Annotated in this window: 35 protein-coding genes (1 of these 35 only partly in view); 22 read left to right on the top strand and 13 right to left on the bottom strand. The window is 72.9% G+C overall.

Going from position 1 to position 42589, the window contains the following annotated elements:
• Positions 1-246 precede the first annotated feature (246 nt).
• From G3576_RS17395 to G3576_RS17380, 4 genes are all read left to right on the top strand, one after another.
• Positions 247-1227 (top strand): CobW family GTP-binding protein, encoded by a 981-nt coding sequence (locus G3576_RS17395; RefSeq protein WP_164695690.1) that lies wholly within the window; start codon positions 247-249, stop codon positions 1225-1227.
• Positions 1228-1285: 58 nt separating this feature from the next.
• Positions 1286-2320 carry a WD40 repeat domain-containing protein gene (locus G3576_RS17390; RefSeq protein ID WP_164695689.1) on the top strand — a complete coding sequence of 345 codons (1035 nt, stop codon included), beginning with the start codon at positions 1286-1288 and terminating at the stop codon, positions 2318-2320.
• Between the two features lie 11 nt (positions 2321-2331).
• Entirely contained in the window at positions 2332-3153 is an 822-nt protein-coding gene (locus tag G3576_RS17385; protein ID WP_164695688.1) for an aldo/keto reductase, read from the top strand.
• Positions 3154-3368: 215 nt separating this feature from the next.
• Positions 3369-3671, top strand: coding sequence for a hypothetical protein (locus tag G3576_RS17380; RefSeq protein ID WP_164695687.1), 303 nt, complete (start codon positions 3369-3371; stop codon positions 3669-3671).
• An 80-nt stretch (positions 3672-3751) separates the two neighbouring features.
• On the opposite strand, the gene G3576_RS17375 is transcribed toward G3576_RS17380, so the two are convergent.
• A complete protein-coding gene (locus G3576_RS17375; protein WP_164695686.1) occupies positions 3752-4006 on the bottom strand; it encodes a hypothetical protein in 255 nt (84 codons plus the stop codon).
• 134 nt (positions 4007-4140) lie between these two features.
• Here G3576_RS17375 and G3576_RS17370 point away from each other — a divergent pair, with 134 nt between their 5' ends.
• Positions 4141-4554 (top strand): DUF3775 domain-containing protein, encoded by a 414-nt coding sequence (locus G3576_RS17370; protein ID WP_164695685.1) that lies wholly within the window; start codon positions 4141-4143, stop codon positions 4552-4554.
• 70 nt (positions 4555-4624) lie between these two features.
• Here G3576_RS17370 and G3576_RS17365 read toward each other — a convergent pair whose 3' ends face one another.
• Both G3576_RS17365 and G3576_RS17360 read right to left on the bottom strand, forming a co-directional pair.
• Positions 4625-5350 carry a DUF1194 domain-containing protein gene (locus tag G3576_RS17365; protein ID WP_164695684.1) on the bottom strand — a complete coding sequence of 242 codons (726 nt, stop codon included), beginning with the start codon at positions 5348-5350 and terminating at the stop codon, positions 4625-4627.
• 297 nt (positions 5351-5647) lie between these two features.
• Entirely contained in the window at positions 5648-6799 is a 1152-nt protein-coding gene (locus G3576_RS17360; protein WP_164695683.1) for a DegT/DnrJ/EryC1/StrS family aminotransferase, read from the bottom strand.
• Between the two features lie 171 nt (positions 6800-6970).
• Between G3576_RS17360 and G3576_RS17355 the strand changes: the two genes are divergently transcribed.
• From G3576_RS17355 to G3576_RS17340, 4 genes are all read left to right on the top strand, one after another.
• Positions 6971-9034, top strand: a complete 2064-nt coding sequence (locus tag G3576_RS17355) for a methyl-accepting chemotaxis protein (protein WP_164695682.1) — start codon at positions 6971-6973, stop codon at positions 9032-9034.
• Positions 9035-9104: 70 nt separating this feature from the next.
• Positions 9105-11174, top strand: a complete 2070-nt coding sequence (locus G3576_RS32610; RefSeq protein WP_164695681.1) for a methyl-accepting chemotaxis protein — start codon at positions 9105-9107, stop codon at positions 11172-11174.
• A 28-nt stretch (positions 11175-11202) separates the two neighbouring features.
• Positions 11203-13269 (top strand): methyl-accepting chemotaxis protein, encoded by a 2067-nt coding sequence (locus tag G3576_RS17345; RefSeq protein WP_164695680.1) that lies wholly within the window; start codon positions 11203-11205, stop codon positions 13267-13269.
• Positions 13270-13411: 142 nt separating this feature from the next.
• On the top strand, positions 13412-14353 hold the full coding sequence (locus G3576_RS17340; protein WP_164695679.1) for an AEC family transporter: 942 nt from the start codon (positions 13412-13414) through the stop codon (positions 14351-14353).
• A 9-nt stretch (positions 14354-14362) separates the two neighbouring features.
• Here G3576_RS17340 and G3576_RS17335 read toward each other — a convergent pair whose 3' ends face one another.
• Positions 14363-16327: a polysaccharide biosynthesis protein gene (locus G3576_RS17335; RefSeq protein WP_164695678.1), complete on the bottom strand. Its 1965-nt coding sequence runs from the start codon at positions 16325-16327 to the stop codon at positions 14363-14365.
• Positions 16328-17083: 756 nt separating this feature from the next.
• Between G3576_RS17335 and G3576_RS17330 the strand changes: the two genes are divergently transcribed.
• The 4 genes from G3576_RS17330 to G3576_RS17315 all read left to right on the top strand — a co-directional run bounded on the left by G3576_RS17330 (position 17084) and on the right by G3576_RS17315 (position 20217).
• Positions 17084-17746: a transglycosylase SLT domain-containing protein gene (locus G3576_RS17330; RefSeq protein ID WP_164695677.1), complete on the top strand. Its 663-nt coding sequence runs from the start codon at positions 17084-17086 to the stop codon at positions 17744-17746.
• Positions 17747-17844: 98 nt separating this feature from the next.
• Entirely contained in the window at positions 17845-18504 is a 660-nt protein-coding gene (locus G3576_RS17325; RefSeq protein WP_164695676.1) for a glutathione S-transferase, read from the top strand.
• An 82-nt stretch (positions 18505-18586) separates the two neighbouring features.
• Positions 18587-19471 carry a VOC family protein gene (locus tag G3576_RS17320; protein WP_164695675.1) on the top strand — a complete coding sequence of 295 codons (885 nt, stop codon included), beginning with the start codon at positions 18587-18589 and terminating at the stop codon, positions 19469-19471.
• The gene (locus G3576_RS17315; RefSeq protein WP_164695674.1) at positions 19468-20217 is read left to right on the top strand and encodes an FkbM family methyltransferase; all 750 of its coding nucleotides are present in this window, start codon (positions 19468-19470) and stop codon (positions 20215-20217) included. The genes G3576_RS17320 and G3576_RS17315 overlap by 4 nt, the downstream gene beginning before the upstream one ends.
• Before the next feature lie 16 nt (positions 20218-20233).
• On the opposite strand, the gene G3576_RS17310 is transcribed toward G3576_RS17315, so the two are convergent.
• Complete coding sequence (locus tag G3576_RS17310) at positions 20234-21088, bottom strand: metal-dependent hydrolase (RefSeq protein WP_164695673.1); 855 nt, start codon at positions 21086-21088, stop codon at positions 20234-20236.
• 207 nt (positions 21089-21295) lie between these two features.
• Here G3576_RS17310 and G3576_RS17305 point away from each other — a divergent pair, with 207 nt between their 5' ends.
• The gene (locus G3576_RS17305) at positions 21296-22348 is read left to right on the top strand and encodes a glycosyltransferase family 4 protein (protein WP_164695672.1); all 1053 of its coding nucleotides are present in this window, start codon (positions 21296-21298) and stop codon (positions 22346-22348) included.
• Between the two features lie 3 nt (positions 22349-22351).
• Here G3576_RS17305 and G3576_RS17300 read toward each other — a convergent pair whose 3' ends face one another.
• The 3 genes from G3576_RS17300 to G3576_RS17290 all read right to left on the bottom strand — a co-directional run bounded on the left by G3576_RS17300 (position 22352) and on the right by G3576_RS17290 (position 26225).
• Positions 22352-22951: a YjbF family lipoprotein gene (locus tag G3576_RS17300; RefSeq protein WP_164695671.1), complete on the bottom strand. Its 600-nt coding sequence runs from the start codon at positions 22949-22951 to the stop codon at positions 22352-22354.
• A 13-nt stretch (positions 22952-22964) separates the two neighbouring features.
• Positions 22965-24989: a TRAP transporter permease gene (locus G3576_RS17295; RefSeq protein WP_164695670.1), complete on the bottom strand. Its 2025-nt coding sequence runs from the start codon at positions 24987-24989 to the stop codon at positions 22965-22967.
• Positions 24990-25238: 249 nt separating this feature from the next.
• Positions 25239-26225 carry a TAXI family TRAP transporter solute-binding subunit gene (locus tag G3576_RS17290; RefSeq protein WP_164695669.1) on the bottom strand — a complete coding sequence of 329 codons (987 nt, stop codon included), beginning with the start codon at positions 26223-26225 and terminating at the stop codon, positions 25239-25241.
• A 156-nt stretch (positions 26226-26381) separates the two neighbouring features.
• On the opposite strand from G3576_RS17290, the gene G3576_RS17285 reads away from it, so the two are divergent.
• Positions 26382-27080 (top strand): CBS domain-containing protein, encoded by a 699-nt coding sequence (locus G3576_RS17285; RefSeq protein ID WP_235952099.1) that lies wholly within the window; start codon positions 26382-26384, stop codon positions 27078-27080.
• A gap of 448 nt (positions 27081-27528) precedes the next feature.
• On the opposite strand, the gene G3576_RS17280 is transcribed toward G3576_RS17285, so the two are convergent.
• The 3 genes from G3576_RS17280 to G3576_RS17270 all read right to left on the bottom strand — a co-directional run bounded on the left by G3576_RS17280 (position 27529) and on the right by G3576_RS17270 (position 29972).
• Positions 27529-28110, bottom strand: a complete 582-nt coding sequence (locus G3576_RS17280) for a hypothetical protein (protein WP_164695668.1) — start codon at positions 28108-28110, stop codon at positions 27529-27531.
• A gap of 222 nt (positions 28111-28332) precedes the next feature.
• On the bottom strand, positions 28333-28752 hold the full coding sequence (locus G3576_RS17275) for an OmpA family protein (RefSeq protein ID WP_164695667.1): 420 nt from the start codon (positions 28750-28752) through the stop codon (positions 28333-28335).
• Positions 28752-29972 carry a cupin domain-containing protein gene (locus tag G3576_RS17270; protein ID WP_164695666.1) on the bottom strand — a complete coding sequence of 407 codons (1221 nt, stop codon included), beginning with the start codon at positions 29970-29972 and terminating at the stop codon, positions 28752-28754. The genes G3576_RS17275 and G3576_RS17270 overlap by 1 nt, the downstream gene beginning before the upstream one ends.
• 134 nt (positions 29973-30106) lie before the next feature.
• Here G3576_RS17270 and G3576_RS17265 point away from each other — a divergent pair, with 134 nt between their 5' ends.
• From G3576_RS17265 to G3576_RS17255, 3 genes are all read left to right on the top strand, one after another.
• Positions 30107-34768 carry an NAD-glutamate dehydrogenase gene (locus G3576_RS17265; RefSeq protein WP_164695665.1) on the top strand — a complete coding sequence of 1554 codons (4662 nt, stop codon included), beginning with the start codon at positions 30107-30109 and terminating at the stop codon, positions 34766-34768.
• Between the two features lie 74 nt (positions 34769-34842).
• A complete protein-coding gene (locus G3576_RS17260; RefSeq protein ID WP_164695664.1) occupies positions 34843-35340 on the top strand; it encodes a mismatch-specific DNA-glycosylase in 498 nt (165 codons plus the stop codon).
• A gap of 10 nt (positions 35341-35350) precedes the next feature.
• Complete coding sequence (locus tag G3576_RS17255) at positions 35351-36619, top strand: MFS transporter (RefSeq protein ID WP_328729273.1); 1269 nt, start codon at positions 35351-35353, stop codon at positions 36617-36619.
• A gap of 68 nt (positions 36620-36687) precedes the next feature.
• Here G3576_RS17255 and G3576_RS17250 read toward each other — a convergent pair whose 3' ends face one another.
• Positions 36688-37602, bottom strand: coding sequence for a LysR family transcriptional regulator (locus tag G3576_RS17250; protein WP_164695662.1), 915 nt, complete (start codon positions 37600-37602; stop codon positions 36688-36690).
• Positions 37603-37706: 104 nt separating this feature from the next.
• Here G3576_RS17250 and G3576_RS17245 point away from each other — a divergent pair, with 104 nt between their 5' ends.
• Entirely contained in the window at positions 37707-38339 is a 633-nt protein-coding gene (locus tag G3576_RS17245) for a pyridoxamine 5'-phosphate oxidase family protein (RefSeq protein WP_164695661.1), read from the top strand.
• Between the two features lie 38 nt (positions 38340-38377).
• Entirely contained in the window at positions 38378-39340 is a 963-nt protein-coding gene (locus G3576_RS17240; protein ID WP_164695660.1) for a Bug family tripartite tricarboxylate transporter substrate binding protein, read from the top strand.
• A 275-nt stretch (positions 39341-39615) separates the two neighbouring features.
• On the opposite strand, the gene flgE is transcribed toward G3576_RS17240, so the two are convergent.
• Positions 39616-40923, bottom strand: coding sequence for a flagellar hook protein FlgE (gene flgE, locus G3576_RS17235; protein WP_164695659.1), 1308 nt, complete (start codon positions 40921-40923; stop codon positions 39616-39618).
• A gap of 298 nt (positions 40924-41221) precedes the next feature.
• Here flgE and G3576_RS17230 point away from each other — a divergent pair, with 298 nt between their 5' ends.
• Positions 41222-42487 carry a flagellar hook-length control protein FliK gene (locus G3576_RS17230; protein ID WP_164695658.1) on the top strand — a complete coding sequence of 422 codons (1266 nt, stop codon included), beginning with the start codon at positions 41222-41224 and terminating at the stop codon, positions 42485-42487.
• Positions 42488-42499: 12 nt separating this feature from the next.
• Positions 42500-42589 carry the start of a flagellar hook assembly protein FlgD gene (locus tag G3576_RS17225; protein ID WP_164695657.1) on the top strand. Its footprint extends 624 nt past the window's final position, so 90 of the gene's 714 nt are visible here — the first part of the coding sequence; the start codon lies at positions 42500-42502; the stop codon falls past the right edge of the window.

Below are 42589 nucleotides of genomic sequence, written 5' to 3'. Positions count from 1 at the left end.
ACCATCCTCAACGCCATCATCCGAACCGGAAAGCCATGGGACGCAAAACCCGCTTGACGACCAACACAGTCGCTCAGACGCCGGCGCGGCCATCCGGCCGCTTGGCTTCGCCGCGTTCGCGGCCTCGGCCGACGGTGTCGGCCGCATGTCACGACAGGGACTCAGCGGTGTCAGACCTGGAATCGTCCCCGCATCCCCATATAACCGCCCGAACGCCGCCAGACCGCCCCGAGAGGCCCCTATCCCATGAGCACCACCACCACCGCCCCCGTCCCCGTCACCGTGCTGACCGGCTACCTCGGCGCCGGCAAGACCACGCTGCTGAACCGCATCCTGAGCGAGAACCACGGCAAGAAGTATGCGGTGGTGATCAACGAGTTCGGGGAGCTCGGCGTGGACAACGACCTCGTCGTCGATGCGGACGAGGAAGTGTTCGAGATGAACAATGGCTGCATCTGCTGCACGGTGCGCGGCGACCTGATCCGCATCATCGGCGGCCTGATGAAGCGCCGTGGCAAGTTCGACGGCATCATCGTGGAGACGACGGGCCTGGCCGACCCCGCCCCCGTGGCGCAGACCTTCTTCGCGGATGAGGATGTGAAGCGGGCCACCAAGCTCGACGCCATCGTCACCGTGGTGGATGCCAAGCACCTGCCCGCGCGGCTGGCCGACAGCGCCGAGGCGCAGGAACAGATCGCCTTCGCCGACATCATCGTCCTGAACAAGATGGACCTGGTGGACGAGGCCGAGGCGGCGGCGGTGGAGAAGCTGATCCGCGGCATCAACCCCTATGCCGAGATCCGCCGCAGCACCAAGTCCGACGTGCCGATCGAGAGCGTGGTGGGGCGGGACGCCTTCAACCTGGCGCGGATCCTGGAGCGGGAGCCGGAGTTCCTCTCGGGTGAGGACCATCACGAGCATGACAGCGAGGTGAACTCGATGTCCTTCCAGGTGTCCCGCCCGATCGATGCGGAGAAGTTCAACGTCTGGATCGGGGAGCTGCTGCAGTCCAAGGGGCAGGACCTGCTGCGGACCAAGGGCATCCTCTACTACGCCAATGACGACCGCCGCTTCGCCTTCCAGGCCGTGCACATGATCGCCGATGGCGACTACATCGGCCCGGTGAAGGATGGCGACGAGCGCAAGTCCAAGATCGTCTTCATCGGCCGCAACCTGAACCGGCCGCAGCTGCGGCGCGGGTTCGAGGCGTGCCAGGTGCCGGCCTGAGGTTGACAGGCGCCGCCCGCCCGACGAAGGCGGGCGGCAGCATGATCGGGACTGAGCGATGGCCGAAGTGACGGAAGCCGATTTCCTGCTGGCGAGCCGGGGCGTGGCGCGGGAGCTTGGCGCCTGGGCGGTGGCGGCGGTGTTCGGGCGGGAAGGGCGGAGCCTGTCCTTCGCGCTGGCGGATGGGACCGTGCATGTGATGGGCGTGGCCGCGCCCGCCGGCGACTGGCAGCGGGTGGAGGCGCATGACGGCGCCGTGCTCTCGGCCGTGGCCGATTGCCGGGCCGGCGTGCTCTCCGGCGGCGATGACGGGCGGCTGGTGCAGGTGCTGCCGGATGGCACGGTGACGCAGGTCGCGTCCTACGGCTCGAAATGGGTCGACCAAGTCGCGGCGCATGAGGGCGGCGTGCGCGCGGCCTCGGTCGGCAAGGTGGTGCATGTGCTGGATGGGGCGGGGCAGGCGCTGAAGTCGCTGGCCCATCCGACGACGGTCGGCGGCATCGCGATCGACGCGAAGGGCAAGCGGATCGCGGCCAGCCATTACGGCGGGGCGTCCCTCTGGTTCGTGGGGTCCAAGGAGGACAAGCCCAAGGTCCTGGAATGGAAGGGCAGCCACCACGCCATCCTGTTCAGCCCGGATGGCACGCATGTGGTGACCGCGATGCAGGAGCCGGCGCTGCATGGCTGGCGGCTGGCGGACGGCCAGCACATGCGCATGTCCGGCTATCCCGGGAAGACGCGCAGCATCCATTTCTCCGGCCGCGGCCGCTGGCTGGCGACGAGCGGGGCGGAGAGCGTGGTGCTCTGGCCTTTCTTCGGTGGCGGGCCGATGGGCAAGGCGCCGACGGAACTCGCCGGCGGCGACGAGGTGCTGTGCAGCGCCGTCGCCTTCCATCCGCAGCACGAGGTCGTCGCGGCCGGCTTCGGGGATGGGCTGGTGCTGATGGCGGAAGTGGCCAGCGGCAAGGTGGTGCCGGTGGCGCCGCCCCAGGGCAGCGCGGTGTCGACGCTCGCCTGGAACGCGGCGGGCACGCATCTCGCCTTCGGGACGGAAGCCGGGCTCTGCGGCGTGGTCGACCTGTCCAAGCGGTAGGAGCGGAACCGATGCAAATCCTGGAGACGGCGCATCTGCGCATGCCGCGCCTCGGCCTCGGCACCTGGCCGATGAAGGGGGAGGAGTGCACGCAGGCCGTGATCTCCGCCCTCGGCATGGGCTACCGGCACATCGACACGGCCGAGATGTACGGGAACGAGGAGGCGGTCGGCGCCGGCATCGCGCGGTCCGGCGTGGCGCGGGGCGACATCTTCCTGACGACGAAGGTCTGGAACGACAAGCCGAAGGGCGACGCGATCCGGCGGGCCTTCGATGCCAGCCTGAAGCGCCTGGCGACGCCTTATGTCGATCTCTTCCTGATCCATTGGCCGTCGCCGGAGCTCGATCTGCCCGACGCGCTGAAGACGCTGGCGGCGCTGCGCGCCGAGGGACGCGCGAAGGCGATCGGCGTCTCGAACTTCCCGCCGAAGCTGCTGCGGCGCGCGATCGATGAGGGGGTGGGGCTCGCCTGCCTGCAGGTGGAACACCACGCGCTGCTGGACCAGTCCGTGCTGCGGCACATCTGCGCGGAGGCGGGGATGGTGCTGACCAGCTATTCGCCGCTGGGCAAGGGCAACGCGCCCTCCGACCCCGTGCTGCAGGGCATCGGGCGCAAGCATGGCGTCACGGCGGCGCAGGTGGCGCTGGCCTGGCTGATGGCGATGCCGGGCGTCTCGGCCGTGCCCAAGGCGGCGAGCAAGGCGCGCCAGGCGGAGAACCTGGCGGCGCTGGATGTCAGGCTGGATGCGGCGGACCTGGCGGCGATTGCGGCGCTGCCGAAGGACCGGCGCTATGTGAACCCCGGCATGGCGCCGGATTGGGTGAACGGGTAGCGACAAGGCCGGTCGAGCGCGACAATCGTCGATCGCCGCCGGGTGCGTCGTTGATCGTGTGCGGAATGGCAGGTCGCGCAACGCGCCCTCAGGTTTGCCCGCATAAGGCAAGGGTGCCGTAGCCGCGGTCGGCCCCCAACCTCATCGGCGCCGGAGCAGCGGCTGCTGGCTTACGCCGATTGCCTTTCCGCGCGCACGGAACGGGGAGCAGCGACATGGATGAGTTCTGCCGATTTTACGTCCATGACAGCTGGACCATGATCGCGGTGTCTTTCGCGCTGCTGTTCGCCGCGTCGATCGTGATCTGGAGGTTCGCCAAGCCGAAGATGACGCTGCCGGTCTTCCTGTATCACGTCTTCAACTACCGGGCGCGTTTCGCCACCTTCGCAAGTCCGGAGGCCCGGGCTCGCTTCAAGGAGCCGGCCGTGAGCGCTGCGGTAGGCACGGCCGTTGCGGTGGTGGTCTTCAACGTCCTCGCCCTAGCCGCCTGCCCTGGCAGCATTCTGTACGGGATGTGACGCGTGCCGGTCTCCCTCCCCGGTCGCTTGCGCCATGCCGGCCGCGGGGCGGCATGGCCCGCAGCTCGGGCGCTCACCGATCAGGTATGGTGCAGCGGACGCTTGCGCGCGCCGGGGGCCGCGAGGCAGGTGAGCATGGCGCGGCGGAGGGGCGGCGGGTCCTCGGCGAGGACGTCCCGGCGCGCGGCCTCCGAGGCATGCAGCAGGAAGGGGGCGGCGCAGCCGAAGCCGGGGCCGCGCATCTGGGCGACTTCCGGGGCGACCTCGGGCAGCGCATCGGCGCCGACGGGGCTGGCCAGCAGCAGGCAGAGGGCAGCGATGGGCCAGGCGCGCATGGTGGCGTCTCCCTTCGGCGTGCTCAACGCTGCGGAAGGTGCCGGCGTTGCCGGGCGATTTTTTCGTGCCCCGTCTGGAACTGTGACGGCCTGCTGCTTTGTAATGGGCGCGCAGGCAGAGAGGGGGGATACCCATGGCGGCAGCATCCGACGACGAGATCGACCTGGGTATCAGCCTGGAGAAGGTGGCCACGATCGTGGACCAGGCCCGGGCTGTGCAGGGCGACGAGGAGGCGGAGCTGGGCGCGGCCGCCGATGATGGCGGCGATGACACGGAGGAGGCGGGTCCCGACGATGTCACGGAGGACACGCTTCGCGCCTACATCACGGAGCTCAACGATGACGAGCAGGCGGCGCTGATCGCGCTGTGCTGGGTGGGCCGCGGCGACTACGAAGCGGGTGAGTGGGACGAGGCCGTGGGCCTGGCCGCGGAGCGGAATGACGGCCGCGATGCCGCCGATTATCTGCTCGGCATCGACAATCTCGGCGACCTGCTGAGCGAGGGCGTCGCCGCCTTCGGCCTGAGTCTCGAAGAGATCGAACGCTGATTGACGACGGTCCAGGCCCGTCTCGGGCCTGGTGGATGGGGTCCGGGGAAGGCAAGGCCTTCCCCGGGAGTCACGCGTAGGTCGTTGTCGGCCCGTTGACTCCCGCGATCTCCCGGATCAGCTTCCGTCGCACCGCGTTGCCGAAGGATTCAAAATCCTCCGCCGCGATCATGAAGGCGCCCTGGCCGCCGATGACGCTGTCCCGGTAGTAGATGTCGAGGGGCACGGGGGGCGCGCGGCCGAAGGTCGGGCGGTCGTTCAGGATGGGCAGGCCGTTGATGGTGATGCCGTCGGCCACGGCGCGGTCGCGGGCGAGTTCGGCGGGCGGGCCGCTGTTGTTCACGCCGTCGCCGGAGACGTCGATGACCTTGCGCGTCGCCTCATGCGGGCATTCGCCGAGCGCGCGGCGCGATGCCTCGATGGCGCCGGAGACGGAGGTCCAGGACAGGGAGGCGCGCGGTGCGCGTTCCAGCGTGGCGGCCCAGCCATCGGCATCGGGTTGGGCGGCGATGCGCGTCCAGGGGATGACGGTGCGCTGGTATTCGATGCCGGCCCATTCGATGTAGCAGAGGGCGATGGAGCCGAGCATGCCGCCGCGGATGGCTTCCACCACCTTCGGGTCGGAGACGGCGCTGCGGTAGCCTTCGCGTTGCAGCCGGGCTTCGTCCTCGTCGATGGAGCGGCTGACATCGACGGCGAGGACGAGGGCGACGTCCACCGGCTCATCCGCCCGGGCCGGGGTGATCCGGGCCAGGCTCGCCGCGCCGGCGGCGGCAATCAGGGACCTGCGGCGCATGCGTGGCCTCCGCGTCTGATGGTCCCGTCATGCAACAGCAACCGATGCCGCCGGTTCAAGCCTCAATAAAGATTTTGAGGCTGGGAAGGTTCAGACCAACGGCCGCTTGCAGCGACTCGTTGGTATGATCTTCCTGCCCTCAGGCGCCGGGCGCCGGCTCCGCCGGCTTGGCTTCGCCGCACAGGCGGCGGGCCGCATTCCGGGACCCCATGCACGTTGCGCAGCAACGCGCATGGGCACCCGTCGCGGCCTCGGCCGGCCTTGCCGGCCGCAAATCAACACGTTCGGGCGTTGGCGTCAGACCGCGCCGGCTACGGCCGCGACGACCCGCGCGACCTCCTCCTCGGTCAGGTAGGGGTGCATGGGGAGCGACATGATGCGGCGGCAGAGCATCTCCGCCACCGGCAGTTCGGGGGCGTTGCTGATGGCGCCGGCATGGGCGGCCGCGTAGGCGGGCTGCCGGTGCAGCGACTTCGGGTAGTAGATCGCGGTCGGCACGCCGGCGGCCTTGCAGGCGTCCTGGACGCGGGCGCGGGCGGCCTCGTCCTCCACCAGGATGGAGTAGAGGCCCCAGGCGTGGTCGGCGCCTTCCGTCGTCACGGGCGTCTGAACCTTGCCGGCCAGGCCCTGGTTGTAGGCAGCGGCGATGCGGGCGCGGGAGGCGAGCTCGGCCTCCAGCAGGCCGAGCTTCGGCAGCAGGATGGCGGCCTGCATGGTGTCGAGCCGCCCGTTCATGCCGGTGCGCTCGACCTCGTAGCGGGTCTTGCCCTCGCCATGCGTCCGCAGGCTGCGCCAGAGTTCGGCGCGGTCCGCGTCATCGGTCAGCAGCGCGCCGCCATCGCCATAGCAGCCGAGCGTCTTGGTGGGATAGAAGCTGAGCGCCGCGGCATGGCCCCAGCGGCCGAGGCGCTTGCCGTGGAGCGCGGCGCCGAAGGCCTGGGCGGCGTCGTCGAGGGCGAACATGCCCTTCTCCGCGCAGAGCGCCTCGATCGCCGGCCAGTCGGCGGGCAGGCCGAAGAGGTCCACACCCACGATGGCGGCGGGGCGCAGCCGGCCCTGGCTTTCCACCAGCGCGATGCGGCGCTTCAGGTCGTCGATGTCGATGTTGAAGGTGCCGGGGTGGACATCGACGAAGATCGGCGTGGCGCCGAGCACGAGGGGCACTTCGGCCGTCGCGGTATAGGTGAAGGCGGGCAGGAAGACGGCGTCGCCGCGGCCGATGCCGGCGCCCATCATGGCGATCTGCAGCGCATCGGTGCCGGAGGAGACGCCGACGGCATGGGCGCAGCCCGCGAAGGCCGCGAGCTTCTGTTCGAGTTCCTGCACCTCCGGCCCGTTGATGAAGCGGCCGCTGTCGAGCACGGAGGCCAGGCGGCGGTCGATCTCCGCCCGGATCAGGGCCTGCTGGGCCTTCATGTCGAACAGGGCGATGGGGGCAGGAGAGGTCATGGCAATCCGTCATCCGGTCGAGACGGGGGTCCAATAGACCCGGGGGCCGCGTCGGCCAAATCACCGGCGGTTTCGGGGCGTTGCCGGCGGGCCGATGAGGCGGTCCGTTAGCGGGCTGGTCATGTAACACGGGTAATCCTCCGCGACCTGTCACGGTCACGAGGACCCAAGATGCGCATCCGCCACGCCTTCCTGCTCGGCTTCGGCCTGGTGGCACTACCGGGGTTGCTGCTGGCGCTGTGGTTCGCGGTCCAGGGGTGGCGGGAGGTCTCGGTGGCGGAGCGCGGGCTGCGCGCGACGGCCGCGATCAGCGACGTGCTGCGCGCGTCATCGGTCTACGGCACGCAGGCCGGGCGGGTCAGCGCGGTGGCGCTGGCGGCGCAGCCGGATTTCGCGGATCTCGACCGCGGGCATGCGGAGATGAGCGGGCTGCTGGACCGTGCCATCGCCAGCGTGACGGCGGCGGGCTTCGACCCCGCGGCGCTGCGGGCGACGCAGCGGCGGATGGAGGATTTCCGGCGGCGGGCGACGGAGACGGGGCGCATTCCCCTGCCGCAGCGCGACGGCGCGCTGCTGCGGGACCTGCCGGCGGCACGGGCGGAACTCGGCGCGGGGATGACGCAGCTGGCGCTGGCCATCGGGCGGGAACTCGCGATCTCCCAGCCCGCGCTGGCGATGCGGCTGGAGGTCGCGATGCATGTGGCGTCGCTGCGCGACCTGAGCGGCCAGCGATCCCTGCCGATGACGGGCTGGGTGGGCGGCCAGATGGTGCAGCCGGCGGTGCTGCGCAACGCGATGGAACTCAGCGGCGGCATCAAGGAGGCGTTCGCCAGCGCGGAACGCCTGGCGCGCGCCATCGGCACGCCGCGGCTGATGCAGGCGCTGGAGGCGCAGCGCCAGGGATTCATCAATGGGTCGGAAGTGACGTGGCGGCGGGTGCTGGAGGAGGCGGTCGGGCGCGTCGGCACGGCGGGCACGGGCTGGTCGATGGACCTGGCGCAGTACCGCGCCTTCGCGCCGGCGGCGCTGACGGCGCAGGTGGCGCTGCGCGATGCGGCGCTGGAGGAGGCGCGGGACTTCGGCGAGGGCGCGGCGGCGGAAGCGCGCCGGGACCTTGGCATCGCGCTGGTCGCGGCGGTGACGATCGCGCTGCTGCTGGGCGCGGCGCTGGTGCTGCTGCTGCGCCGCGTGGTGCTGCCGATCGGGCAGCTGACCGGCACGGTGCGACGGATCGGCGAGGGTGAGCTGACGCTGGCGGTGCCGGCGCGGGAACGGACGGACGAGCTTGGCGAGATGGCGCGGGCCGTCGATCAGCTGCGGCTGGCGTCGCTGGAGCGGGAGGCGCTGGAGGCGGCGCGGAAGCAGGAACAGGCGGCGCAGCTGGAGCGCGCGCGGCGGGTGGACGCGCTGCTGCACGATTTCGAGCAGGAGACGGCCGGCGTGCTGCGCACGGTGGCGGCGGCGGCGACGCAGCTGGACGCGACGGCGAGCAGCATGGCGGCGACGGCGGCGGATGGCACGCAGCGCGCGGGCGCGGTGGCGCGGTCCTCGGCCGAGGCGAGTTCGAGCGTGGGCAGCGTGGCCGCGGCGACGGAGGAACTCTCGGCCTCGATCGGGGAGGTGCTGCGCCAGGTGGAGGCGAGCACGCGGACCGCGCAGCAGGCGACGGAGGCGGCGGAGCGGACCGATGTGACGGTGCGCGGGCTGTCGGAAGCCGCGTCGCGCATCGGCGACGTGGTGCGGCTGATCGGCGACATCGCGGGGCAGACGAATCTGCTGGCGCTGAATGCGACGATCGAGGCGGCGCGGGCTGGCGAGGCGGGCAAGGGCTTCGCGGTCGTCGCGTCGGAAGTGAAGGCGCTGGCGGCGCAGACGGCGAAGGCGACGGAGGAGATCGGCGCGCAGATCGCGGCGATGCAGGCGGAGACCGGGCGGACGGTCGAGGTGGTGCGGGCCATCGCGGGGACGATCGAGGCGCTGAACCGGAACACGGCGCAGGTGGCGGAGGCGGCGTCGCAGCAGGCGGAGGCGACGCAGGAGATCGGGCGCGCCGCGGCGGCGGCGGCGCAGGGCACGCAGGAAGCGTCCCGCCACGCCGAGGGCGTGAGCGAGGGCGCGGAGCAGACCGGCCAGTCGGCGGCGGAGGTGCGCGGCGCCTCGGCGGAGCTGGCGCGGCAGGCGGAAGGGCTGCGCGGGCGGGTGGACCATTTCCTCGGCGCCATCCGCGCGGCGTGAGCCGCCGGATTAAGCCGCGGGCAAGGGTGGCGGGGCTATCCTGCCGCGGTCGATCGATGTGGGATTCCTGATGCGTATCCAGTCACGTTTCCTCCTCGGCTTTATCGCCATCGCGGCGCCGGGGCTGGCGCTCTCTGCCTGGTTCGCCAGCGATGCCTGGCGGGATTCCGCGCGGGCGGAACGCGCGACCCGGGCGACGCAGGTGTTCAGCGACATCGGCCGGGCGCAATCCGCCTTCGCGGTGCAGACCGGCAACCTGACCGTGGCGCTGCGCGCGCCCACCCCGGACCTGGCGGGGATGCGGCAGACGCATGAGGCGGCGATGGAGCGCCTGGCGGCGGCGACGCGCAGCATGGCGGCGGCCGGCACCGACGCGACAGTGGTGCGGGAGGCGACGACGGCGCTGGAGGAGCTGATGCGCCGGGTGACGGCGGCATCGGCGCAGCCCGTGCCGGCGCGCGATCCCGCCTTGCTGCAGGAGGTGCTGGCGCGGCGCGCCGATCTCAGCACGCGGCTGAATGCGATCGGGGGGGAGGCGGCGCGCATCGTCACCACCACCGCCCCGGATGTCGCGCCCTTCATCGAGGTTGCGCTGCACGCGATGACGCTGCGGGAAGTGGCGGGGCGGCGCGCGCTGGGTGTCTCGCCCTGGGTCGGCGGCGCGCCGATCCAGCCGGAAGCGCTGGAAGGGCTGGTGGAGCTGAGCGGCCGCGTCGCGGAGTCGGTGGCCAATATCGAGCGGCTGGTGGAGGCCTCCGGCGCGCCGCGGCTGACCCGCGCGCTGGAGGAGCAGAAGCGGCTGCTGGGGCAGGAGGCCGATCCCTATTGGCGTAGCTTCCTGCGCGTGGCGCGCGCGCGGCTGCAGCCGGCGACGGCGAATACGCCCTGGCCGCAGGATACGGCGGCCTTCAGCGCCTATACGATCCGGACGCTGGCGCGGCTGCTCGACATGCGCGACGCGGCGCTGGACGAGGCGCTGGAGCGCGCGGCGGCGGCTGACGCCTCGGCGCGCTTCCAGCTGGGCGTCTCCGTCGCGGGGATGGTGCTGACGGCGGCGCTGATGGCGGCGGCGCTGGTGATGCTGCTGCGGGGCATGGTGGCGCCGCTCGGCCAGCTGACCGGCACGGTGCGGCGGATCGGCGAGGGTGAGCTGACGCTGGCGGTGCCGGCGCGGGAACGGCCGGACGAGCTTGGCGAGATGGCGCGGGCCGTCGATCAGCTGCGGCTGGCGTCGCTGGAGCGGGAGGCGCTGGAAGCGGCGCAGAAGCAGGAACAGGCGGCGCGGCTGGACCGCGCGCAGCGCGTCGATGCGCTGCTGCGGGAGTTCGAGGCCGAGACGGCGGATGTGCTGCGGGCGGTCGCCGCCGCGGCGACGGAGCTGGATGCGACGGCGACGAGCATGGCCTCGACCGCCGCGGATGGCACGCAGCGCGCGGGCGCGGTGGCGCGGTCCTCGGCCGAGGCGAGTGCCAGCGTGGGCAGCGTGGCCGCGGCGACGGAGGAACTCTCGGCCTCGATCGGGGAGGTGCTGCGCCAGGTGGAGGCGAGCACGCGGACCGCGCAGCAGGCGACGGAGGCGGCGGAGCGGACCGATGTGACGGTGCGCGGGCTGTCGGAAGCCGCGTCGCGCATCGGCGACGTGGTGCGGCTGATCGGCGACATCGCGGGGCAGACGAATCTGCTGGCGCTGAATGCGACGATCGAGGCGGCGCGGGCTGGCGAGGCGGGCAAGGGCTTCGCGGTCGTCGCGTCGGAAGTGAAGGCGCTGGCGGCGCAGACGGCGAAGGCGACGGAGGAGATCGGCGCGCAGATCGCGGCGATGCAGGCGGAGACCGGGCGGACGGTCGAGGTGGTGCGGGCCATCGCGGGGACGATCGAGGCGCTGAACCGGAACACGGCGCAGGTGGCGGAGGCGGCGTCGCAGCAGGCGGAGGCGACGCAGGAGATCGGGCGCGCCGCGGCGGCGGCGGCGCAGGGCACGCAGGAAGCGTCCCGCCACGCCGAGGGCGTGAGCGAGGGCGCGGAGCAGACCGGCCAGTCGGCGGCGGAGGTGCGCGGCGCCTCGGCAGAGCTGGCGCGGCAGGCGGAAGGGCTGCGCGGGCGTGTGGACCATTTCCTCGGCGCCATCCGCGCGGCGTGACGACCAGGACGGCAAGGGACAGGGTGTGATGCGCGTTCGCCAATGGCTGCTTTTGTGTTTCACCCTGGTCGCCCTGCCCGGGCTGGTCGCGCTGGCCTGGCAGGCGAAGGAAGCCTGGCGGGAGGTGCGGCAGACCGAGCGCGTCGTGAGCGCGACCCGCCTGATCGATGAGGTGCTGCGCGGGCAGACCGCCTTCGCGCTGCAATCCGCGCGCATCAGCACGGCGATGGTGGTGGCGCAGCCCGACGTCGCGGATCTCCGCGCGGGGCAGGCGGAGATGCAGCGGCTGCTCGGATCGGCGGAGGCGAATGCGCGGGCGGCGGGGCTCGATCCGGCGGCGCCGCGCGACGCGCTGCGGGCGATGACGGCGCTGACGGAACGCGCGCTGGCGGCGGCATCCCAGCCGCCGGCCGCGCGCGACAGCGCCGTGGCGCGGGAGCTGGCGCAGGTGCGCAACGACCATGGCAACCGGCTGAGCGGCATGGCGCGGGAGGCGGCGCGCGAGCTGTCGCGCCTGGCGCCGGCGCTGGCGCCGCTGCTGGAGACGGCGATGCAGGGCGGGCAGCTGCGCGACATCGCCGGCCGGCGCGGCCTGCTGCTGAATGGCTGGGTCGGCGGCGGCACCATCACGCCGGAGGCGCTGGTGACGGCGCAGCAGCTGACCGGGCGGGTCGAGGAGATCCTGGCGACGCTGGAACGGCTGGTGGAGGCGGTGGGCTCCGCGCCGCTGACGCGGGCCTATGACAGCTCCATCCGGCAGGGCTACCTGGCGAGCGGCGAGCCCGGCTTCCGCAACCTGGTGCGCATCGGCGCGCTGCGCCTGGCCGGCGGCACGGAAGCCTGGCCGAACGATCCCACGGCGCATCGCCGCTTCTCCACCGGCGCGCTGACGCAGATGGTCGGCGTGCGCGACGCGGCGCTGGAGGAGGCGATCGCCAAGGGCGAGGCGATGGTGGCGCAGGGCTGGCAGGACCTGGCGATCATCGGTGGCATGGCGCTGGCGACGCTGCTGGTGATGGGCGGCGCGCTGGTGGTGCTGATGCGGCATCTGGTCTCCCCGCTGGCTGACCTGGCGCGCGTGGTGCGGCGGATCGGCGGCGGCGAGCTGACGCTGGTGGTGCCGGGCAGCGCGCGGCGGGACGAGCTGGGGGAGGTGGCGCAGGCGGTGGACCAGCTGCGCGCGGCCTCCGCCGAGCGCAACGCGCTGGAAGCCGCGCAGGCGGCGGAGCGCGAGGCGCGGGCGGCCCGGGCGGCGCGCGTCGATGCGCTGCTGCGGCAGTTCGAGGCGGAGACGGCCGATGCGCTGAAGACCGTGGCTTCCGCCGCGACGGAGCTGGATGCGACGGCGACGGGCATGGCGACGACGGCGCGGGACGGGTCGGCGCGCGCTGCGGCCGTCGCGGACAGCACCGCCATGGCCAGCGCCAATGTCGGCAGCGTGGCGGCGGCGACGGAGGAGCTTTCGGCCTCGATCGGGGAGGTGGTGCGCCAGATCGATGCCAGCGCCGCGGCGGCGCGCCAGGCGACGGAAGCGGCGGAGCGGACGGATGCGACGGTGCGCGGCCTGTCGGACGCCGCGTCGCGCATCGGCGATGTGGTGAAGCTGATCGGCGACATCGCCGGGCAGACCAACCTGCTGGCGCTGAATGCGACGATCGAGGCGGCGCGGGCGGGCGAGGCGGGGAAGGGTTTCGCGGTGGTGGCCAGCGAGGTGAAGACGCTGGCGGCGCAGACGGCGAAGGCGACGGAGGAGATCGGCGCGCAGATCGCGGCGATGCAGGCCGAGACCGGCCGGACGGTGGAGGTGGTGCAGGCCATCGCCCGCACCATCGAGACGCTGAACACCGCGACCGCCCAGGTGGCGGAGACGGCGGCGCAGCAGGCCGCCGCGACGCAGGAGATCGGCCAGGCGGTGGCGCGGGCGGCGTCGGGGACGCGCCAGGCCTCCGAGCACGCCGCCGGCGTCAGCGCCGATGCGGAACGCACGGGCAGCGCGGCGGCGGAGGTGCGCGGCGCCTCGGCGGAGCTGGCACGGCAGGCGGAAGGGCTGCGGGGCAAGGTGGACCACTTCCTCGGGGCCATTCGCGCGGCGTGAGGCTGGGCTAGAAGGGGGGCTCCTGATGGGGAGCCCCCTGCGTGACGCCTGTGGACCACTGGATCGGCGTGCCGGGCGGGAGGCTTTTCGCCCGGGCCTGGCGACAGAAGCCTGGGTTGCTCCGAGCGCGGCCTGCCAGCCCATGTTGACCGCCTTCCTGGCGGTGGTGCCGGTCTTTGCCGTGATCGGCGCGGGCTATGCGGCGGGGCGCTTCGGCTGGATGGGGCCGACGGCGAGTGCCGAGCTGAACCGCTTCGTCATCGCGCTCGGCCTGCCGGCCATGCTGTTCCTGGTGATGGCGGAGGCGGATTGGGGCCGGCTCTGGCAGCCGGGCTTCGTCGCCGCCTTCGTGCTCGGCGCCTGCCTGATGCTGCTGGCGGTGATGGCCTGGCGGCTGCGGCGGGGGGAGGGGCTGACGGCCGCCGCCCTGCAGGGCCTGAACGCGGGCTATGCCAATGTCGGCTATATGGGGTTTTCCATCTGCGGGGCGGTGTTCGGGCCGGGCAGCGTGGCGCTGGTCTCGGTCGCGACCATCCTGACGGCCAGCGTGGTGCTGGCGGTGGCGCTGACGCTGATGGAGGCGGGGCGGCAGGCGGAGGCGCATCCGCTGCGGCTCGGCCTGCGGGTCGGGGCTTCGCTGCTGCGCAACCCGGTGGTGGCGGCGCCGCTGCTGGGCGCGGCCTGGGCGATGGCCGGGATCACCATGCCGGAGAGCCTGGCGAGCGTGGCGCGGATGCTGGGCGCGGCGGCCAGCCCCTGCGCGCTGCTGGCGATCGGCCTGTTCTTCGCGCTGCCCGCGGCGCGGATGCCGGAGGGGGGCGGCCTGCCGGTCGGCATCGCCGCGCTGAAGCTGCTCGGCCAGCCGCTGCTGGCCTGGCTGCTCGGGCGCTTCGCCTTCGGGGTGGAGGGGGAGGCGCTGGGCGTGCTGGTGCTGCTGTCGGCCCTGCCGACGGGGACGGGCGCCTTCATGCTGGCGGATCGCTACCGCACCAACCTGGCGGCGACCTCGCGGATCATCCTGCTGTCCACCGCCGCCTCGGTGCTGACGCTGACGGCGCTGATCATGGCGCTGGGGCTGATGTAGGGGCGGGCGTCAGGGCGCCTTGCCGTTGGTCTCGTGCTCGAATTCCGGGACCAGGGCGCCGAGGCGGGCCAGCGCCGCCTTGCGGTCCCCTGCGGCGGCGAGGGCGGCGACGGCGTCGATGGCGCGGCCCATCTCCGCGGCATCCGTGGTGCGGGGCGTCGCGACCAGCAGGCCCGGGAAGTTGGTGGGGCTGGGGGGTTCCTGGCCGTGGAACAGCTCCTCGAACAGCTTCTCCCCGGGGCGGAGGCCGGTGAAGCGGATCTCGACGTCGTCGTCGGGGCGCAGCCCCGCGAGGCGGATCATGCGGCGGGCGAGGTCCACGATCTTCACGGGATCGCCCATGTCGAGGACGAAGATGCCGCCTTCGCGGAGTTCAGGCGGCTGGTCCTGCCCGCCGGCGGAGCCGGCAAACCATGAAATTCCGGTGGCGCCGACGACGCTGGCCTGGAGGACGAGGCCCACGGCCTCCCGCACCGTCATGAAGTAGCGGCGCATGTCGGGATGGGTGACGGTCAGCGGGCCGCCGCGTTCCAGCTGCCGGCGGAACAGCGGCACGACGGAGCCGGTGGAGCCGAGGACGTTGCCGAAGCGGACGGTGACCAGGCGCATGCCGGTGCCGGATTGCCGCGCGCCGCGGTCGAGCGCCTGGCAGTACATCTCGGCCAGGCGCTTGGAGGCGCCCATGACGCTGGTCGGGTTCACCGCCTTGTCGGTGGAGATGAAGACCATCAGCGAACAGCCGGCCTCCCGCGCCGCATCGGCGACGATGCGGGTGCCGAGCGCATTGGTGAGAAGGCCCTCCAGCGGGTCGTTCTCCACCATGGGCACATGCTTGAGGGCGGCGGCGTGGAAGACGAGTTCCGGCCTGATCTCCGCCATGAGGCGGGCCATGCGGGCGCTGTCGCGGACATCGGCCAGGACGGCGCGGCGGGGCACGCCGGGGTGGCGTTCGCGGAGCTCCAGGTCGATCTCGTAGAGGACGTATTCGCCGTGGTCGAGCAGCGTCAGGCTGGCGGGGCCGAGGGCGGCGACCTGGCGGGCGAGCTCGCCGCCGATGGTGCCGCCGGCGCCGGTGACGAGCACGCGGCGGCCCTGCACCAGGCGGGCCATGCCCTCCCGGTCGAGCGGCACCTGCGGGCGGTCGAGCAGGTCCTCGATCTCGACGGCCCGGAGCGTGACGCGGGGCTCGGCTTCCGCGCGTTCGCCGGGGCGGCGGCTGGCGGGGCCGAGGGCGGTGGGGAGGGGCGCGCGCTTCACCGGCAGGCCGTGGCGGTCCGCGGCATCCAGCAGGCGCTGGAGTTCCAGGCCCTGGAGCTGGGGCGTCGCGAGGATGATCTGGGCGGGAAGGCGCCCTTCCTCCCTCAGCTGGTCGAGGATGGAGGCCGCATCCTCCGCCGTGCCGAGGATGGGCAGGCCGTGGATGCGGCGGCCCAATTGGCGGGAGCGGAGCGAGAGGATGCCGGTGACGCGATAGGCGGGGCTGCGTTCCTGGCCGATGGCGCGGATGAAGAGGTCCGCGCCATCGCCGGCGCCGACCAGCAGGACGGGGGCGGCGGGGGTGTCGGAGATCGGGCCGGCGCGGCCGGCATGGCGGAGGCGCGCGGCGATCCGGGGCGCGGCCAGCAGGGCGGCGAGCACGAGCGCGTGGATCGCCGGGAAGCCCGGGTTGGGCGGCGCCCAGGCGCCGGCCCAATGCAGGCCGATGGCGGTGATCAGCGCCGCGCCGGCGGCGGTGCCGATGATGGACAGGGCCTCCGGCAGGGAGGCGAAGCGCCAGTATTGCTGCGGCAGGCGCAGCGGCACGCCGACCGCCATCAGGGCCGCGATGGCGCCGGGGATGGCGCTGGCCCACCAGAGGGGGGGCGGCCAGGCGCCGGGCGCGGCCAGCCAGACCGCGGCGGGCAGCGCGAGCGCCGCCACCAGCGAATCCAGGGCGAGGTTGAGGAGGATGCGGTCCCGAGCCGAAGCAGCCATGCCCCGGTTGCTACTCCCGTGCGGGCGCGGTCGCTAGTGCCGGGCGTCATGCCGCGGGGAACGCGTCCGCTCCCTGCGCATCGGCCATCCCTGGGCATCGAGTGGCCGTGCAGGGCCGACCGGGCGGAACCGAACGCCTGACATGGCCGTTAGGACGGCCCGGCCCCATCGGCAGCGGGTCCCGCGGGCACCGCGAGGGCATCCCCCGCCGGGTCCCGGGGTGCCGGGTGCAGCGCCCGGATCGAGGTGGCGGTCCTACGGGCCCTGTCCCGCCGCCAGTCACGGAAGGGCGCCGCCAGAAGGGCCTCTTCGCTCCGCCACGCCGCGCCACACGGGAGAGAACCGGCTGTGAGATGCCTGTCGCCTGCCGAGCCCCGCACCCGCGATGGGCTGTCCGCACCATCGAGGGATCGGGCCGGGCGCTGGGCGTCCCGGCTGAAGACGGTCCTCGTCATCGGCTCCTTCCTGATCGCCGCGCCCTGCTCCGGCATGCAGGCCGAGGCAGCCGGCGCGCGCGCCTCCGCGACGTCCTCGAGCGTTCCCCATCGGGCGGCTCCGCCGGCGCGGGCGGCGAACCGCCTGGAGGCCAGGCGCCAGCAGCCCGCCGCCGGCGCCGCGCGACAGGCGCGTGGCCGCGTCGTGCCACGCCAGTCGGCTTCCCGCCCCGAGCGCGGGGGGCAGCGGGCGGCGGCCCCGCGCCGCGGCCGCGCCGGTGCCGCGCCTGCGCCCGTGGCGGCGCCGGCGACGCTGCCCTCGGTGAGCCCCGAGGTTCTCCACGCCCTGCAATCCGTGGCGGCGAGCCCGTCCGAGCGGGTCCTGCTCTTCGCCCTGGCCTCGCGGGAGAGCCGCTTCGTCGCGACGGCGCGGAACCCTGCCTCCTCGGCGCGGGGGCTGATGCAGTTCACCCGGACGACATGGCTGGAAGCGGTGCGGGACCATGGGCCGGCGCATGGGCTGGCCTTCCATGCCGACGCCCTGTCGACCGATCCAGAGACCGGCACCATCTCCGCCCGCGACAGCCGGCTGCTGGAGGAGCTGCTGGTCCTTCGCGACGATCCCAACCTGTCCGCCGCCTTCGCCATGGCCCGGCTCGGCCTGGAGAAGGAGAACCTCGCCCCGGTCCTGCGGCGGCCGGTCACGGATGCCGACCTCTATCTGGTCCACTTCCTCGGCCCGGTGGGCGCCCGCCGGTTCCTGCGGGAACTGGCCCGCGCGCCCTCGCAGCGTGCCTCGGATGTCGTTGGTCCGGATGCAGTGGCGGCGAACCGCAACGTCTTCGTCGCGCGGAATGGCCGGCATCGGTCGCTGGGCCAGGTGCATGCGGCGGTGCGGCAGGATCTGTGGCGGCAGCGCGCCGTCTATGCGGGGCTGATGGGGGGCGCCGGCCCGGGCCGGGCGGAGGTGGCGGAGGCGCGGTAGGGCGCTGCTGCCCGCGACGACGGAACCCGCCCGCCCCCCTCGGGACAGCCGGCGCCGGCCGTGCCATGAATCGCGAAACGGATCAGGGGAACGCGGCCATGGCCGAGGGCAGGCTGGTGATCGGGACGAAGCGCTACTCCTCCTGGAGCCTGCGCGGCTGGCTGATGGTGCAGCTGGCGCAGCTGGATGTGGAGGAGGTGGTGGTGCCGCTGGCGGGCGGCGGGGGCACCCAGGCGATCAAGGCGATCTCCCCCAACGGGATGGTCCCCTACCTGGAACATCGCGGGGCGCGGATGTGGGAGAGCATCGCGATCGCGGAATACTGTTCCGAGTTCAAGGCCGATCTCTGGCCGCGCAAGCGGGCGGCGCGCGCCCACGCGCGGAGCATCGCGGCCGAGATGCATGCGGGCTTCCGGGCGCTGCGCATGGCGATGCCGATGAATCTCGGCCGGGAATTCCCGGGACATGGCCGCAATCCCGAGAGCCTGGCCGATATCGCGCGCATCCAGGCGATCTGGGCGGAGGCGATCGGCGAGTATGGCGGGCCCTTCCTGACCGGCATCGACTTCACCCTGGTGGATGCGATGTATGCGCCGGTGGTGGCGCGATTCCTGACCTGGCAGCCGGAGCTGAACGCGACCTCCCGCGCCTATGTCGCCGCGGTCAGGGCGCATCCGCTGGTCGATCGCTGGTACCGGGAGGCGGCGGCGGAGCCGGCGGACTGGCTGCTCGACAAGTACGAGAACCCCGCCCTGTGATGGCGCCCCTGACGACGGTCCAGGCCCGTCTCGGGCCTGGTGGATGGGGTCCGGGGAAGGCAACGCCTTCCCCGATGCTGCCATGAGCAGCGCCACCGTCCTCGACCATCTCGGCCTTTGCGCCCGCGACCCGGCGCCGCTCTGGGCGGCGTGGGAGCGGATGGGTTTCGTGCTGTCGCCGGTCGCGCAGCAATCCGGCCGGCGGACGCCGGAGGGGCCGGTGGAGCCTTTCGGGTCGGCCAATCGCTGCGCCTTCCTGAAGCATGGCTATGTGGAGCTGCTGGGCATCCAGGACCCCGCGCTGTTCTCCAACGGCCTCGATGGCTTCCTGGCGCGCTACACCGGCGCGCATATCTGTGCCTTCGGGATGGAGGATGCGGAGGGGAACTTGGCGCGGCTGCGGGCGGGCGGGATGGCGATCCCGGGCATTGCCTGGCTGCAGCGCCCCGTCGAGGCCGGCGGGCCGATCGCCCGTTTCGCCCGGCTACCCTTCCCGGATGCGCCGGAGGGGCGGATCCAGCTGGTGCAGCACATGACGCCAGAGCTGGTCTGGGACCCACGCTGGATGGGCCACACCAACGGGGCGGAGGCGCTGGAGGTGGCGATCCTGGCGGCGGCCGATCCGGCGGAGACGACGGCGCGGCTGTCGCGCCTCACGGGCCGGCCCGCGGAGCCCGATCCGGTGGCCGGGTTCCGCATCCGGCTCGCGGGTGCGGCCGGCGCGGCGGGGCCCTTCTCCCCGGCCATGGAGACGGTGGTGCGCATCCTGCCGGCGGCGGCGCTGGGCCGCGTGCTGCCGGGGGTGGAGGCGCCCGCGCTCCCCTTCATGGCGGGGATGGTGATCCGCACGGGCGACCAGGGCCGCGCCGCGCGCGCCGTGCTGGCGGGGCTTCCGCTGCGGGACGCGCCGGATGGCGTCATGGTGCCGCCGGAGGCGGCAGGCGGGGCCGCGGTGGTGTTCCGGTGACCTCCGTCGCGGCGGTCCGCGCCTCCATCCGGACCTACCTTCGCGAACCGGGCCGGGCGGCGGCGCTGGATGGGTTCCAGGCGCGGTTCCTCGGGCCGGGGGAGCTCGGCTTCGACGTGGGTGCCCATGTGGGCGACCGGGCGGCGAGTTTCCGGCGGCTCGGCGCCCGCGCGGTGGCGGTGGAGCCGCAGCCGCTGCTGGCGCGCTTCCTGCGCCGCGCTTTCGGCCGGGATGCGGGCTTCACGCTGGTGGAATCGCTGGTGGGCGAGGCGGTGGGCGAGGCCGTGCTGCGGGTGAACTCCGCCAACCCCACCGTGGCCACGGCCAGCGCCGATTTCGTCGCCGCCGCCGATGGCGCCGCGGGGTGGGAGGGCCAGGTCTGGGACCGGGAGCTGCGACTGCCGGTGACGACGCTGGATGCGCTGGCGGCGGCGCATGGCATGCCCGACTTCGTGAAGATCGATGTCGAGGGGTATGAGGCGGTGGCGCTGGCGGGGCTGACGCGGGCGCCGCGCAGCCTCTCCTTCGAATTCACCACCATCCAGCGGGGCGTCGCGGGGCAGTGCCTGGACCGGCTGGCGGCACTGGGTTTCCGGGCGTTCAACGCCTGCCTGGGGGAAGGCATGCGCTTCGCCCATCCCGCGCCGATCGGGGCCGCGGCGATGGCTGAATGGATCGCGGCGCTGCCGCATGAGGCCAATTCGGGCGACGTCTATGCCAGCCTGGAGCCGGCACGGCTCGGGTGAAGCCGCCCTGCGCCTGTCAGGCGGTGGCGCGGTCGTCGCGCAGCAATTGGCGGCCGCGCTCCACCAGGTCCTGGTCCCGGCCGCCGCCACCGGCATAGCCGGGCTTGAGGTAGGCGAGGCACGGCACGAAGAGCATGCGCGCCAGCCAGGGCCGGCCCAGCAGCGCCCAGCCCAGCCGGAGCCGCATGCGCCAGCCGAGCCGGCCATCCGGCCCCGCCAGCAGCGTCGCGGCGTTGCCGGCCATGCCGCGCACCAGCTGGACGATGACGATGAACAGGACGCCGACGCGCAGCGCGTATTTCAGCCAGCGCGGGCCGCTCCAGGGCGCCGCGTGGAAGACGCTGAGCGCGACGGCGGAATGCTCCACCTCCTCCAGCGAATGCCATTGCCAGAGCTGGCGATAGGGCGCGGCGGCACCCTCCAGCAGGCGGCTGCCCAGCACGGCGCGGGAGAAGCTGTAGGTGATCTGCTCGATCGCGCAGGTGGCGGCCAGCCGCACGATGGGGCGCGTATGCGGGTCGAGCAGCCGGCGCGCGCGCGCCTCCATGGCGTCCACATCCGCGCCCAGGCGGCGGAGCGCGGCGTTGTAGGCCTCATGCTCCCGCGTGTGGAAGGCTTCCTGCCGGGCATAGCCCTGCACCCCCTCCCGCACCGCGGGGTCGGGCACCTTCGGGGCATAGTGCTTGAGGGCGCGGATGAAGAACCGCTCCCCTTCCGGCAGCATCACGGCGAAGCCGTCCACGATGGCGGATCGGACCGGGTCGCCATCGAGCCAGGCCGGGTTGGCGTTGCCGACGATGTCGAAATGCAGGTCGCGGGGCACGATGCCGAAGGGGGCGCGGGCGGCGTCACCATCCGGATCGTGGGGCATGGGGTCTCGCGGCATGTCAGGTCGCGGCGGCCGGGTGCATGACCACGCGGGTGGCACGCGGCGGTGCGGGAGTCCAGCGCAATCGGGCGGTGGCGCCATCATGATCGCGCGGGAGGGCCCGACGGAACACCGGAGGGACCACCGGGCGCGGCACCGGCACGGCTCCGTCTTGCCCCGGCGCGGCCCGGCGTGCTGTAGCGGCCGGGCATGACCGTCCCCGCCTTCCTGGAACACCTGGCCTTCGCGGGCGCGCTGGCGGTGCTCTCCGCCCTCGCCGTGCGGCTGATGATCGCCTTCCCGATCCTGGACCACCCGAACGCCCGCAGCGCCCATGTGCGGCCGACGCCGCGCGGCGGTGGCGTCGGCGTGCTGCTGGCCTTCATGGCGGGGATGCTGGTGCTGTACCAGGTCGCGACCTTCGCGCGGGTGGCGGACCGGCAGTTCATCGGCGTGATCCTGGCCGCCGGCGCCATCGCCGGAGTGGCGCTGGTGGATGACGTGCGGGACCTCTCGGCCCGGCTGCGGCTGGGGGCGCAATGCCTGGCGGCGCTGGTGGCGGTGGGCAGCGGGCTGGTCGTGCAGAAGCTGGCGCTGCCCTGGATCGGGGTGGTGGAGCTGGGCTGGCTCGGCGTGGCGCTGACCCTGGTCTGGATCGTGGGCTGCACCAATGCCGTGAACTTCATGGATGGGCTGGACGGGCTGGTGGGGGGCACGCTGCTGGTGGCGAGTGCCGCGCTGGCGCTGCTGGCGGCGCTGCAGGGGGGGTGGTTCGTCTATGCCGCGGCGCTGTTCCTGGCCTCCGGCTTCGCGGGCTTCCTGCCCTTCAACCTGCACCCCGCGCGGATCTTCATGGGGGATGTGGGGAGCCAGTTCGCGGGCTTCATGCTGGCGGTGCTGGCCGTCGCGGCGTCCCGCTTCGATGGGCAGCAGGTGTCCTTCCTGATCGTGCCGCTGCTGATCTTCGGCCTGCTCTTCGACTCGGGCTTCACCCTGGCCCGGCGGGCGCTGATGCGGGAGAGGCTGGCGGAGGGGCACCGGACGCATCTGTACCAGCTGGCGCAGCGATCGGGCGTGAAGGTCCGCGTGGTGGCCGGGCTGCATTGGGGCTTCGCGCTGTTCCATGCCGGGCTCGCCTTCGCCTTCCTGCAACTGCCGCCCGCGCTGAAGCCGCTGGTGGTGGTGCCGGCGGTGGCCGTGCAGCTGGCCTGGCTGGGCTTCGTGGTGGCGCGGATGCGGGCGGCGGGGATCGGCTGGCGCTGAGCCTCAGCGCATCTCCATCGTGACGGGCGGGACCTCGTTCCCCACCCATTGCTCGCTGCGCAGCACGGCACCGGTCTCGGGGTCTGCCCAGAAACGGTTGGTGAAGGCGCCGGCGGGGCTGGTGCAGGCTTCCCGCACCAGGATCCCGTCCGCCTGACGGGAGGCGGTGAGGCGGCATTCCACGACAAGGCCGAAGCGCATGGTGGCGGGTTCGCGGCTGGCGCCGGCCAGGTCCACCGTGCGGCGGGTGCTGGCGGGGTTGCCGAGCAGGGCCAGGATATCGTCGAGCGGGTCCGGCCCCTCCTGCCGCGTGGCGGTCAGCATCTGGCCGAGCCCGGCGGTGGCGACGATGCGCGGGCCCTCGGTCGCGATGGCGATGCCGCCCTCGGCGCGCCAGAGGCGGCGATTGCCGGTCTGCTGCGCCAGGGCGAAGACATGGCTCTGCCGGGTGCCGGCCAGGCGGAGCCCGCCCGCGGGGGCGGCCGGGGCCTCGGCGGTGGGGAGGACGCCGCGCAGCGCCTCCGCCACCGGTGTGTCGCCGCAGGCCGCGAGCAGCAGCGCGAGGGCGGGCGCGATGGCCCGCGCGACACGCCGCCGCGGCATCAGGCCGCCCCCATCAGGCAGGCTGGGCGCGGGGCGCGCGCCATTGCAGCAGCAGCAGCACCGCCGCGAGGCCGAGGCCGATCCAGTGCGGCACGGGCACCAGGCCCGGCGCCAGCGCATCGAGCGAGGCGGGGAAGACCATCAGCACGCCCGCCACCACCAGCGCCGCGCGTTCCCAGGCCGGCATGGCGCGGATCAGGAAGCCCTGGCAGGCTGCGGCCAGCGCGGCGAGCCCTACGGTCGCCAGCACGATCTGCCAGGCGACATCCACCCAGGTCATGGTCGCGGTGAAGCGCAGCAGCAGGCCCACCCCTTCCGGGTCGGTCACGAAGACGAAGGGAAGGACGAAGGCGGGCAGGGTGTATTTCCAGGCCTGGAGGGTGGTGCGGTAGGGGCCGGCGCCGGTGATCGCACTCGCCGCGAAGGGGCTGAGCGCGGTGGGGGGCGAGACCTCCGACAGCACGGCATAGTAGAAGACGAACATATGCGCGGCGTAGTCGGGCACGCCAAGCTTCATCAGCGCGGGCGCGGCGACGACGGCGCAGATGATGTAGCTGGCGGTGACGGGGACCGCGAGGCCGACGACCCAGACGATCAGCGCGGTGTAGATGGCGGTGATGACCAGGCTGCCGCCCGCCGCCTGGATGGCGATGTCGGAGAATTTCAGGCCGAGGCCGGTCAGCGTGATGACGCCCACGATGATGCCGGCGCAGGCGCAGGTGGCGGCGATGCCGACGGACTGGATGGCGCCATTGGCCAGCGCGTGGATCAGCTTGCGGGGGCCGATCGCCGTCTCCCGCTTGATCCAGGAGAGCACCACCGCGACGATGGTGGCGTAGAGCACGCTGAGCGTCGCGGAATAGCCGATGCCCATGAAGACGACGATCGCGATCAGCGTCGAGAAGTGGAAGCCGTATTCCCGCACCAGCTTGCCGACAGGATCGACCTTCATGGCGACGGGCGGGGCCGCGTTGGGGTCCGCGGCGCGCTGCGCCTCGATCCGCCGCTGGTCGAGCTCCACCATGAAGAGGAGGGAGGCGTAGTAGAGGCAGGTCGGCACGATCGCCATGACGATGACGTCGAGATAGCCGATCTTCAGATACTCGGAGATCAGGAAGGCGGCCGCGCCCATGACGGGCGGCGAGAGGATGGCGCCGAGACCGCCCGCCGCCAGCAGCCCGCCGGCGTCATCCGCGCGATAGCCGACCTGGCGCATCATCGGCCAGGCGACGGTGCCGAGCGTGACCGTCGTGGCGACGCCCGAGCCCGAGGGGCCGCCGAGCAGGAAGGAGGACAGCACCACGGTGCGGCCCGCGGAGGAGGGCTTGCCGCCCGTCAGGCTGAAGGAGAAATCGACGAAGAACTTTCCCGCCCCCGTCGCCTGCAACACGGCGCCATAGATGGTGAACAGCACGATCAGCGTCGCGGAGACGTCGATCGCGGTGCCGAATATGCCCTCCAGCGTGATGGTGATGTGGGGGATCAGGCGATCCATGTCGTAGCCCTGGTGGCGCCAGGGCGGGGACAGGTGATTGCCGAAGAAGGCATAGAGCAGGAAGGCGATGGCGACGGCGGGCATGATCCAGCCCGTCGAACGGCGCGTCACCTCCAGCACCAGCGCAATCAGCATCCAGCCGACGACGATGTCCATCGGCTCGGGGAAGATGTAGCGGTCCTGGAGATCGTCGCCGCCGGCGATGAGATACCAGATGCAGTAGATGCCGGCCGCGATCAGCGCCCAGTCCCAGACCATCACGCGATGCCGGAAGCGCCGATCCACCGGGAACAAGGCGAAGCCCAGCACCATGGCGAAGCCGACATGGACGTAGCGCAAGGTCGTCGTCGGCACGATGTCCCAGGCCGCCCAGAGATGGAACAGCGACATCGCCAGCGCGACACCGACGGCGGCATGACCCAACAGGCCAGGCAGGCGGTTCTGCGCGCCCTCCTCCTGCTCGATCAACGCCTCCACCCTCGCGGCGGTGGCATCATCCAACGCGCCCTTCGGCACCTCGGGCGGGAGGACACTGGCACTCATCGGCGGGACCTGCTGGGCGTGTGAGGGTGGTCATGCGAGGGGCGCTGCCCCTCGCGCTCCCCGCAAAGGGGCAGCGGCCCCTTTGAACCCATCAATTCATGGGTGGTGTGGAGGAGGGGCTCGGCGGGGCCGCGGGTGAAGCGGGCGTTCAATGCCCCTCCTCCACGCCACCCATAAACGGGTTTCCAAAGGGCCGCTGCCCTTTGGCAGGGGGTGCAGGGGGACAGGGTCCCCCTGCAAGCCGCCCCCTCACGCCAGCGTCGCGCCGGCGGAGCGCCAGAAGGCTTCGGCCGCGGGGTGCCAGGGGATGCCGGCGGCGGCGGTCTTCTGGGCATTGAGGGTGAAGTTGCGGGCTTCGGCGTGGACGCGGGCCCAGTCTTCCCGGTTTTCCCAGGTGACGCGCAGGATGTTGGTGACCATTTCGGCGCTCATGTCCTCGCGCACCGCGAGGATGTTGGCGACGGAGAGCTGCTTGTTCGCCGTGGTCTGGCCGGGGTAGGTGCCGGCCGGGATTTCCTCCGGGAAGTAGACCGGCCCGTTCTCCTGCACGATGCGGGCGTGCAGGTCGGCGTGGTCCACCAGGTGGATCTGCGTGCCGGGCGTGGCGGCGAGGTCCGTGATGGCGGAGGTCGGCACGCCGGAGACGAAGAAGTAGGCGTCGAGCTTGCCGTCGCGGATGGCGTTGGTGGATTCCGCGGGGCTCAGGCGTTCGCGGGCGCGGAAGTCCTTGTCGCGGTCGAGGCCGCCGGCGGCGATGACGCGGAAGGCGAAGAGTTCGGTGGCGGAGCCGGGGGCGCCGGTCGAGACCCGCTTGCCCTTCAGGTCCGCGATGGAGCGGATGCCGGTGGCGGCCGTCGTCACGACCTGCATGCGGTTGGTGTAGAGCACGGCGATGGCGCGGGCGGGCACGGCGCGGCCGCGGAAGGGGCCGGCGCCGCGCAGCCCGTCCACGGCGGCGTCCACCTGCCCGAACAGCATGCCGACGCGGCCGGCGCCGAGCAGCTGGAAGTTGGCGACGGAGCCGCCGGTGACCTCGACGGTGGCGGACATGCCGGGGATGCCGCGGGAGAGGTAGTTCGCGAGTGCGCCGCCGAGCGGGTAGTAGACGCCGCCGGTGGTGCCCGTCGCGATCGCCATCTGCGTGCCCTGGGCGCGGGCGATGCCGGGGGCTGCGAGCGCGGCGAGACCCCCCGCGCCGAGTCCGGCGAGGCCGCGGCGGCCGATCTTGTTGGTCATCCTCTGGACCCTCCCGTTTGATTGTCCGCCAGCAATACAGGGGTGTGGCGGATCGCGGAAGAGCGGGCCTCGGCGCTTGACCTGCGTCAAGGCGGCGCGTGGCGGGGGCGCCTAGGGTTGGCGTCGATGGGAACCAACCCTCGGAGGGATTGCGCCATGACCAGTCTTCGCGCCCGTGACCTGATGACCGCCGATGTCGTCACCGTGCCGCCCTCGACCCCCGTGATCGCGATCGCGCGGTTGCTGGCGGATCGCGGCATTTCCGCCGTGCCGGTGGTGGGCGCCGATGGAGCCGTTGCCGGCATCGTGACAGAAGCCGATCTGATCCGCCGCCTGGCGGGGGAGGATGACAGGCCTGCGGGGTGGCTGGCTTCCATGTTCGCCAATCCCGCGCGGGATGCGGAGCGCTATGCGCGCACCCATGGGATGACGGCGGCGGATGTGATGACGGAAGGCGTGGTGGCGGTGGATCCGGACACGCTGGCTTCCGTCATCGCGCACATGATGGAGGATAAGGGCATCCGCCGCGTGCTGGTGACGGAGGGCGGGCGGCTGAAGGGCCTGGTGTCCCGCGCCGACCTGTTGCGGGCGCTGGTGGCGCCGGCGCCGGAGGCGGGGGAATTGTCCGATGATCGCATCCGTCGCGCGGTGATGGCCGCGATGAAGCGGGAGCCCTGGGCGGACACCTTCTACGCGCTGGTCGATGTGAAGGACGGCGTGGTGGAGTTCCACGGCTTCAGCCGGAGCGCGGCGGTGCAGCGGGGCTTGCGCGTGCTGGCGGAGAATGTGCCGGGCGTGAAGGGCGTGGTGGACAACACCCAGCCCATGCCGACGTATTTGTTTGCCGCCGCCTGACGGCGGCCCGGTTCAGGCCGGAGAGGCATGTCACCGCTCAGACGCCGGGCGGCCCCTCCGGGGCCTTGGCTTCGCGGCATAAGCCGCGGGCGCCGTTCGGCGCCTCGGCCCGCCTGAAGAGTGGCGGGCCGCTTGCCGCCGCCTGACGGCGGCCCGGTTCAGGCCGAAGAGGCCTGAACCGGCTCAAGCGCCGGGCGCGCGCTCCGCGCGCTTGGCTTCGCGGCATAAGCCGCGGGCGCCGTTCGGCGCCTCGGCCCGCCTGAAGGGCGGCGGGCCGCTTGCCACCGCCTGAGGGCGGTTGTGTAGCGCCTTACCCCCACCCCGACCCTCCCCCGCAAGCGCGGGGGAGGGGGCTGGTTGCGTCGTTGGCACTCCCTCCCCCGCGCTTGCGGGGGCTTGCGGCGCTGCTGCGAGGCCGAAGGCTGGTCGGGGTGGGGGGTTTGGCTTCTCAGTACCCCCGCCGCCCGCGGCCGGGGCCGTCGGAGGGGTCGCTGTCGGTCAGGCCGGTGCGGTAGCCGCCGCCGCGATAGCCGCCGCGGCCATTGCCGGGGCCGTCCGACGGGTCGCTGTCGGTGATGCCGGTGCGGCGGACGGGGGCGCTGCGGTAGCCGCCGCGGCCATTGCCGGGACCGTCCGACGGGTCGCTATCCGTGATGCCGGTGCGGCGGACGGGGGCGCTGCGATAGCCGCCGCGGCCGCCGCCGGGCGGGTCGTTCGGGTCGCTGTCGCTGATCCCGGTGCGGCGCGCATAGCCGCCGCGACCAAAGCCAGGGCTGTCATTCGGATCGCTGTCGGTGACGCCGCTGCCGCGATGGCCGCCGCGCCCATTGCCCGGCGCGTCCGACGGGTCGCTGTCGCTGATCCCGGTGCCGCGGCGCACCACGGGCTGCTGGTAGACGGGCTGCTGCACATAGACGGGCTGCTGCGGCACGCAGGCCGCCAGGGCCGGGGCGGCGCCGCCAAGCGCGGCCAGGCGGAGGACGAAAAGCCGGCGGCGCAGCGGGGGCTTTTCCTCGGGTTGGTCGGTCATCCGGCGCTTTCCTCGGTCCTGGCTAGCGGGCCTTGCCCTGGCCCTTGGCTGGGTGATCCACGAAGCGCGGGATCCTGTCGCGGCGACGGAAGCGGCCCCGGATCGAGGGGGCTCCGTCACAAAACACATCCTTGCGCATATTCTGCCGATGTAACAGGGCGACGGTAACAGACCGCTTAAGGGCGATTGTTTCGCCGCGCTTCACGCGGCGCCCCGCCGGAGTCACGGCAGCGTGGGCAGCACCACGATGGTGACGGCGCGCGCCTCCGGCTCGCTCTGCCGTCCGCTGAAGGCGGCGACGCGGGCCTCGGCGCGGATGCGGTCGCGCTCGATCCCCTGCTGGGACAGGGCCTGCGCCACGGCGCGGGCGCGCTGGGCGGCGATCTGGGTGCTGGTGCCGGCGCCGGCGCTGCGGTCGGCATGGCCGAAGACGCAGATGTTGCGGTCGCGATCGCTTTCCGCCAGCTGTGCCGCGGCCGCGATGGCGCTGCGGCCGGCGTCGCGCAGCGTGGTGCTGCCGCGGGTGAAGGGCACGGCGAAGACGTCATCCTCCAGCGCCTCCGCGCCGACGCAGGAGAAGCTGCGCGGCTGGGCCGTGGCGGGACCGGCCAGGAGGAGCAGGGCGAGGGCGAGCAGGCGCATCAGGCGGACCGCGCCAGCAGGCCGGCGGCTTCCAGCCGGGCCAGCAGGCCGGGGGCATCGAGGCCGGGGGCCTTGGCGGCCAGCTCGGCTTCCGTGACCTCGGGGCGGGAGAGCAGCCAGGTGGCGGCCTCGGCCTCCGCCGGCGTGACGGTCAGGCTGCCCTGCGCGGTCTTCAGCACCCAGTCGGCGCCGCGGCGGACGGGCTTGGCGCCCGGCGCCAGCACGCGCCAGGCGGGGCCGCCATCCTCGGCGGGGCCTTCGGCGGAACCCAGGCCGCGCGCGGCGAGGATGTCGTAGCCGCCGCGGCTGAAGCGGTAATTGGCCACGAACTGGCCGAGCACCTGCAGCACCTTGGGATCCCTGCACAGTTCCTGGAGGCGCTGGCCGAGCAGCCCCGCGCGCTGCGTCAACGCGAATTGCGCCGCCGCGCTGCCATCCTGGCGGGGGAGGGGCTTCCTGAATTCCGCGTCATAGAGCACCCGCTCCGCCAGCATGTTCATCAGATCCATGCCGAGCGGCGCATGGACGCCATAGGCGACATGGACGGAGGAGGGCGCCTCCGCCAGCGCGTCGTGGTACCAGCCGCGGGGCAGATACAGCAGGTCGCCGGTCTTCATGTGGACGGTGCCGCGGAGCTTGCCGCGGGCCTGGTCGTGGTGGGATTGCGGCTGGCCCCGGAAGGCGGGGTGCGGGATGGGGTAGTCCGCGCGGCCTTCCCAGATGTTCCAGGACTTCTCGCCCTCCACCTGCACGGCCCAGACATCATGCGTGTCGTAGTGCGTGTGGAAGGCCTTGTGGCTCTGCCAGCTGATGTAGACATTGGCCTGGGCCTTGCCGAGGCCGGCACCCTCCAGCGCCGCGGAGATGCCGGCGAGGCCCGGCGTCAGGCTGTCCACGTCGTTCATCACCACGCTGGCGCCCTTGGCGATCCAGGCCTGGACCAGCTTCGCGTCGGGCTGAAGGACGGCGGCGTTGTCGCGGCTGGTGGCGCGGGTGCAGAACTGCTCGGCGGGCACCGCCTGGCTGTCCAGCACCAGCTTCAGGCTGGCGGAGGTCCAGATATGGGACATGTCCAGCAGCCGGTTGATCTGCCGCCAGGACAGCACCTGCGCGAACTTGGCCGGGGTGCCGCGGATGTGCAGCGGCGCCTTGTCGTAATGCTCCGCGAAGAACTTGTCCGGCGTGACGGGCGCGAGGAGCGCGGCGAGATCATCGATCATGGGCGCGAGCCTACCGCACATGGGCGTGATCCGTCATCCGACCTCGGGGGTTGCGGCCGGTGGTGCGGCGACGCCACCTTCCAGGGACCGCGCTGCACCCGATCCGGTGACAGGTGCGGCAGGAGGAAGGCGCGATGAACGACGCGGCGCGGGAACAGGACGGCGTGCGGCCCCTGGTGCTGGCGGAGGCGAAGGCCGCGCTGGGCCGGCTGGCGCCGGGGCTGCCGCCCATGGCGGCCGAGCTGCTGACCCGGCTGCAGGAGGCGGTGCCGACGGCGGAACTCGCCGCCACGCCGCCGGAGGCGCTGGCGGAGGCGGCGGCGAGCCTCTTCGCCTTCGCCGAGCAGCGCCGGCCGCGCCAGACCAAGGTGCGGCTGCTGCCGCCGGGGCCCGGCCGCAGCCTGGCGGTGGCGGAGATCGTCACCGACGACATGCCCTTCCTGGTGGACAGCGTGCTGGCGGCGCTGGCCGTGCAGGGGCGCGTGGTGCGGCAGCTGCTGCATCCCGTGCTGCGCGTGGCGCGGGATGCGACGGGGGCGCTGGTCTCGCTGGCCGGCGAGACGCCGGAGAGCATGATGCGCATCACGCTCGGCCCTGGTGTCGCGCTGCCCTTCGCGGGGGTGGCGGGAGACTGGGCGGGTGTGGAGGCGGCGCTGGTGCGCGCCATGGGCGATGTGCGGCTCGCCGTCGATGATTTCTCGCCGATGCTCGCGCGGCTGCGCGACGCCGCTGGCGAGATGCCGCCCGAGGAGGAGGAAGCGCGGGAATTCCTGCGCTGGATGGGGGAGGACAATTTCGTCCTGCTCGGCCATCGCCGCCTGGCGCTGGGCGAGGCGGGGCTGTCGGTGGCGGCGGAGGAGGATCTCGGCCTGCTGCGGGACGCGAATGTTCCCGTCTTCGACGCGCTGCGGGACCTGGCGGCACTGCCCGGCGCGGTGCGGGCGAATCTCGGGCGGCTGGAGGCGGTGACGGTCGCCAAGGCCAATATGCGCGCGACGGTGCATCGGCCGCAGCACGCCGATGTGGTGATGACGCGCATCGCGGATGCGGTGGGGCGCGTGACGGGGGTGCGGCTGTTCCTCGGGCTGTTTGCCGCCGGGGCCTATAACCGCAACCCGCGATCCATCCCGCTGCTGCGCGCCAAGGTGCTGCGCATCCTGGCGGCGGCCGGGCTCGACCCCGAAAGCCATGACGGGCGGGCGCTGCGCAACATCCTCGACACCTGGCCGCGGGATGAGCTGTTCCAGGCGCCGGAGGCGGCGATCCTCGCGGGGTGCCGGCGGGCCCTCGACCTGCAGATCAGGCCGCGCGCGGCGCTGGTGGTGCGGCGCGATCCCTTCGAGCGATTCGCGAGCGTCATCGCCTGGCTGCCGCGCGACACCTTCGACACGCAGATGCGCGAACGCGTGGGCAGGCTGCTGGCGGAGAGCTTCGGGGGCAGGCTCTCGGCCTTCTACACGCTGCTCGGCGATGCGCCTCTGGCGCGGGTGCATTACGTGATCGGCACCACGCCGGGCGCCGTGCCGGCGGTGGAGGAGGCGGCGCTGGAGGCGGCGGTGGCGCAGGCCACGCGCGGCTTCCGCGACCGGCTGGAGGAGGCGTTGCTGCGCGAGGCCGGCGCGGAATACGGCGCGCAGATGCTGGCGCGGTGGCGAGATGCCTTCCCCGCCGGCTATCGCCAGGCGGAGACGGTGGCGACGGCGATCGGCGATCTGTCGCTGGCGAATGAGCTGACCCATGGCGGCAGGCCGCGCGGCCAGCTGACGCGCCCGCCGGGCGGCGGGCCGCGCAGCGTGATGCTGCGCCTGGCGAGCCCGGACGGGCCGCTGGCGCTGGCCGATGCGCTGCCGCTGTTCGAGAGCCTGGACCTGCGCGCGATCGAGGAGGTGCCCTATCGCCTGGACCCCGTGGGCGGGCCCGTCGTGGTGCTGCATGTCTACCGGCTGGAGGCGCGGGCCGATGTGGAGGAGGAACGGCTGCATGACGTGGCGGGCGCGCTGCACGCGCTGCTGCGCGGCGATGTGGAGGCCGATGGCTTCAACCGCCTGGTGCTGCGTGCGGGGCTCGACTGGAAGGAATGCTGGCTGCTGCGGGCGATGTATCGCTGGCTGAAGCAGGTGGGCTTCCCCTTCGCGCAGGACAGCGTGGAGGCCGCGCTGGCCGCGCATCCCGATGCCGCGCGCATCCTGGTCGACCTGTTCCACCAGCGCTTCGCGCCGGATGTCGCGGAGCGGGACGAGGGCAAATTCGACGATGCCTGGCGCACGCTGCTGGATGGCGTGGCGAACCCCGATGAGGACCGCATCCTGTCCCGGCTGCGCACGGTGCTGGATGCGATGCTGCGGACCAATTTCTTCCAGGTGAAGGACTACATCGCCTTCAAGATCGACAGCGCGAAGGCGGGCGACATGCCGGCGCCGCGGCCCTGGCGGGAGATCTTCGTGCATTCGCCGCGGATGGAAGGCTGCCATCTGCGGGCCGGCCCCGTCGCGCGCGGCGGCATCCGATGGTCGGACCGACGGGAGGATTTCCGCACCGAGGTGCTGGGGCTGATGAAGGCGCAGCGGCTCAAGAACGTCGTCATCGTGCCGACGGGGGCCAAGGGCGGCTTCATCCTCAAGCACCCGCCGCCGTCGTCCGACCGTGATGCCTTCATGGCGGAAGGCATCGCCTGCTACCGCACGCTGGTGCGCGGCATGCTGGACCTGACGGACAACTACGCCGCGGATGGCAGCGTGGTGACGCCGGATGCGGTGGTGCCGCGCGACGGCGCCGATCCCTACATCGTCGCCGCGGCGGACAAGGGCACGGCCACCTTCAGCGACATCGCCAACGGCCTTTCCGCCGAGTACGGCTTCTGGCTCGGCGATGCCTTCGCCAGCGGTGGCAGCGCGGGCTATGACCACAAGGGCATGGGCATCACCGCGCGTGGCGCCTGGGTGATGATCGACCGGCATTTTCTCGAGCTGCGCGGCGCGGGGGTGCAGGAGGCGGAATTCACCTGTGCCGGTGTCGGTGACATGTCGGGCGACGTGTTCGGCAACGGGTTGCTGGTGTCGGCGAAGACGAAGCTCGTCGCGGCCTTCGACCACCGGCACATCTTCATCGACCCGGATCCCGATCCGGCCGTGTCCTTCGCCGAACGGCAGCGGCTGTTCGCGCTGCCGCGCTCCTCCTGGGCGGATTACGAGGCGCGGCTGCTCTCCAAGGGCGGCGCGATCCTGCCGCGCAATGCCAAGACGCTGCCGCTCTCGCCCGAAGCCCGCACGCTGCTGGGCATCGAGGCGGAGCGGGCGGAGCCCGCGGCGATCATGCGCGCGATCCTGACGCTGAAGGTGGACCTGCTCTATTTCGGCGGCATCGGCACCTATGTGAAAGCGGGCACGGAGACGCAGGCGGAAGCGGGCGACCGCGCGAACGATGCCATCCGCATCGATGGGCGCGAGATCCGGGCGAAGATCGTCGGGGAGGGTGCGAATCTCGGCGTGACGCAGGCCGGGCGCATCGAGGCGTCCCGCGCCGGCGTGCGCATCAACACCGATGCGCTCGACAATTCCGCGGGGGTCAGCACGTCCGACCACGAGGTGAACATCAAGATCCTGCTGGCGGAGGCGGAGCGGGAGGGCGTGCTGACGCGGCGCCAGCGCGACGAATTGCTGGCGGCGATGACGGAGGAGGTCGGGCAGCTGGTGCTGGCCGACAACCACGCGCAATCCATCGCGCTGAGCCTGGAGGCCATGACGGCGGTGGAGGACCTCTCCGCCCATGCGGCGCTGATGGCGCGGCTGGAGGCGGCGGGGTTCCTGGACCGTGCCGTCTCCGTGCTGCCGGATGCGGCGGCGATCCGGGCGCGGGCGGCGGCGGGGGAGGGGCTGACGCGGCCCGAGCTCGCGGCGCTGCTGCCGGCGGCGAAGCTCTGGCTGGCGGAGGCGATCGAGGAGAGCGGGCTGGCGGAGGAGGCGGCGCTGGCGCCGCTGCTGGTCGACTACTTCCCGACCGCGCTGCGGGAGCGATTCGGCGCGCAGATCGCGCGGCACCGGCTGCGGCGCGAATTGCTGGCGACGGCGCTGTGCAACCAGGTGGTCAACCGGCTGGGCGTCGCGGCGCTCGGGCGGCTGGCGGGGGCGACAGGATCGGGTGCGGCGGTGGCGCGGGCGGCCTGGCTGGCGGGCGCGCTGTTCGGGGTGGAGAGGGCGGCGGCGGCCATCGATGCCGCGGCGGCGCCGGCTGCCACGCGGCTCTCGGCCCTGCTGGCGCTGCGGCGGCTGGAGGAGGGGGCGGCGCGGGAGTTGATGGCGGGGTCGGCTGGCACGCTGGAGGCCGCGCTGGCGGCGCTGCGACCGGGGGTGGCGGCGCTGGTGGCGGCGGAGGTGGCGGCGCCGGGGGCGGAGGCGGCGCTGCTGCGGGAGGCAGGGATTCCGGCGGAGCCTGCCGCGCTGGCGGGCGCCGCGCCGCGGCTGGTGGCGGCGCCGGCGGTGGTGCGGCTGGCGGCCGAGACGGGCGCCGATCCCGCGGCTGCTGCCGGCGCCTGGCGCGCGGTGGGCGAGGGTTTTGCGCTGGAGGCGCTGCGTGCGGCGGCGGAGGCTGCGCGCGCCACCGGTCCCTTCGCGGCGCGGGCCAAGGCGGAGGTGCTGGCGGACCTCGCCGGCGTGCAGGCGAGGCTTGCGCGGGCCCGGCTGCAGGGCGGTGCCGCGCCGGCGGATGCGGAGGCCGCGCGCCTGGCGCGGGAGGCGGCCTCGGTTGGCGATCTGGTCGCCATCGGCGTCGCGGCCCGTGCCCTGGCGGCGGTGGCGTGACGACGGTCCAGGCCCGTCTCGGGCCTGGCGGATGGGGTCTGGGGAAGGCAGCGCCTTCCCCAGCGACGCCCGACGTGCTCCCAGACGTTCTGGGATGGGGCCTCCGCCTCGTCTTCTGCGGCACGGCGGCGGGCCCCGAATCCGCGCGCCTCGGCGCCTATTACGCCGGCCCGCGCAACGCCTTCTGGCCCATGCTGGCGGAGGCCGGGTTCACGCCCGGGCTGCTGCGCCCCGCGGAGTATGCGCGGCTGCGGGACCACCGAATCGGCTTGACGGACCTGTCCAAGACCGGGCGCGGTATGGACCGGGATCTGTCCCCGGGGGATTTCGACATCGATCGTTTCTGGGCTGCGATGGAGTATTGGGCGCCGCGCGCCATCGCCTTCACGAGCCAGGAGGCCGGCGCGCTGGCGCTCCGCCGCCGCAAGCGGGAGATCGCCTTCGGGGCGCAGCCCGGGGTGCCGGGGCGGCCGGCGATCTTCGTGCTGCCGAGTCCCTCGGCCGCCAATGGCCATTGGGCGAGGATGCGTCACCACTGGCATGACTGCGCGCGCGCCACGGGGTTCGCGTGAGGCTGTTCGCGTGAAGGGGCATCGCGGCGAGACCAGGCGGATCTGGGCCTGGGCCTTCTATGACTGGGCGAACAGCGCCTTCCCGACCGTGGTCTCCACCTTCGTGATCGCCGCCTATTTCGCGCAAGGGATCGCGCCCGATCCGGCGACGGGCCAGGCGGCCTGGGGCTGGATGCAGTCGGCGGCGGGCTTCGGCGTGGCGCTGCTCTCGCCCCTGCTGGGCGCGCTGGCGGATGCGGGCGGGCGAAGGCGGCTGATGCTGGGCTTCTTCACGCTGGTGCTGTCGGCCAGCACGGCGATGATCTGGTTCGCGAAGCCCGACCCGGCCTTCATGACCTATGCGCTGGTCTGCGTCGGGCTTGCCACCATCGCCTTCGAACTCGGCACGGTCTTCTACAATGCGATGCTGCCGAGTGTCGCCACGCCGGAGCGGATCGGGCGCGTCTCGGGCCTCGGCTGGGGGCTCGGCTATGCGGGCGGGCTGGTTTGCCTCGCCATCTGCCTGGTGCTGCTGGTGCAGCCCAATCCCTCGCCCATCGGGCTTGATCGCGGGCAGGCGGAGCATGTGCGGGCGGCGGCGCTGCTGGTGGCGGCCTGGCTGCTGGTCTTCGGCTGGCCGGTGCTGGTGGCGGTGCCGGATGCGCAGGGCCCGAAGCCGGGATGGGGGGAGGCGGCGCGGCGTGGCCTGGGCGAGATCGTGGCGCTGGTGCGCACCCTGCCGCGCAACCCCTCGCTGGCGCGCTTCATCCTCGCGCGCCTGTTCTACACGGACGGTCTCAACACGCTCTTCGCCTTCGGCGCCATCTATGCCGCCGGCGTCTTCGGCATGGGGATCGACCGCATCCTGCTCTTCGGCATTGCCATGAACGTGACGGCGGGGCTGGGGGCGGCGGGCTTCGCGCTGGTGGAGGACCGGATCGGGTCGCGGCAGATGGTGCTGCTAGCGCTGGCGGCCATGCTGGTCTTCGGCACGGGGCTGCTGCTGGCGACGACGGAGCTGGGCTTCTGGGTGCTGGCGCTGTCCCTCGGCCTGTTCTTCGGCCCGGCCCAGGCGGCGAGCCGTACCTTCATGGCCCGGCTGGCGCCGCCGGAGGAGATGGCGGCGCATTTCGGCTTGTTCGCGCTGTCCGGCCGCATCACGGGCTTCCTCGGCCCGGCGGCGCTGGCGACGGTGACGACGGCGACGGGCAGCCAGCGGCTGGGGATGGCGACGGTGCTGGTGTTCCTCGGCGTGGGCGCGGCCATCCTGCTGACGGTGCGCGACCCCGTCAGGCGCTAGAGCACGATCCGTCCAGTTGGACGGATCTCGTGCTCTAGAAGTTATTGTTTCTAAAGCACGAAATCCGATCAAGCTGATTCAGCTTGATCGGATTGTGCTTTAGCGAAGTGCCAGTCGGCCCGCGCGACGGCGAGGTCGATGAAGGCGCGCAGGGCGGCGGAGAGAAGGCGGGAGGCCGGGTGGACGGCGTGGATGGGCAGCGCGGGTGGTTCCTGCGCCGCCAGCACCACGCGCAGCCTGCCGGCGGCGACGGCATCCTTCACCTGGTAGCCCAGCACCTGGGTCAGCCCCTGGCCCTGCTCCGCCGCCCAGATCGCGGCATCGGCGCTGTTGGTGGTGAGCCGCGGCTGCACGGCCACGCGATGGTCGCCCGCGAAGCGCCATTCCGGCGCCTCCGCCAGGCCGGTGAAGCCGATGGTGGCGTGGCGTTGCAGGTCGCCGGGATGGGCCGGCGTGCCGTGGCGGTCGAGATAGGCGGGGGCGGCGACGACGACGCGCCGCGTCTCGCCGAGGCGCTTCGCGACCAGGCCTGAATCCGGCAGCGGACCGATGCGGATGGCGAGGTCCACGCCTTCCTCCACCAGGTTGATCATGCGGTCGTTGAGCAGCAGCCGGACGGAGACTTCTTCGTGTTGCGCGAGGAAGTCGGCGACCAGCGGCGCGACATGCAGGCGGCCGAAGACGGCGGGGGCCGTCAGGGTGAGGCGCCCGGCCGGGCGGCCGCGTTCGGATTGGGCGCTGTCCTCGGCTTCCCGGAGTTCGGCCAGGATGCGGCGGGCGCGTTCCAGGAAGCGGGCGCCGGCATCGGTGAGGGTGACGGAGCGCGTGGTGCGGGTGAGGAGCCGCACGCCCAGCCTGTCCTCCAGCGCCGCGACCTGGCGGGTGACGGCGGAGGGGGCGAGGCCGAGATGCCGCGCCGCGGGGGCGAAGCCGTGGCGGTCCACGATGGTGACGAAGGCGGTCAGCGCGTCGAAGCGGTCCATGCCGTCATTGCGGTGCAGGCAATGATGAAGTGTCAAGGATCCTGATTATCGCCGTGGTGGCAATGGAGGAGGATCGGCGCCGTCATCCCGGAAGGAGCGGACCCATGACCCGTGCGACCACCCATGCCGAGATCGACGCCGCGGCTCCGTCGAGCGACGTCGCCTTCACGCCCGCGGTCAAGGAGATCCAGGCGCGGCGCGGGTCGCGCGGCAGCTACGCAAGGATGGAGGCGCGGGGCGGCTGGGCGACCACCGTGGCGCCGGACCTCGCCGCCTTCATCGCGGAGCAGACCAGCGTCTTCCTGGCGACGGCGAATGCGGAGGGGCAGCCCTACATCCAGCATCGCGGCGGCCCGGCGGGCTTCCTGCGCGTGCTGGATGACCGGACGCTCGGCTTCGCCGATTTCCGCGGCAACCGGCAATACATCACGCTGGGGAACCTGGCGGAGAATCCGCGCGCGCATCTCTTCCTGATCGACTACGCGCATCGCCGACGCATCAAGATCTGGGGACGCGCGCGCGTGGTGGAGGATGATCCGGCGCTGCTGGACCGGTTGCGCATGCCCGGCGATCCGACGCCGGTGGAACAGGCGATCCTCTTCGAGATCGAGGCCTGGGACGCGAATTGCCCGCAGCATATTCCCCAGCGCTTCGAGGCCGCGGATGTGGCGGCGGCGCTGGCGGCGCGCGATGCGCGGATCGCGGCGCTGGAGGCGATGCTGGCGCAGCGGGCATAGTCGGGTAGGCTCCCTGCAACCAAGGTTGGAGGAACGCCATGCGCCTGAACCGCCGCGCCCTGATGGGCGCTGCCGCCACGCTGCTGCCCTTGCCCGCGGCGGCGCAGCCGGGATGGCCCAACAAGCCCGTGCGCTTCATCATCCCCTTCGCGCCGGGCGGGCCGGTCGAGATCCCCGCGCGTTTCATCGCGGAGCATCTCCAGCGGAAGCTCGGACAGCCCTTCATCGTGGAGACGCGGCCGGGGGCGGGCGGCCTGTTGGGCACGCGCGCCGTGATGGCGACGCCGGATGCGCACAACTTCCTGTTCACGACATCGGCCATCAGCATCCTGCCCGCGGTGATGCGCGACCCCGGCTATGACCCGATCGCGGATTTCATGCCGGTCTCCATCGTGATGGATGCGCCGATGGGCGTGCTGGTGCGGCCCGACAGCCCGATCAGGGACCTGGCCGACCTCGTGGCGCGGGCCAAGGCGGCGCCGGGGAGCATTTCCTTCGCCACCGCTGGCAATGGCGCGACGACGCATATGGGGGGCGAGCTGTTCAAGGCGCTGGCGGGGATCGACCTGCTGCACGTCCCCTATCGCGGCGCGGGGCAGAGCGTCACCGCGCTCTATGCGGGGGATACGGACCTGCTGATCGTGGGGCTGCTGGAGACGATGTCGCATGTGCGGGAAGGCCGGCTGCGCGCCATCGCCGTGACATCGCCCGCGCGCAGCCCGGTGCTGCCGGAGGTGCCGTCGCTCGCGGAGGCCGCGCCGGGCTATGGCGTGACGATCTGGTACGCGATGTTCGCGCCGAAGGGGACGCCGCCGGCGGTGGTGGAGACGCTGGCGGCGGAGATGGCGCTGCTGGCGCAGGGATCGAGCCTGGCGCAGCGGCTGGAGGCGGCGGGGGCGCAGCTCGTGCTCTCCGGCCCAGGGCCGCTCGGGGAGCGGATGCGCGTCGAGGTGCCGATGTGGAAGCGCATCGCGGAGCGCGCGAATATCCGGCTGGACTGAGGCCTGCGGGGCGCGGCGGCCATCCTGGCCGCCACGGTCCCGGCGCGGCCCGCGGCATCCTGTCGCGGGTGATGGGGGCGGCATCCTGCCGCGGGGTATGGGCTGCGGCGTCCTGCCGCGGGGTATGGACTGCGGCATCCTGCCGCGGGGTATGGGCTGCGGCATCCTGCCGCGGGGTATGGGCTGCGGCATCATGCCGCGGGGCACAGCATGCGGCGTCCTGCCGCGGAAGGCGGGGGCGGCGATCCTCGCCACCCCCGGAAGGCAGGGCCGCGTCAGCGCTTCAGGTTGACGGTCTCCTGCAGCAGCTCATCGGCCGTCGTCACCAGCTTGGCGTTGGCGGAATAGGAGCGCTGGGCGACGATCAGCTTCGAGAATTCGGCGGCGATGTCGACATTGGAGCCCTCGATCGCGCCGGCCTGCAGCGTGCCGGTGCCGTTGGCGCCGATGGCGGAGACCTGCTGGCGGCCGGCTTCCTGCGTCAGCGCGAAGGCCTGGCCATCCAGCCGCTCCAGCGCATCCGGATCGGCGAAGGTCACGACGGGCACCTGCGCCACGGTGCGGCTTTCGCCATTGTCGTAGTTCACCACCACCTTGCCATCGGCCTGGGTGGTGACGGAGGCGAAGGCGCCGGCCGGGCCGCCATCCCGCTGCACGCTGCGGAGTTCGTAGGCGCTGCCGCCATACTGCGTGACGCCGGCCGTCGATCCGAAGCGGCCGAGGTCGATGCCGATGGTCTGGTCGGCGCCGCCGAAGCTGCCGGTGACGTTGAGCAGGGCATTGGCGGGGTTGGCGGGATCGTAGCGGCCGACGGTGTTGCCATCGGCGTCCAGCACCGCCCCGATCGTGCCGGCGGGGGCGCCGTTGGTGCCGAAAGTGACGGTGAAGGTGCCGAGCTCGGTCGCCGCGCCGCTGCCGGCAGCCGGGCGCGTGACCGCCAGCGTCCAGCTGTTCTCCGCCTCGCCCCGCGTCCAGCCGAGATCGACGGGATGGAGGTTGCCGAGCTGGTCATAGACCTGCGCCCGCGTCGAGCCGGTGGCGCCGGCCTCGGCGCTGGCGGGCAGGTTGGCGGAAAGGGTGACGGCCTCCGTCGGCTCCGGCGGCAGGCTGGCGCGGTCGATGCGGATGGGGGAGAGGCTGGTCATGTCCGGCGTGCCGGTGGCGGGATCGACCCGCCAGCCCTGCAGCACGTCGCCGCTGCCATTCTGCATGTAGCCCTGACTGTTCAGGCTGAAATCGCCGGCGCGGGTGAACATGGCGCGGCTGTCGAAGGCCATGCCCTCCGTCCCGCCGGCGATGGGGCGCGCCACGCTGAAGAAGCCGCGGCCGCTCAGCGCCAGGGCGAGCGGGTTGTCCACCTGGCTGATGGTGCCCTGCACGTCGTTGGTGGCGACGGTGTTGGCGACGACACCGCCGGTGTAGCGGCTGGTGCCGGCATTGATCACCATGTCCTCGAAGCTGGTGTCGAGGCGCTTGTAGCCCGTTGTCTGGCTGTTCGCGACGTTGTCCGAGATGTTCGCGATGGCCCTTCCCTGGGCCGTCATGCCGGAGACGGCGGTGGCGAGGGAGTTGAAGAGCGACATGCGGCTGACCTTGGTTCCTGTGGGTTCGCCCGAAAGCTGATCGCCGCCAGGGGGAAGCCTGGGGAGGCGGTGCCGGGGACAGGGCAAGGGGCGTGCCAAAGCGTGAGGCAAGGATTAAGGCCGGGTTTACGCGGATCGGCCGGCTTTACCGCCCGGCAATAGATGCCGGGGCGGCAGCCTTGGCCGGGCCGGAATTGTCCCGCGTGACGGGAAAAGCCTTGGCGAAGCGTGAAGGGGCGGGTGGCCCGTTCATTGCTGTTCATAGCTTCGGCACCTTTGCCGGGGATCACCACCGATCATGCTGTCCCGACTCCCGAATGCCGCCCCCGCCGGGGCCTCGGCTTCCGTCCCCGATGCGGGCCGGGCGCCATCGCGCGCCCCCGCCGGCTTCGCCCCCGCCGGTTTCGCCGAGGTGCTGCGGGAGGCGGAAGCGCCGCCGCCGGAGCAGCAGCGCACGGCCGTGAAGGGCGAGGCCGCGCGGCCGGAGGGCGAGGTCGCGGCGGAGGTGCCGACGGGCGCGCCGGAGGGCGCGGAGACGAAGCAGGCCGAGGCGGGCCTCGAGCCCCCCGTGGCGGCGGAAGCCGGGCCGGTCCCGGCCGAGCCGGCCGCTGCCGGACAGGCCGCCGTGCCGCCCGCCGCCGCGCTGCCCGCGCCGCCCGCCGATGCCGCGCTGGCGCTGGCCATGGCCGGCGCGGTCATGGCGGCGCCACCTGCCGAAGCCCCGTCGGCCGAAGGCGCGGCGGGCGAGGTGCCGAGGGGGGGCGAGGCTTCCGCCAGCGCCGCGCCGGCGCCGCAGGCCCTGGCGTCATCCGCCCTGCCGGGCGCAGCGCCCGGCCCCGCCCCGCTGCCGGGCGCTGCGCCCGGCCCCACCGGTGAGAAGGTGCAGTCGCCGGAAGCCGGTGCCACCCCCGCCCGGGAGGCCGCCCCGGTCGCCACCGCGGCCGATGCCGCCCCGATCGAGGCGCCCCTGGCCGCGACGGGCCAGGCGACGGCGCCCTCCCCCGATACCGCGCTCGCCCCGCCGGTGCCCGCCAGCAGCCCGCACCAGGCGCTGGCTGCCGCGGCGCCGATGGAGGCCCCGCCGGCCACGCGCCCCTACGCCACCGCCATCCCCGCGCAGCAGGTGTCGCCGGTGATCGTGGCGCAGCTGGCCAAGGGGGGCGATGCCTCGCGCCTCATCGTCCAGCTGCGCCCGGCCGAACTCGGCGGCGTGGAGGTGGCGGTGGAAGGCGGGCGGGACGGCGCCACGCAGGTGCGGATCACGGTGGAGCGGCCGGAGACGCTGGCGCTGCTGAACCGCGACCGCGGCGCGCTGGAACAGGCGCTGCAGGAAGCGGGCATCCAGGCGAAGCCGGAGACGCTGAGCCTGAACCTGGGCGACCCCGGCCAGCGAGACGGCCAGGCCGGCGCGCAGGCAAGCGGCCAGCAGGCGGACAAGGGCGGCGGCGAGGGCCGACGCGGCCCGGCGCTGCCCTGGGGCCGCCAGGGCGGCCATGCCGCCGAGACGATCACCATCCCGCCCCCGCGCCTGCTTGCGCGCGGGCTGCTCGACCTTGCTCTCTAAGGGAGGATCCCGATGACCACCGCGACCACCGCCGCCGCTGCCACGACGGCACGCACCAGCACGGCCAGCACCAGCACGACATCCGCCAATGCGGCGACGAGC

The sequence above is a fragment of the Falsiroseomonas algicola genome, from assembly GCF_011040385.1.
Lineage (GTDB): Bacteria > Pseudomonadota > Alphaproteobacteria > Acetobacterales > Acetobacteraceae > Falsiroseomonas > Falsiroseomonas algicola.
The sequence above is the reverse complement of the archived record's forward strand: the minus strand, read 5'-3'. Positions and strand labels throughout refer to the sequence as shown.

What these genes read in the sequence shown, in the direction of transcription:
- G3576_RS17395 (WP_164695690.1), top strand. Translation starts at nt 247, where the DNA reads ATGAGCACCACCACCACCGCCCCCGTCCCCGTCACCGTGCTGACCGGC.
- G3576_RS17390 (WP_164695689.1), top strand. Translation starts at nt 1,286, where the DNA reads ATGGCCGAAGTGACGGAAGCCGATTTCCTGCTGGCGAGCCGGGGCGTG.
- G3576_RS17385 (WP_164695688.1), top strand. Translation starts at nt 2,332, where the DNA reads ATGCAAATCCTGGAGACGGCGCATCTGCGCATGCCGCGCCTCGGCCTC.
- G3576_RS17380 (WP_164695687.1), top strand. Translation starts at nt 3,369, where the DNA reads ATGGATGAGTTCTGCCGATTTTACGTCCATGACAGCTGGACCATGATC.
- G3576_RS17375 (WP_164695686.1), bottom strand. Translation starts at nt 4,006, where the DNA reads ATGCGCGCCTGGCCCATCGCTGCCCTCTGCCTGCTGCTGGCCAGCCCC.
- G3576_RS17370 (WP_164695685.1), top strand. Translation starts at nt 4,141, where the DNA reads ATGGCGGCAGCATCCGACGACGAGATCGACCTGGGTATCAGCCTGGAG.
- G3576_RS17365 (WP_164695684.1), bottom strand. Translation starts at nt 5,350, where the DNA reads ATGCGCCGCAGGTCCCTGATTGCCGCCGCCGGCGCGGCGAGCCTGGCC.
- G3576_RS17360 (WP_164695683.1), bottom strand. Translation starts at nt 6,799, where the DNA reads ATGACCTCTCCTGCCCCCATCGCCCTGTTCGACATGAAGGCCCAGCAG.
- G3576_RS17355 (WP_164695682.1), top strand. Translation starts at nt 6,971, where the DNA reads ATGCGCATCCGCCACGCCTTCCTGCTCGGCTTCGGCCTGGTGGCACTA.
- G3576_RS32610 (WP_164695681.1), top strand. Translation starts at nt 9,105, where the DNA reads ATGCGTATCCAGTCACGTTTCCTCCTCGGCTTTATCGCCATCGCGGCG.
- G3576_RS17345 (WP_164695680.1), top strand. Translation starts at nt 11,203, where the DNA reads ATGCGCGTTCGCCAATGGCTGCTTTTGTGTTTCACCCTGGTCGCCCTG.
- G3576_RS17340 (WP_164695679.1), top strand. Translation starts at nt 13,412, where the DNA reads ATGTTGACCGCCTTCCTGGCGGTGGTGCCGGTCTTTGCCGTGATCGGC.
- G3576_RS17335 (WP_164695678.1), bottom strand. Translation starts at nt 16,327, where the DNA reads ATGGCTGCTTCGGCTCGGGACCGCATCCTCCTCAACCTCGCCCTGGAT.
- G3576_RS17325 (WP_164695676.1), top strand. Translation starts at nt 17,845, where the DNA reads ATGGCCGAGGGCAGGCTGGTGATCGGGACGAAGCGCTACTCCTCCTGG.
- G3576_RS17320 (WP_164695675.1), top strand. Translation starts at nt 18,587, where the DNA reads ATGAGCAGCGCCACCGTCCTCGACCATCTCGGCCTTTGCGCCCGCGAC.
- G3576_RS17310 (WP_164695673.1), bottom strand. Translation starts at nt 21,088, where the DNA reads ATGCCCCACGATCCGGATGGTGACGCCGCCCGCGCCCCCTTCGGCATC.
- G3576_RS17305 (WP_164695672.1), top strand. Translation starts at nt 21,296, where the DNA reads ATGACCGTCCCCGCCTTCCTGGAACACCTGGCCTTCGCGGGCGCGCTG.
- G3576_RS17300 (WP_164695671.1), bottom strand. Translation starts at nt 22,951, where the DNA reads ATGCCGCGGCGGCGTGTCGCGCGGGCCATCGCGCCCGCCCTCGCGCTG.
- G3576_RS17295 (WP_164695670.1), bottom strand. Translation starts at nt 24,989, where the DNA reads ATGAGTGCCAGTGTCCTCCCGCCCGAGGTGCCGAAGGGCGCGTTGGAT.
- G3576_RS17290 (WP_164695669.1), bottom strand. Translation starts at nt 26,225, where the DNA reads ATGACCAACAAGATCGGCCGCCGCGGCCTCGCCGGACTCGGCGCGGGG.
- G3576_RS17285 (WP_235952099.1), top strand. Translation starts at nt 26,382, where the DNA reads ATGACCAGTCTTCGCGCCCGTGACCTGATGACCGCCGATGTCGTCACC.
- G3576_RS17280 (WP_164695668.1), bottom strand. Translation starts at nt 28,110, where the DNA reads ATGACCGACCAACCCGAGGAAAAGCCCCCGCTGCGCCGCCGGCTTTTC.
- G3576_RS17275 (WP_164695667.1), bottom strand. Translation starts at nt 28,752, where the DNA reads ATGCGCCTGCTCGCCCTCGCCCTGCTCCTCCTGGCCGGTCCCGCCACG.
- G3576_RS17270 (WP_164695666.1), bottom strand. Translation starts at nt 29,972, where the DNA reads ATGATCGATGATCTCGCCGCGCTCCTCGCGCCCGTCACGCCGGACAAG.
- G3576_RS17265 (WP_164695665.1), top strand. Translation starts at nt 30,107, where the DNA reads ATGAACGACGCGGCGCGGGAACAGGACGGCGTGCGGCCCCTGGTGCTG.
- G3576_RS17250 (WP_164695662.1), bottom strand. Translation starts at nt 37,602, where the DNA reads ATGGACCGCTTCGACGCGCTGACCGCCTTCGTCACCATCGTGGACCGC.
- G3576_RS17245 (WP_164695661.1), top strand. Translation starts at nt 37,707, where the DNA reads ATGACCCGTGCGACCACCCATGCCGAGATCGACGCCGCGGCTCCGTCG.
- G3576_RS17240 (WP_164695660.1), top strand. Translation starts at nt 38,378, where the DNA reads ATGCGCCTGAACCGCCGCGCCCTGATGGGCGCTGCCGCCACGCTGCTG.
- flgE (WP_164695659.1), bottom strand. Translation starts at nt 40,923, where the DNA reads ATGTCGCTCTTCAACTCCCTCGCCACCGCCGTCTCCGGCATGACGGCC.
- G3576_RS17230 (WP_164695658.1), top strand. Translation starts at nt 41,222, where the DNA reads ATGCTGTCCCGACTCCCGAATGCCGCCCCCGCCGGGGCCTCGGCTTCC.